At 69.6% G+C, this 55,882-nt stretch carries 51 protein-coding genes and 1 tRNA gene (1 of these 52 cut by a window edge); 28 read left to right on the top strand and 24 right to left on the bottom strand.

Features of this window, described 5'->3' with window-relative positions; genetic code table 11:
• Positions 1-60: 60 nt before the first annotated feature.
• A tRNA-Ser gene (locus PKE75_RS12825) sits at positions 61-150 on the bottom strand.
• A gap of 168 nt (positions 151-318) precedes the next feature.
• Between PKE75_RS12825 and mtaB the strand changes: the two genes are divergently transcribed.
• The gene (gene mtaB / locus PKE75_RS12820; protein WP_271169116.1) at positions 319-1,557 is read left to right on the top strand and encodes a tRNA (N(6)-L-threonylcarbamoyladenosine(37)-C(2))-methylthiotransferase MtaB; all 1,239 of its coding nucleotides are present in this window, start codon (positions 319-321) and stop codon (positions 1,555-1,557) included.
• A 17-nt stretch (positions 1,558-1,574) separates the two neighbouring features.
• A complete protein-coding gene (gene ftsY, locus PKE75_RS12815; protein ID WP_271169115.1) occupies positions 1,575-2,516 on the top strand; it encodes a signal recognition particle-docking protein FtsY in 942 nt (313 codons plus the stop codon).
• Here the strand turns inward: ftsY and PKE75_RS12810 are convergent.
• A complete protein-coding gene (locus PKE75_RS12810; protein WP_271169114.1) occupies positions 2,484-3,752 on the bottom strand; it encodes an MFS transporter in 1,269 nt (422 codons plus the stop codon). The genes ftsY and PKE75_RS12810 overlap by 33 nt on opposite strands.
• Positions 3,749-5,935, bottom strand: coding sequence for a TonB-dependent siderophore receptor (locus PKE75_RS12805; RefSeq protein ID WP_271169113.1), 2,187 nt, complete (start codon positions 5,933-5,935; stop codon positions 3,749-3,751). The genes PKE75_RS12810 and PKE75_RS12805 overlap by 4 nt, the downstream gene beginning before the upstream one ends.
• 456 nt (positions 5,936-6,391) lie before the next feature.
• Between PKE75_RS12805 and PKE75_RS12800 the strand changes: the two genes are divergently transcribed.
• The 6 genes from PKE75_RS12800 (at position 6,392) to PKE75_RS12775 (ending at position 12,098) form a co-directional block, all read left to right on the top strand.
• Positions 6,392-6,841, top strand: coding sequence for a DUF3016 domain-containing protein (locus PKE75_RS12800; RefSeq protein ID WP_271169112.1), 450 nt, complete (start codon positions 6,392-6,394; stop codon positions 6,839-6,841).
• Between the two features lie 79 nt (positions 6,842-6,920).
• Positions 6,921-7,919 (top strand): biotin synthase BioB, encoded by a 999-nt coding sequence (bioB, locus tag PKE75_RS12795; protein WP_271169111.1) that lies wholly within the window; start codon positions 6,921-6,923, stop codon positions 7,917-7,919.
• On the top strand, positions 7,916-9,058 hold the full coding sequence (locus PKE75_RS12790) for an 8-amino-7-oxononanoate synthase (protein WP_271169110.1): 1,143 nt from the start codon (positions 7,916-7,918) through the stop codon (positions 9,056-9,058). Before bioB ends, PKE75_RS12790 begins: the two co-directional genes overlap by 4 nt.
• On the top strand, positions 9,055-9,699 hold the full coding sequence (gene bioD, locus PKE75_RS12785; protein WP_271169109.1) for a dethiobiotin synthase: 645 nt from the start codon (positions 9,055-9,057) through the stop codon (positions 9,697-9,699). Before PKE75_RS12790 ends, bioD begins: the two co-directional genes overlap by 4 nt.
• A 98-nt stretch (positions 9,700-9,797) precedes the next feature.
• The gene (locus PKE75_RS12780) at positions 9,798-11,162 is read left to right on the top strand and encodes a leucyl aminopeptidase family protein (protein WP_271169108.1); all 1,365 of its coding nucleotides are present in this window, start codon (positions 9,798-9,800) and stop codon (positions 11,160-11,162) included.
• A gap of 90 nt (positions 11,163-11,252) precedes the next feature.
• Positions 11,253-12,098: a C40 family peptidase gene (locus PKE75_RS12775; RefSeq protein WP_271169107.1), complete on the top strand. Its 846-nt coding sequence runs from the start codon at positions 11,253-11,255 to the stop codon at positions 12,096-12,098.
• A gap of 13 nt (positions 12,099-12,111) precedes the next feature.
• On the opposite strand, the gene grpE is transcribed toward PKE75_RS12775, so the two are convergent.
• From grpE to PKE75_RS12730, 9 genes are all read right to left on the bottom strand, one after another.
• Positions 12,112-12,771 (bottom strand): nucleotide exchange factor GrpE, encoded by a 660-nt coding sequence (grpE, locus tag PKE75_RS12770; RefSeq protein WP_271169106.1) that lies wholly within the window; start codon positions 12,769-12,771, stop codon positions 12,112-12,114.
• 112 nt (positions 12,772-12,883) lie between these two features.
• Positions 12,884-13,285: a F0F1 ATP synthase subunit epsilon gene (locus PKE75_RS12765; RefSeq protein ID WP_271169105.1), complete on the bottom strand. Its 402-nt coding sequence runs from the start codon at positions 13,283-13,285 to the stop codon at positions 12,884-12,886.
• 13 nt (positions 13,286-13,298) lie between these two features.
• Complete coding sequence (locus PKE75_RS12760; protein WP_271169104.1) at positions 13,299-13,544, bottom strand: hypothetical protein; 246 nt, start codon at positions 13,542-13,544, stop codon at positions 13,299-13,301.
• A 68-nt stretch (positions 13,545-13,612) separates the two neighbouring features.
• Positions 13,613-15,028 (bottom strand): F0F1 ATP synthase subunit beta, encoded by a 1,416-nt coding sequence (atpD, locus tag PKE75_RS12755; RefSeq protein WP_271169103.1) that lies wholly within the window; start codon positions 15,026-15,028, stop codon positions 13,613-13,615.
• A gap of 64 nt (positions 15,029-15,092) precedes the next feature.
• A complete protein-coding gene (locus PKE75_RS12750; protein ID WP_271169102.1) occupies positions 15,093-15,317 on the bottom strand; it encodes a hypothetical protein in 225 nt (74 codons plus the stop codon).
• Positions 15,318-15,374: 57 nt separating this feature from the next.
• A complete protein-coding gene (locus PKE75_RS12745; protein WP_271169101.1) occupies positions 15,375-16,256 on the bottom strand; it encodes a F0F1 ATP synthase subunit gamma in 882 nt (293 codons plus the stop codon).
• A 31-nt stretch (positions 16,257-16,287) separates the two neighbouring features.
• Positions 16,288-17,820 (bottom strand): F0F1 ATP synthase subunit alpha, encoded by a 1,533-nt coding sequence (atpA, locus tag PKE75_RS12740; protein WP_271169100.1) that lies wholly within the window; start codon positions 17,818-17,820, stop codon positions 16,288-16,290.
• On the bottom strand, positions 17,820-18,380 hold the full coding sequence (locus PKE75_RS12735) for a F0F1 ATP synthase subunit delta (RefSeq protein ID WP_271169099.1): 561 nt from the start codon (positions 18,378-18,380) through the stop codon (positions 17,820-17,822). The genes atpA and PKE75_RS12735 overlap by 1 nt, the downstream gene beginning before the upstream one ends.
• A 259-nt stretch (positions 18,381-18,639) precedes the next feature.
• Positions 18,640-20,814, bottom strand: a complete 2,175-nt coding sequence (locus PKE75_RS12730; RefSeq protein WP_271169098.1) for a primosomal protein N' — start codon at positions 20,812-20,814, stop codon at positions 18,640-18,642.
• Positions 20,815-21,010: 196 nt separating this feature from the next.
• On the opposite strand from PKE75_RS12730, the gene fsa reads away from it, so the two are divergent.
• Positions 21,011-21,667, top strand: a complete 657-nt coding sequence (gene fsa / locus PKE75_RS12725) for a fructose-6-phosphate aldolase (protein ID WP_271169097.1) — start codon at positions 21,011-21,013, stop codon at positions 21,665-21,667.
• Positions 21,668-21,810: 143 nt separating this feature from the next.
• Here fsa and PKE75_RS12720 read toward each other — a convergent pair whose 3' ends face one another.
• A complete protein-coding gene (locus tag PKE75_RS12720; protein WP_271169096.1) occupies positions 21,811-22,053 on the bottom strand; it encodes a hypothetical protein in 243 nt (80 codons plus the stop codon).
• A 224-nt stretch (positions 22,054-22,277) separates the two neighbouring features.
• Between PKE75_RS12720 and PKE75_RS12715 the strand changes: the two genes are divergently transcribed.
• Entirely contained in the window at positions 22,278-22,661 is a 384-nt protein-coding gene (locus PKE75_RS12715; protein ID WP_271169095.1) for a DUF1236 domain-containing protein, read from the top strand.
• A 101-nt stretch (positions 22,662-22,762) separates the two neighbouring features.
• Entirely contained in the window at positions 22,763-23,728 is a 966-nt protein-coding gene (locus PKE75_RS12710; protein WP_271169094.1) for a tyrosine recombinase XerC, read from the top strand.
• A gap of 40 nt (positions 23,729-23,768) precedes the next feature.
• Here PKE75_RS12710 and PKE75_RS12705 read toward each other — a convergent pair whose 3' ends face one another.
• Positions 23,769-24,332 (bottom strand): hypothetical protein, encoded by a 564-nt coding sequence (locus tag PKE75_RS12705; protein ID WP_271169093.1) that lies wholly within the window; start codon positions 24,330-24,332, stop codon positions 23,769-23,771.
• Positions 24,333-24,590: 258 nt separating this feature from the next.
• Between PKE75_RS12705 and PKE75_RS12700 the strand changes: the two genes are divergently transcribed.
• On the top strand, positions 24,591-25,169 hold the full coding sequence (locus PKE75_RS12700; protein ID WP_271169092.1) for a sigma-70 family RNA polymerase sigma factor: 579 nt from the start codon (positions 24,591-24,593) through the stop codon (positions 25,167-25,169).
• Between the two features lie 10 nt (positions 25,170-25,179).
• Positions 25,180-26,154 (top strand): NADPH:quinone oxidoreductase family protein, encoded by a 975-nt coding sequence (locus PKE75_RS12695; protein ID WP_271169091.1) that lies wholly within the window; start codon positions 25,180-25,182, stop codon positions 26,152-26,154.
• A gap of 20 nt (positions 26,155-26,174) precedes the next feature.
• Here the strand turns inward: PKE75_RS12695 and tlpA are convergent, their stop codons facing one another.
• Entirely contained in the window at positions 26,175-26,819 is a 645-nt protein-coding gene (gene tlpA, locus PKE75_RS12690; RefSeq protein ID WP_271169090.1) for a thiol:disulfide interchange protein TlpA, read from the bottom strand.
• Between the two features lie 53 nt (positions 26,820-26,872).
• Between tlpA and argH the strand changes: the two genes are divergently transcribed.
• The 4 genes from argH to PKE75_RS12670 all read left to right on the top strand — a co-directional run bounded on the left by argH (position 26,873) and on the right by PKE75_RS12670 (position 32,666).
• Positions 26,873-28,291 carry an argininosuccinate lyase gene (gene argH, locus PKE75_RS12685; protein WP_271169089.1) on the top strand — a complete coding sequence of 473 codons (1,419 nt, stop codon included), beginning with the start codon at positions 26,873-26,875 and terminating at the stop codon, positions 28,289-28,291.
• Between the two features lie 33 nt (positions 28,292-28,324).
• Positions 28,325-28,516 (top strand): hypothetical protein, encoded by a 192-nt coding sequence (locus tag PKE75_RS12680; RefSeq protein ID WP_271169088.1) that lies wholly within the window; start codon positions 28,325-28,327, stop codon positions 28,514-28,516.
• A 23-nt stretch (positions 28,517-28,539) separates the two neighbouring features.
• On the top strand, positions 28,540-29,808 hold the full coding sequence (gene lysA, locus PKE75_RS12675; protein WP_271169087.1) for a diaminopimelate decarboxylase: 1,269 nt from the start codon (positions 28,540-28,542) through the stop codon (positions 29,806-29,808).
• A gap of 152 nt (positions 29,809-29,960) precedes the next feature.
• Positions 29,961-32,666, top strand: coding sequence for a TIGR02302 family protein (locus PKE75_RS12670; RefSeq protein ID WP_271169086.1), 2,706 nt, complete (start codon positions 29,961-29,963; stop codon positions 32,664-32,666).
• Positions 32,667-32,743: 77 nt separating this feature from the next.
• On the opposite strand, the gene ggt is transcribed toward PKE75_RS12670, so the two are convergent.
• Entirely contained in the window at positions 32,744-34,498 is a 1,755-nt protein-coding gene (gene ggt / locus PKE75_RS12665; protein ID WP_271169085.1) for a gamma-glutamyltransferase, read from the bottom strand.
• A 157-nt stretch (positions 34,499-34,655) separates the two neighbouring features.
• Between ggt and PKE75_RS12660 the strand changes: the two genes are divergently transcribed.
• From PKE75_RS12660 to PKE75_RS12645, 4 genes are all read left to right on the top strand, one after another.
• On the top strand, positions 34,656-35,354 hold the full coding sequence (locus PKE75_RS12660; RefSeq protein WP_271169084.1) for a tetratricopeptide repeat protein: 699 nt from the start codon (positions 34,656-34,658) through the stop codon (positions 35,352-35,354).
• Positions 35,355-35,481: 127 nt separating this feature from the next.
• Positions 35,482-36,300 (top strand): transglutaminase-like domain-containing protein, encoded by an 819-nt coding sequence (locus tag PKE75_RS12655; RefSeq protein ID WP_271169083.1) that lies wholly within the window; start codon positions 35,482-35,484, stop codon positions 36,298-36,300.
• A 187-nt stretch (positions 36,301-36,487) separates the two neighbouring features.
• Positions 36,488-37,087: a GNAT family N-acetyltransferase gene (locus PKE75_RS12650; protein ID WP_271169082.1), complete on the top strand. Its 600-nt coding sequence runs from the start codon at positions 36,488-36,490 to the stop codon at positions 37,085-37,087.
• 196 nt (positions 37,088-37,283) lie between these two features.
• Positions 37,284-39,065, top strand: coding sequence for a DEAD/DEAH box helicase (locus PKE75_RS12645; protein WP_271169081.1), 1,782 nt, complete (start codon positions 37,284-37,286; stop codon positions 39,063-39,065).
• Between the two features lie 6 nt (positions 39,066-39,071).
• Here PKE75_RS12645 and PKE75_RS12640 read toward each other — a convergent pair whose 3' ends face one another.
• From PKE75_RS12640 to PKE75_RS12630, 3 genes are all read right to left on the bottom strand, one after another.
• Positions 39,072-39,509: a hypothetical protein gene (locus tag PKE75_RS12640; protein WP_271169080.1), complete on the bottom strand. Its 438-nt coding sequence runs from the start codon at positions 39,507-39,509 to the stop codon at positions 39,072-39,074.
• A 47-nt stretch (positions 39,510-39,556) separates the two neighbouring features.
• On the bottom strand, positions 39,557-40,762 hold the full coding sequence (gene rlmN, locus PKE75_RS12635) for a dual-specificity RNA methyltransferase RlmN (protein ID WP_271169079.1): 1,206 nt from the start codon (positions 40,760-40,762) through the stop codon (positions 39,557-39,559).
• A gap of 89 nt (positions 40,763-40,851) precedes the next feature.
• A complete protein-coding gene (locus tag PKE75_RS12630) occupies positions 40,852-41,454 on the bottom strand; it encodes a TetR/AcrR family transcriptional regulator (RefSeq protein ID WP_309298811.1) in 603 nt (200 codons plus the stop codon).
• A gap of 419 nt (positions 41,455-41,873) precedes the next feature.
• Here PKE75_RS12630 and PKE75_RS12625 point away from each other — a divergent pair, with 419 nt between their 5' ends.
• Complete coding sequence (locus PKE75_RS12625) at positions 41,874-43,154, top strand: L,D-transpeptidase family protein (protein ID WP_271169077.1); 1,281 nt, start codon at positions 41,874-41,876, stop codon at positions 43,152-43,154.
• Between the two features lie 160 nt (positions 43,155-43,314).
• Here the strand turns inward: PKE75_RS12625 and PKE75_RS12620 are convergent, their stop codons facing one another.
• Positions 43,315-45,315, bottom strand: a complete 2,001-nt coding sequence (locus PKE75_RS12620; RefSeq protein ID WP_271169076.1) for a thioredoxin domain-containing protein — start codon at positions 45,313-45,315, stop codon at positions 43,315-43,317.
• A gap of 38 nt (positions 45,316-45,353) precedes the next feature.
• On the opposite strand from PKE75_RS12620, the gene mnmE reads away from it, so the two are divergent.
• From mnmE to PKE75_RS12595, 5 genes are all read left to right on the top strand, one after another.
• Positions 45,354-46,679, top strand: a complete 1,326-nt coding sequence (mnmE, locus tag PKE75_RS12615; RefSeq protein ID WP_271169075.1) for a tRNA uridine-5-carboxymethylaminomethyl(34) synthesis GTPase MnmE — start codon at positions 45,354-45,356, stop codon at positions 46,677-46,679.
• 74 nt (positions 46,680-46,753) lie between these two features.
• Complete coding sequence (gene mnmG, locus PKE75_RS12610; protein ID WP_271169074.1) at positions 46,754-48,625, top strand: tRNA uridine-5-carboxymethylaminomethyl(34) synthesis enzyme MnmG; 1,872 nt, start codon at positions 46,754-46,756, stop codon at positions 48,623-48,625.
• A gap of 38 nt (positions 48,626-48,663) precedes the next feature.
• Complete coding sequence (gene rsmG, locus PKE75_RS12605; protein ID WP_271169073.1) at positions 48,664-49,260, top strand: 16S rRNA (guanine(527)-N(7))-methyltransferase RsmG; 597 nt, start codon at positions 48,664-48,666, stop codon at positions 49,258-49,260.
• Between the two features lie 38 nt (positions 49,261-49,298).
• On the top strand, positions 49,299-50,120 hold the full coding sequence (locus PKE75_RS12600; protein ID WP_271169072.1) for a ParA family protein: 822 nt from the start codon (positions 49,299-49,301) through the stop codon (positions 50,118-50,120).
• Entirely contained in the window at positions 50,117-51,013 is an 897-nt protein-coding gene (locus PKE75_RS12595) for a ParB/RepB/Spo0J family partition protein (RefSeq protein ID WP_271169071.1), read from the top strand. The genes PKE75_RS12600 and PKE75_RS12595 overlap by 4 nt, the downstream gene beginning before the upstream one ends.
• A 347-nt stretch (positions 51,014-51,360) precedes the next feature.
• Here the strand turns inward: PKE75_RS12595 and holA are convergent, their stop codons facing one another.
• The 3 genes from holA to ccrA all read right to left on the bottom strand — a co-directional run bounded on the left by holA (position 51,361) and on the right by ccrA (position 55,346).
• Complete coding sequence (holA, locus tag PKE75_RS12590; RefSeq protein WP_271169070.1) at positions 51,361-52,392, bottom strand: DNA polymerase III subunit delta; 1,032 nt, start codon at positions 52,390-52,392, stop codon at positions 51,361-51,363.
• A gap of 69 nt (positions 52,393-52,461) precedes the next feature.
• On the bottom strand, positions 52,462-53,937 hold the full coding sequence (hisS, locus tag PKE75_RS12585; protein WP_271169069.1) for a histidine--tRNA ligase: 1,476 nt from the start codon (positions 53,935-53,937) through the stop codon (positions 52,462-52,464).
• Positions 53,938-54,062: 125 nt separating this feature from the next.
• Positions 54,063-55,346 carry a crotonyl-CoA carboxylase/reductase gene (ccrA, locus tag PKE75_RS12580; RefSeq protein WP_271169068.1) on the bottom strand — a complete coding sequence of 428 codons (1,284 nt, stop codon included), beginning with the start codon at positions 55,344-55,346 and terminating at the stop codon, positions 54,063-54,065.
• 179 nt (positions 55,347-55,525) lie between these two features.
• Here ccrA and PKE75_RS12575 point away from each other — a divergent pair, with 179 nt between their 5' ends.
• Complete coding sequence (locus tag PKE75_RS12575; protein WP_271169067.1) at positions 55,526-55,789, top strand: GlsB/YeaQ/YmgE family stress response membrane protein; 264 nt, start codon at positions 55,526-55,528, stop codon at positions 55,787-55,789.
• 51 nt (positions 55,790-55,840) lie between these two features.
• Here PKE75_RS12575 and yihA read toward each other — a convergent pair whose 3' ends face one another.
• Positions 55,841-55,882: the end of a ribosome biogenesis GTP-binding protein YihA/YsxC gene (yihA, locus tag PKE75_RS12570; RefSeq protein WP_271169066.1), read on the bottom strand. The gene runs 603 nt beyond the window's last position; only the last 42 of its 645 coding nucleotides appear in the window; its start codon lies beyond the right edge, outside the window — the gene reads right to left on this strand; the stop codon is at positions 55,841-55,843.

Here is a 55,882-nt window from a genome sequence, read left to right as displayed (position 1 = left end):
TGTAACATAACCGTCTACAAGTGACAGACTAAGTAATTGAGATACATGGATAAAATGGAATGGCGGAGAGGGTGGGATTCGAACCCACGGTACGGTTGCCCGCACAACGGTTTTCGAGACCGTCCCAATCGACCACTCTGGCACCTCTCCGCGGGAAGCGCGTGTCGATCCGGGGCTGAATACACGCGGCGCCGCGCGCGCACAAGCGCTGCGGCGGCGACGGAACAGCTCGAGGAGATCTGTCCGGGTCCGGCGACGTGGGACGGTGCGTCCGTCGCGCGGTGGCGTTTTGCGGCCGGGTGCTGCATATCGCGGCGGATGACCGTGGACGTGCTCAGCTTCGGATGCCGGCTCAACGCGCTCGACGGCGAGAGCGTGCGGGCGCTCGCGCTCGCGGGCGGGGCGCGCGACCTCGTCGTCGTCAACGCCTGCGCGGTCACCGCAGAGGCCAGCCGGCAGGCGCGCCAGGCGGTCAGGCGCGCGGCGCGCGAGCGGCCGGAGGCCCGGATCGCGGTCACCGGCTGCGGCGCGCAGATCGAGCCCGAGCGCTTCGCCGCCATGCCGGAGGTCGCGCGCGTCGTCGGGCTGTCGGCGCGCATGCGCGCCGAGACGTGGGACGCAGGGCGCTCGCACCCGCGCGTCGAGGTCGGCGCCGCGAGCGAGGCGCGCGACATCGCCCCGCCCCCGGCGTCGGCCGACATCCTGCGGCCGCGCGCCTTCGTGCAGGCCCAGACCGGCTGCGACCACAGCTGCACCTTCTGCGTCATCCCGCTCGGCCGCGGCCGTTCGCGCTCCACCCCCGTCGAGGCGGTCGTGGCCGAGATCCGCCGCGTCGTCTCGCTCGGCGCGCAGGAGGCGGTGCTGACCGGCGTCGATCTCACCGCCTGGGGCGCCGACCTGCCCGACCGGCCGACTCTCGGAACGCTCGTGCGGAAAATCCTGCGCGACATCCCAGAGCTGCCGCGCCTGCGGCTGTCCTCGCTCGACGCCGTCGAGATCGACGAGGAGCTGATGCGCGCGCTGGCAGAGGAGGACCGCCTCATGCCGCATCTCCATCTGTCGCTGCAGTCCGGCGACGACATGATCCTGAAGCGCATGAAGCGGCGGCACTCGCGCGCCGACGCCGTGCGGTTCTGCGAACGCGCCCGGGCGGCGCGGCCCGACGTCGCCTTCGGCGCGGACGTCATCGCCGGCTTTCCGACCGAGACCGAGGCGATGTTCGAAAATTCGCTGTCGCTGCTCGAGGCGTGCGGCGTGGCCTACGCCCACGTCTTCCCGTTCTCGCCCCGGCCGGACGCGCCGGCGTCCCGGATGCCGCAGGTCAGCCCCGAGGTCGTCAAGGCCCGGGCGGCGCGGCTTCGCGAGCGCGGCGCGGATTTGCTCGCGCGCCATCTCGCGCTCCGTGTCGGGCGGCGGCTCAGCGTGCTGTCGGAGGGGCGCGGCGTCGCGCGCGCGGCGGACTTCTCGACCGTGAGGATTGCGCAGGAGGCGCCCAGAGGCGCATTCCTCGACGTTCTGATCGCGGGCCACGACGGCCGCATGCTGATCGCGGCGTGAAGGGCGGACAAGGCTGAATGAGCGACATCGTCGAACAGGACGGCTGGTTCTCGCGGCTGAAGCGGGGTCTCTCGAAGACGTCGTCGTCGCTGACGCGCGGCATCGCCGAGCTCTTCACCAAGGAGAAGTTCGACGCCGCGACGCTGGACGAGCTCGAGGATCTGCTGATCCAGGCCGATCTCGGGATCGCGACCGCCGAGCGCATCGCGCAGGCGGTCGGCCGCGCGCGGCACGCCAAGGCGCTCGACGGCGAGAGCGTGCGCATGATCGTGGCGCAGGAGGTCGCGCGGGTGCTCGCTCCGGTGGCGAAGCCGCTCGACCCGCCGGAGAGCGCGCGGCCGGCGGTGGTGCTGGTCGTCGGCGTCAACGGATCGGGCAAGACCACGACCATCGGCAAGATCGCCGAGAGCTACCGCACGGCCGGGCTGAAAATCGTGATCGCCGCAGGCGACACGTTCCGGGCGGCCGCAGTCGAGCAGCTCGCGGTGTGGGCGAGGCGCGCCGAGGCGATCTTCGTATCGAAGGAGCAGGGCGCCGACGCCGCGAGCCTGGTCTACGAGGCCTGGCGGCGCGCGAAGGACGAGGACGCCGACCTGCTGATCATCGACACCGCAGGGCGGCTGCAGAACAAGGCCGGGCTGATGGCCGAACTCGAGAAGATCGTGCGCGTGCTTAAAAAGCTCGACCCGGAGGCGCCGCACGACTGCATCCTGGTGCTGGACGCGACCACCGGCCAGAACGCCGTCTCCCAGGTCGAGGCCTTCGGCAAGGTCGCGGGCGTCACGGGGCTCGTGATGACCAAGCTCGACGGCACCGCGCGCGGCGGCATCCTGGTCGCGGTCGCCGAGAGATACGGGCTGCCGGTGCACTTCATCGGGGTGGGCGAAGGCGTCGACGATCTCGAGCCGTTCGACCCCTCGGACTTCTCACGCGCCCTGGTCGGCCTGCCGCAGGCTTGAGCCCCGTCGGCCGATCGCCGGGAGCGCGACGAGCGCGGCTAGGCCGAGCGCAGCGGCCGTCATGAAGCAGACCCCGTAGCCGAGCCTGTCGCCGAACGAGCCCGTGATCTGCCAGCCGATGACGCTGACGATCGCGTCCATGCTCTGGAACAGGGTGAAGTCGACGCCGGCCTGCGCGAGCGAGACGCGACCCATGAGCTCGGAATAGAGCGCCGTGACGCCGAGCGAGAAGGTCGCTGCGCCGACGAGCTGCAGCCCGACCAGAACGGCGATCGCGGCCGGCGACCGCGCCTGAAGATAGGCGCAGACAGCGAAGCCGATCAGCCCGATGACATGGACCGCGAGCGTCGCCTGCATGATCGGATAGGCGCCGAACCGACGCAGCAGGTAGCCGCCGCTGAACGCTCCGATCAGTCCGCTCACGGTGACGCCGGCGCCGTTGACGACGCCGAGCGTCGAGAGGCTGACCCCGGCGTCGATCAGGAAGGGCCCGACCAGCAGCGCCGCCCATTTCTGTCCCACCACGTAGACTGCGACGAGGAGCAGGCCGTAGCGCACCTCCGGGCGTCTGAGGGCCGCCCCGAGGGATTGCGGCGGCGCGTCCTTGCTCGTCACAGGCGCCGTTTCGCGGGTGGCGAGGAACGGCACGGCCAGCGCGACCAGCGCGACCGCCATCACCAGCGTCGCCGGCGTCCAGCCGAGGTGGTCGACGAGGATGAGGAAGACGCCGCCGCCGATGGCGTTGCCGAGATAGGCGCCCCCGACCTGCGCGGAGTTGCCCCAGCCGCGGTTCTTCGCCGCGAGATTCTCCACCGCATAGCCGTCGGTGGCGATGTCGACCGTCGCGGAGGCGAACGAGGCGACCATCATCGCGACCGCCAGCGGCGCGAGCGCCGTCGGGCCGATGAACGCGCAAGCCGCGAGCGCCCCAACCCCGAAAGCGCCGATCGCCGCGACGACGGGGCGCGACCGCTTCGGCCGCCCGTGCGGCGCGCGCCAGCGCTCCACGAGCGGCGACCACACGAACTTGAACGACCAGGGCAGGACGGTGATCAGAATGAAGGCGATGTCGTTGAGCGAAGCGCCGCTCTTGCGCATCACGGCGGGGAGGCCGGTGAAGAACACCCCGCCGATGACGCTCTGCGCCACGTAGAGCCCGCCGACGCCGATGACGACCGCCGCCGGCGGAGGCAGCCCTCGGTCCCGCGCCTCCGCGGACGCCCGCCTGACGCTCACCAGCGGTAGCGCAGGCTCGCGATGACCTTGCGGCCTTCGTTGAAGTAGCAATAGCTTCCGCTGCAGACCTGTTCGACCTTGTCGAGCAGGTTGTTGGCGTTCACCTGCAGCCGGAGGCCCTTGAGCTTCGGGTCGATGTTTTCGAACTCATAGCTCACCTTCGCGTCGACGAAGGCGCGCGGGCTGTTCTTGATGATCGGCCGGTTCAGATCGTCGCCGAAGCTGGAGCCGGTGTAGCGCACGCCGGCGCCGACGCCGAGACCCCGCAAGGGCGCGGACTGGAAGTCGTAATTGCCCCAGATCGCGAAGGCGTGCTTCGGGATGCTGTTGACCTGATTGCCCTCGGTGACGTCCGAGAGCTTCAGGATCTTGGTGTCGGTGTAGCTGTACGAGGCCTGGAAGGAGACGCCGTTGTCGAGCGAGCCGACCGCCTCGATCTCGAAGCCGCGCGACCGGAAGTCGAGTTGCTTCTGCTGATTAACGCCGTGGGAGTCGACGGCGTAGATGATGCCGTCGGTTTGCTTCAGCCAGAACACCGAGGCGTCGATGGAGGCGTTGTATCCCGGCACGGCGTATTTGACGCCGGCTTCGGCCTGCTCGCCCTTGGTCGGCTTCGCGACGCTGCCGTCGTTTATGACGGTGCCGGAATTCGCGTTGAACGACGTGCCGTAGCTGACATATGGCGTGAGTCCGAACGGCGTGACGTAGCTCAGGCCCGCGCGGCCGGTCCACGCGCCCTTGTTCTGCTTGGAAGTGGAGGATGGCACGTAGTACGGATTCGGGGTTTCGTCCGGATTGAAGGGTTTGCCCGACGACGGCACGTAGTACTTGCTGTCGAGCCAGTCGTGGCGGCCTGAGAGAAGCAGCCGCCAGGCGTCGAGCCTGATCTCGTCCTGCGCATACACGCCCCAGAGCGTCTGATGTTGCTTGGTGGGATTGGGCAGATCCGGATTGCCCGTGGTTCCGCCATAGGCGATCCGGGAGTCGTATTTGAGGTGGCCGAAGTCGACGCCGGTCAGAACCGTATGACCGACCGGTCCGGTCTGAAGTTTCGTCTTCAAATAGGTGTCGGCGGCGACCGAGCTGAAGGTCTCCTTCACCTGGCCGCGATACGTCTTGTCGGCGTCGCCGAAGCGCTCGTTCGTCGAGATGCCCGACCAGCGGAAGTTCTGGTGGAGCGACACCGCGTCACTGAAATCGTGCTCGAACTCGTAGCCGGCCCGCCACTGCTTCTGCGTGAAGCCGTTGTAGTCCGGATCGTATTCGATGCCTTTTTCGGCGCCGCCGCTGCCCGTCACGGGGTCGCCGTTCGCGTCCTTGATGACGTTGCCGTACTTGTCGGTCAGATCGACGGAGCTGTTCTTCTGGAACATCGACCCGCCGGTCTTCGAGTCCATATATTCGCCGAGCACCGTGATCTTGGTGTCGTCGCTGGGCTTGAAGGTGACGGCCGGCGCGATGAACACGCGGTTGTCCGGAACGCCCGGCATGTCTGTGTCGGCGTCGCGGGCGAGGCCGGTCAGGCGATAGGTCACCGTGCCCTGCTCGTTCACCGGGCCGCCGAGGTCGAAGCTCAGCTGCTTACGGTCGAACGAGCCGCCCTGGACCTCGACCTCGCCGAACTTGTAGTCGGTCGGCCGCTTCGAAATCACGTCGATGATGCCGACCGAGGAACTGGCGCCGTAGATCGCCGAGGCGCCGCCCTTCAGGATGGAGATCGACTCCACCCCGTACGGCTCCAGGCGGAACATGCCGCTCGGGCTGCTGTACTGACGAAGCCCATCGCGGAACACGCCGGTGTAGGTCACGTCGACGCCGCGGATGAAGAAGCTGTCGAAGCGCGGGTTGAAGCCGTAGGCGCCGACGCGTGCGCCAGGCGTATAGGCGAGGGCGTCTTCAAGCGTCTGCGGGCGGCGGTCCTGGAGCTGCTGCTGCGTGACCGTGTTGATCGTCGCCGGCGTTTCGTTGACCGGCATGTCGGTCTTGGTCGCCGAGCGCGTGGTCTTGGCGACGTAGCCGTCGTTGGTCGCGACGCCCGGCGCGCCGTCCGTCTGTCCGGTCCCGGCGCCCTGGCCCTGGACGGTGATCTCCTCGAGCGGCGTCGCCGCCTGCTGGGCCGCCGCTCCGCCGGTGGCCGCCGCCAGGGCGGCGGCCGTCGAAAGTGCGAGAAGCGGTCTGGTCATGGTCGGGCCCCGGAAGATTTTTATGTCTCCCACCGCTTAAAAGGCCCACAATCCCACGATCAACTACATTGTCTGCGTCTTTAAATAGAATAATTATAACTTATAATTATTCTATGATGGAGCGGTCAGTTGGCGGAAATATAAAGCTCAGTCTCCGCCCCGGAGACTGAGACGACGCGGCGTCGAATTCCAATCTATATGACCGATCTCGGACATGGCCCGGCTGTAGCCGCCAGAAATCGGGCGTCTGCTCGCTTTGACGTCGACTTTACCGCGTCCCGCCGCCACATATGCGGGGCTTGTTTGTTGAAGGCGCGCAAGTCATCGCGGCGGCGAATAGGGGGTCGCGGTCGTTCCAGACGGCCGTCACCGTAACGCAACACCCCGCGTCCCGTGTGTTGCGGCATGGCCGTTGCGTAGCCAGATCAAGCTCTTGCCGCCTGCAAGGAGGTCGTCATGCGCGTCCGCGTTCTGCTCTTCGCCGCAGCCCTCGCCGGCGCTCCGTCGCTCGCTTCGGCGGAGGTCGCCGTTCGGGCGGAGCCCGGCCCCTACGTCTCCAGCTGGAGCTTCCGCAGCGCCGCGGAGCGCGACTCGATCTTCCGGGAGCTCGCCCGTTATCTCGAACGCACGGGCGCACGCATGCTGCCGAAGGGACGCTCCGCCTCGATCGAGCTTGTCGAGATCGACCCCGCAGGCCGCTTCGAACCGTGGCGGCCGGGCTTCGACGACGTCCGCGTGCTCCGCGACGTGACGCCGCCGCGGGTCAAACTGCGCTACGCCGTCACCGAGCGCGGCCGCACGCTCGCCCGCGGCGAGGAGACGGTGACGGACATCGACTACCTCTCGAACATCTCCGCGCGAAGCTCGGGCGACCGGCTGGTGAAGCTCAAGCCGGAACGCCGCTGACGCCTTTCGGCCAAGTTTGCAGCGCAGCGCATTCCGTGTATGCGATGACGCTTCCCGGCAACGTCACGAGCGAGCGGCGATGGCTTTGATCGATCTGGCTCACGTCGCGGGCCGCGCGCCCTTCCGGACGCTCTGGACCCGCGCCGAGGCCCGCAGGCTGTACGACCTGCCCTTCGCCGACCTGATGTTCGAGGCGCAGACCGTCCACCGACGGAACTTCGATCCGAACCGCGTCCAGATGTCGAAGCTGCTGTCGATCAAGACCGGCGGCTGCGCCGAGGACTGCGGCTATTGCAGCCAGTCCGCCCGCATGCCCGGCGAGAAGATGAAGGCCTCCAAGCTGATGGAGGTGGAGCGGGTGCTCGCCGAGGCGCAGAAGGCCAAGGACGGCGGCGCCACGCGCTACTGCATGGGCGCCGCCTGGCGATCCCCCAAGGATCGCGACATGGACATGGTGGTCGCCATGGTCGAGGGCGTGAAGGCGATGGGGATGGAGACCTGCATGACGCTCGGCATGCTGACCCCCCAGCAGGCGCTGACGCTCAAGGACGCCGGCCTCGACTACTACAACCACAACCTCGACACCTCCGAGCGCTACTACTCCGAGATCATCACGACCCGCACCTTCGCCGACCGGCTCGAGACGCTGGACAACGTGCGCTCGGCCGGCATGAAGGTCTGCGCCGGCGGCATTCTGGGCATGGGCGAGACGATCGACGACCGCGTCGACATGCTCGTCACCCTCGCCAACATGGACGAGGCGCCGGAGAGCGTGCCGGTCAACATGCTGATCCCGATCCCTGGCACCAAGCTCGAGAACGCGGAGCCGATCGACGCGCTCGACTTCGTCCGCACCATCGCGCTCGCCCGCATCATGATGCCGGAAAGCCATGTGCGCCTCGCCGCCGGCCGCACCGAGATGTCCGACGAGACCCAGGCGCTGTGCTTCCTCGCCGGCGTGAACTCTATCTTCGTCGGCGAGACGCTGCTCACCGCCGACAACCCCGGCGAGGACCACGACGGAAACCTGCTCCGCCGGCTCGGGATCCAGCCGGAGGAGCTGGACTCCGCATCATGACGGCGGAGAGGCTCGCGCGCTTCACCACGGCGCTCGAGGGCCTCGAACGCAAGAGCAGGCGGCGGCGGCTGATCCCCCGGGCGGGCCACGACTTCGCCTCCAACGACTATCTGGCCTTGAGCGCCTGCCCGCGCCTGGGACGCGCCGTCAGCGACGCCGTCGCGCGCGGCGTGCCCGTGGGCGCCGCGGGCTCGCGGCTGCTGCGCGGCAATCATCCCGAGCACGAGGCGCTGGAAGCTGAGGCGGCGGCCTTCTTCGGAGCCGGACGCGCGCTGTTCTTCGGCTCGGGCTACGCCGCAAACGTCGCGCTGGTCGCGACGCTCCCGCAGCGCGGCGACCTCGTCGTCCACGACGCCCTGATCCACGCCAGCGTCCATGACGGGTTGAGGGACTCCAAGGCCGAGATCGTCTCCATCCCTCACAACGACGCCGAAGCGGCCGCCGACGCCGTCGCCGCGTGGCGCGCGCGGGGCGGGCGTGGCGCGCCGTTCCTCGTGGCGGAGAGCCTCTATTCGATGGATGGCGACCGCGCGCCGATCGCGGACCTGCTTGCGCTCGCCGAAGACAATGGCGGGTTCCTGATGCTCGACGAGGCGCACGCCACCGGCGTCTATGGCGCGGGCGGCCGGGGCCTCGGCGCGGCCTACGAGGGCCGGGAGGCGCTGATCTCAACCCACACCTGCGGCAAGGCGCTCGGCTGCTCCGGCGCGATCGTCACGGCGCCTGCGCCGGTGATCGAGACGCTGGTCAACCGCGCCCGCGCCTTCATCTACGCGACCGCCCCGTCGCCTCTGGTCGCGAGCGCCGTCCGCGAAGCGCTTCGGATCGTCGAGGACGAGCCCGAACGCCGGGCGGCGCTGGCGGCGCTGGTCGCTTTTGCGGGCGGACGGCTGGAGCGGCTCGGCGTCGCGGTCTCCGGCTCGCAGATCCAGCCCGTGATCCTCGGCCTCAACGCCCGCGCGGCCGAAATGGCGGGCCGCCTGCAGGCGGCCGGCTTCGACTGCCGCCCCATCCGCCCGCCGACCGTGCCGGAAGGCACGGCGCGGCTCAGGATCTCGCTCACGCTGAACGTGGACGAGCCGACCGTCGCCGCCCTGATCGACGAGATCGGGGAGGGGTTGAGCGAGGCCGCCGCGTGAGCTTTCCGCGCATCGTGGTGACGGGGACCGACACCGGAATCGGCAAGACGGTGTTTTCGGCGGCCCTCGCGGGCGCGCTCGGCGCGTTCTACTGGAAGCCGGTGCAGGCCGGCCTCGACGAACAGACGGACACGGAGATCGTCGCCCGCCTCGCGCCCTTGTCGCCGGGACGCGCGCTGCCGGAACGCTGGCGGCTGAACACGCCGGCTTCGCCGCATCTCGCAGCCGAGCTCGACGGCGTGGCGATCGACCCCTTTGCGCTCACGCCTCCGCAGGTCGACGGCCCGCTGGTGATCGAGGGCGCCGGCGGCCTGCTGGTGCCGCTCGACAGGAAGACGCTCACGATCGACGTCTTCGCGCGCTGGGGCCTGCCGGTCGTGCTGGTCGCCCGAACCGGGCTCGGCACGATCAACCACACGCTGCTGTCGCTCGCGGCGCTGAAGGCGCGGAACATCCCGACGCTCGGCGTCGCCTTCGTCGGCGAGGAGCACCCCGAGAACGCCCGCGCCATCGCCGGCTTCTCCGGCGCCCGCATCCTCGGCCGCCTCCCGCCTCTCGATCCGCTGACGCCCGAGAGCCTCGCCGCGGCGTTCGCGACGGGATTTGCGATCGGGGATTTTGGGAAGACGGCGCGGGTGTGAGCCGGGGCGCGCTTGCAGACGCATGCTCTCTCAAAGCCAAGCCGCCCGCCGCAAAACGTGCGATGACGTCCACCGCCTGAAACGCCATGAGGCCTGCAATGTCGCCTGTGTTCGCCGAAAGCTCCGCGCCCTCGAAGCCGGTCTGGTTCGCGCCCGCGGGCGGCGCCCTCCCGCAAGAGGCTCAGGCATGGGCCAAGGCGAGCGGATTCGAACTCGGCGCGGGCAAGACCCTGCTTATTCCCGGCGCCGACGGCGCGCTGAAGGGCGTGGTCTTCGGCGTCGAGAATGACGACGCCAAGGCCAAGAACCCGTTCCTCGCGGGCAAGCTCGCCGGCGCGCTGCCGGACGGCGCCTACCGCTTCGAGGGCGCGGTCGGCGACCACAGGCTGGCGGCCATGGCCTTCGCGCTCGGCTCCTATTCCTACCGGCGCTACCGCAAGCCGGACGCGGCCGACGTCGCCATCGCCCTGCCCGATGACGTCGACGCCGCAGGCCTCGCCCGCACGATCAGCGCCGTCACCCTCGGCCGCGACCTCGTCAACACGCCGGCGAACGACCTCGGGCCGCAGGAGATCGAGGATGCGGTGCGGGCGCTCGCCCAGGCGCATGGCGCGGCGGTGACCTCCGTCGTCGGCGACGACCTGCTGTCTCAGAACTTCCCGCTGGTCCACGCCGTCGGCCGCGCCTCCACGCGCGCCCCGCGGATCGTCGATCTCGTCTGGGGCGACCCCGGCCACCCCAAGGTGACGCTGGTCGGCAAGGGCGTCGCCTTCGACACCGGCGGCCTCAACATCAAGCCGGACGCCGGCATGCTCTTGATGAAGAAGGACATGGGCGGCGCGGCCTCGATGATCGCGCTCGCCGCCATGGTGATGGGCGCGAAGCTTCCGGTGCGGCTGCGCCTCATCATCGGCGCGGTCGAGAACTCGATCTCCGGAAACGCCTTCCGCCCGGGCGACGTCATCCCGAGCCGCAAGGGCCTCAACGTCGAGATCGGCAACACCGACGCGGAGGGTCGACTGGTGCTCGCCGACGCGCTGGCGCTCGGCGACGAGGAGGCGCCGGAGATCATGGTCGACGCCGCGACCTTGACCGGCGCCGCCCGCGTCGCTCTCGGACCCGATCTGCCGCCGCTCTACACCGACGACGACGCCTTCGCCGCAGATCTGCTGCGCCACGCCAAGGCCGAGCACGATCCGCTCTGGCGCCTGCCGCTCTGGACCCCTTACGACGACCTGCTGGCGTCCAAGATCGCGGACGTGAACCACATCTCGGGCGGCCCGTTCGCCGGGTCGATCACGGCGGCGCTGTTCCTCCGCCGCTTCGTCGACAAGGCGAGGAGTTGGGCTCATCTCGACATCTTCGCGTGGAACCCGTCAGCCCAGCCCGGCCGGCCGTTCGGCGGCGAGGTGCAGGGCGCGCGAGCGCTCGCGGCGCTGCTGGAGGAGCGCTACCGGCGGTGAGCCGTCGGCTCGCTCACCCTTTGAGGGAAGGGGGCGGGCGGCCCGGTTTTCGCAACCTCTCATTCGCTTTTCATGGCTAGATTTGCGCCGATGCCAGATCCCCTCGACCGCCGTATCACCCCGGCCCGGCCCGACGTCGCGGCCGCGCATCTTCGCGGCGAGGTCGAGGCGCTGCGCTTCGTTGAGGGCGAACGGCGGCGGGTCGCGGTCGGCCATGTCGGCATCCGGCGGGCGCCCCGCTCCGACTCGCCGCTGGAGACCGAGGCGCTGTTCGGCGAGGAGGTCGTGGTCTACGACGAGCTCGAGGGCTGGGCCTGGGGCCAGCTCACAACCGACGACTATGTCGGCTACCTGCCCTCCGCGGCGCTGAGCGCCAAGCTGGGACCGGGCCGCACGCACCGCGTCTCGGCGCTCCGGACGCTGCTGTTCCCCTCGCCCTCGATCAAGGTTCCGCCGGTCGACGCGCTGTCGATGAACGCGCAGGTCGCCGTGCTCGACGTCGACGGCCGCTTCGCGGAGCTCGACACCGGCGCCTACGCCGTGCTGTCGCACCTCGAGCCGCTCGGAACATACGAGGCCGACGCGGTCTCAGTCGCCGAACGGTTCATCGGCGCGCCCTATCTGTGGGGCGGCCGCACCAGTCTCGGCCTCGATTGCTCGGCGCTGGTGCAGATGTCGCTCGCCGCCTGCGGCCTGGCCGCTCCGCGCGATTCCGACATGCAGGAGGCCGCGCTCGGAAACCCGATCGCGCCGGGCGACGCCCGGCGCGGCGACATGGTGTTCTGGAAGGGCCACGTCGCCCTGGTCCGCGACGAGGCCACCATCATCCACGCCAACGCCCATGCGATGGCGGTGGCGATCGAAGGCTTCGAGGCCGCGGTCGCCCGCATCCGCGAGGCGGGCGACGAGATCACGAGCGTCCGACGGCTGGATTGATCCTGCGCGCGCTTCAGACCGTGCGGTCGAGCCCCGGAGCCTCGGGCGCGGCGTCGGCCTTCGGACCGCCGCGAGCGACGGCGACCATCGCCGGTCGTAGGATGCGGTCGCCGATGACGTAGCCGTCCTGCATCACCTGCACCACCGTGCCGGCCGGAACGCTCGGGTCCGGCGCTTCGAACACCGCCTCGTGGTGATGCGGGTCGAACGGCTTGCCCTTGGGGTCGAGCTTCCGGACGCCGTGCTTCTCGAGCCCTTTCCCGAGCTCGCGCTCGGTCAGCTCCACGCCCTCGACGAGAGCCGCGAAGACCGGATCGGCGACGGCCTCCGACGCCTCGGCGCCGGGTGTGGCGGCGGCCGCGGCGTCGAGCGCGCGGCGGAGGTTGTCGGCGACGCCGAGCAGATCGCGCGCGAAGGACGAGACGGCGTAGCGCTTGGCGTCGACGACTTCGCGCTCGGTGCGGCGGCGAAGGTTCTCCATCTCGGCGTGGGACCGCAGCAGGCGATCGCGAAGGTCGGCGACGGCCGCCTCGAGCTCTGCGACGCGCTGGCCGCCGGTCGACGGCTCGTCGGCGACCTCGCGCTCGACCGTTCCGTCGGCGCGCTGCTCATCGGTCTCGGACGTCTTCAGCTCGTCCGGGGTCGCCGCGTCTTGCGGATTGGGGTCCGACATGGCGGGCCTCTCCTGGTCGTTCGAGTTTCGGTGAGGCGTCGGATATCAGGCGCGCCGCGCCGAAAATCAAGCGTCGCGGGCGGCCGGAACCCGCGGTTCGGCGTGCGCGACGTCAGAACGCCGCGGCGCGCAGTTCCCTGAGCTGGTTGAGGTCGAGCTCGGCCTTGCGCTTCAGCGCCTCGCCCTTCGCCTCGGACAGATGCTCTTCGGCGGCCTTGATGGCGGCGTCGAGCCTGGCGGCGTCGAACTCCTCCATCGGGATCGCCTCGTCGGCGAGGATGGTGAGGCCCTTCGGATTGACGTCCGCGAAGCCGCCGCGGACGAACAGCCGCTTGGGCTCGGAGCCGTCGGTCTTGTAGACCTTCACCACGCCCGGCTTCAGCGTGGACATCAGCGGCGCGTGATGCGCCAGCACCCCGAATTCGCCCTCGCTGCCTGGCACGACGACGTGTTCGACGTCCTCGGAGATCAGCAGCTTCTCGGGCGAGACGAGTTCGAAGGGAAAGCTGTCCATCGAATAATTCTCCTCAACGCCGCCGGTCGGCGATGAACCCGATGCCAAAGCCGAGCAGCGCGCCGACGGCCGCGAAGATCGCGACGTGCTGGGTCTGGCCCGTCGTCATCGTGTCGTCGCCCGGAGCCGCCGCCTTGTCGCCCTGAACCTCGACCTTCATGCCGAGAATGCTGATCTCGGCGGCCTGCGGCCGGGTGAGCCAGCCGGCGAGGCCGCCGACGACCAGTCCGATGACGAGAAGCAGGATCTTGGCGTTCATGCCGGTCGTCACTCTGTCACGCGCATGACGACCGCGCGGCTGCGCGGCCGTGAAGTTCGGCTCGAAGCTCAGCCCTCGGCGAGCTTCTTGGCCTTCTCGATCGCCTGCTCGATGGTGCCGACCATGTAGAAGGCGGCCTCGGGAAGCGCGTCGTGCTTGCCTTCGACGAGCTCCTTGAAGCCCTTGATGGTGTCGGCGAGATCGACGAACACGCCCGGCGAGCCGGTGAAGATCTCGGCGACATGGAACGGCTGGCTGAGGAAGCGCTCGACCTTGCGGGCCCGCGACACCGTCAGCTTATCCTCTTCGGAGAGCTCGTCCATGCCCAGGATCGCGATGATGTCCTGCAGCGACTTGTAGCGCTGCAGCGTCTCCTGGACGCGTCGTGCGGTGTTGTAGTGCTCGTCGCCGATGATCGCCGCGGACAGGATGCGGGAGGTCGAGTCGAGCGGGTCCACCGCCGGATAGATGCCCTTTTCGGCGATCGAGCGGTTGAGCACCGTCGTCGCGTCGAGATGGGCGAAGGAGGCGGCGGGCGCCGGGTCGGTCAGGTCGTCGGCCGGCACGTAGATCGCCTGCACGGACGTGATCGAGCCCTTGTTGGTGGTGGTGATGCGCTCCTGCAGCGCGCCCATGTCGGTCGCGAGCGTCGGCTGATAGCCCACCGCCGACGGAATGCGGCCGAGCAGCGCCGACACTTCGGAGCCCGCCTGCGTGAAGCGGAAGATGTTGTCGACGAAGAACAGCACGTCCTGGCCCTGGTCGCGGAAATGCTCGGCGACGGTGAGGCCGGAGAGCGCGACGCGGGCGCGGGCGCCGGGCGGCTCGTTCATCTGGCCGTAGACCAGGGCGCACTTGGAGCCCTCGCCGCCGCCCTGCTTGTTCACGCCGGACTCGATGAACTCATGGTAGAGGTCGTTGCCCTCGCGGGTGCGCTCGCCGACGCCGGCGAACACCGAATAGCCGCCGTGCGCCTTCGCGACGTTGTTGATCAGCTCCTGGATCAGCACGGTCTTGCCGACGCCCGCGCCGCCGAACAGGCCGACCTTGCCGCCCTTGGCGTAAGGCGCGAGCAGGTCGACCACCTTGATGCCGGTGACGAGGATCTCGGTCTCCGTCGCCTGGTCGGCGTAGGAGGGGGCCGGGGCATGGATCGGGCGGAGGCCCTCGTTCTGGATCGGACCGCCTTCGTCGATCGGCTCGCCGACCACGTTCATGATGCGGCCGAGCGTGCCGGCGCCGACCGGGACCTGGATCGGAACGCCGGTGTCGCTGACCTCCTGACCGCGGCGCAGGCCCTCCGTCGAGTCCATCGCGATCGCGCGGACCGTCGACTCGCCGAGATGCTGCGCGACCTCGAGCACGAGGCGGGCCTCGTTGTTCTTGGTCTCAAGCGCGTTCAGGATCTCCGGGAGCTCCCCGTCGAACTGGACGTCGACGACGGGGCCGATGACCTGGGTGATACGGCCGACATTTGCGGTCATGTGTTCTCAGTCCTCGTCGGTCAGCGCGGACAATCGCCCGCCCTCATTGGCGTGGTCGAAGCCGTCAGGCGTCGACAAGATCTAGCCGGCGTTCGATGCGGGTGATCCGCTCGTCGAACCGGTCCATTCGTCCGTTGAGGCCTGCGATCTGTATCTGGACCTGACCGAGGTGCTGCTCGATGGCCGACACCCTGATCTTCACGTCCTGTAGATCGAGCTCCATACGGTCTTGAGAGGCCCTGATCCGCCGAAGCTGCTCAAGGACCAGACTTTCCATTTCTCCGGTCATCGTCGGCCCCTGGTTCAGCCCGTCGCGTCCGGCAGCATAGCTTCGCCGCAACCTTCCTTAAAGCGCCTCGGCGCCGGAGATGATCTCGATCAGCTCCTTGGTGATCTGCGCCTGTCGGGTGCGGTTGTAGACCAGCGACAGCTTCTTGATCATGTCGCCGGCGTTGCGGGTGGCGTTGTCCATCGCGGACATGCGCGCGCCCTGCTCGGAGGCCGCGTTCTCCAGCAGCCCCTTGAACACCTGGATGGCGACGTTCTTCGGCAGCAGATCCTCGAGGATCTCCTCCTCGCTCGGCTCGTATTCGTAGACCGCGCCTTCGAGCAGGTCGCCGGTCTGGTCGGCCGGGATCTCGGCCGGCACGATCTGCTGCGCCGTCGGGGTCTGGCTCACGACCGACTTGAACTTCGAGTAGAACATCGTCGCGACGTCGAACTTGCCCTCGCGGAATTCCTCGAGGACGCGCTCGCTGATGCCGGACGCGGTGCCGAAATTGATGCTCTTCACCTCGCGCAGCGAGATGATGTCGTCGAGCTTGCCGGGGAACTGGCGACGCAGGATGTCGGCGCCCTTGCGTCCCACGCACAGGATGCGGATTTCCTTGCCCTCGGCGATGAGCTTGCGGGCGTGCTCCCGCGCGAGACGCGCGATCGACGAGTTGAAGCCGCCGGCGAGGCCGCGGTCCGCCGTCATCACGACCAGCAGATGGCGCTTGTCCTCGCCCGTGCCCGCCAGCAGCCGGGGCGCGCCGGGCGCGTCCTTCATGCTGGAGGCGAGGTTTGCGAGAACCCGCTCCATCCGTTCGGCGTAGGGACGCGCGGCCGCCGCCGCCATCTCCGCGCGACGCAGCTTCGCCGCCGCGACCATCTGCATGGCCTTGGTGATCTTCTGCGTCGCCTTGACCGAGGCGATGCGGTTTCTGAGGTCCTTGAGGCTCGCCATGGGCGCGCTCGAAACTCCGTTTAAGCCGAGATCACGCCGAGAAGGACTTGGTGTAGCTCTCGAGGAGAGCCTTGATCTTCTCGATCGTCGGATCCTTGAGCTGCTTGTCGGTCCGGATCGTCTCGAGCAGCTCGGTCTCGCTGGAGTTGAGGCGCTCGAGCAGCCCGGCCTCGTAGGCGCGGACCTTGTCGACCGGCAGCTTGTCCAGATAGCCGTTGGTGCCCGCATAGATCACGATCACCTGCTCCTCGACGCGCAGCGGCGAGAACTGCGGCTGCTTGAGGAGTTCGGTGAGGCGCGCGCCACGGTTCAGCAGGCGCTGGGTCGAGGCGTCGAGGTCGGAGCCGAACTGCGCGAAGGCGGCCATCTCGCGGTACTGCGCGAGCTCGCCCTTGATCTTGCCGGCGACCTGCTTCATCGCCTTGATCTGGGCGGCGGAGCCGACGCGCGACACCGAGATGCCGACGTTCACCGCCGGGCGTACGCCCTGGTAGAACAGGTCGGATTCCAGGAAGATCTGGCCGTCGGTGATCGAGATCACGTTGGTCGGGATGTAGGCCGAGACGTCGTTCGCCTGCGTCTCGATCACGGGAAGCGCGGTCAGCGAGCCGGCGCCGTTCTCGTCGTTGAGCTTCGCGGCGCGCTCGAGCAGGCGCGAGTGAAGATAGAACACGTCGCCCGGATAGGCCTCGCGGCCCGGCGGGCGGCGCAGCAGCAGAGACATCTGGCGGTAGGCCACGGCCTGCTTCGACAGATCGTCATAGACGATCAGCGCGTGCATGCCGTTGTCGCGGAAATACTCGCCCATCGCGCAGCCGGCGAACGGCGCGAGATACTGCATCGGGGCCGGGTCGGATGCGGTGGCCGCGATGATGATGGAATATTCGAGCGCGCCGTGCTCCTCGAGCACCTTCACGAACTGCGCGACGGTGGAGCGCTTCTGGCCGATCGCGACATAGACGCAATAGAGCTTGGCGCTCTCGTCCGTGCCGGCGTTGATCGCCTTCTGGTTCAGGATGGTGTCGAGGGCGACCGCGGTCTTGCCGGTCTGGCGGTCGCCGATGATCAGCTCGCGCTGGCCGCGGCCGACCGGGATCAGCGCGTCGATCGACTTGATGCCGGTCTGCATCGGCTCGTGGACAGACTTGCGCGGGATGATGCCCGGCGCCTTCACGTCGACGCGGCGACGCTCGGTCGACTCGATCGGACCCTTGCCGTCGATCGGGTTGCCGAGCGCGTCGACAACGCGGCCGAGCAGGCCGCGGCCGACGGGGACGTCCACGATCGCGCCGGTCCGCTTGACCGTGTCGCCCTCGGAGATGCCGCGGTCGGCGCCGAACACGACGACGCCGACATTGTCGTTCTCGAGGTTGAGCGCCATCCCGCGGACGCCATCCTTGAACTCGACCATCTCGCCGTACTGGACGTTGTCGAGGCCGTAGACGCGGGCGATGCCGTCTCCGATCGACAGCACCTGTCCAACTTCGGAGACCTCAGCCTCCTGCCCGAAATTCTGGATCTGATCCTTGAGGATCGAGGTGATCTCGGCGGCGCGAATGTCCATCAGCCGACCTCTTTCATCGCAAGTTTGATGGAATTGAGCTTGGTCTTCAGCGAGGCGTCGACCATGCGGCTACCGAGCCGCACGATGATCCCGCCGAGAATTTTGGGGTCGACCTTCACGTCGACGTCGACCGTCTTGCCCGTGACGTCCTGGAGCGCCTTGGCGAGCGCGGCGCGGCGGCCGTCTGTCAGCGCCTCCGCCACGGTCACTTCGGCGGTCGCGGCGCCACGCTCGGCGGCGGCCAGCGCGCGAAAACCCTTGATCATGGGCTCGATCGCGAAAAGCCGGCGGTTCTGCGCGACGAGCTTCACGAACTTGGCGGTGAGGCCGCCGATCCCGGCGCGATCGAGCACCGCGATGATCGCCCTGGACTGGTCCTCGGCGGAGAACACCGGGCTCAGCGTCAGGCGACGCAGGTCGTCGCTCTCTGCGAGAAGGGAAGACAGCGTATCGAGGTCGGCTGCGACCGCATCGATCGCGCCAGCCTCTTTCGCGAGGTCGAACAGGGCGGTCGCGTAGCGACCCGCCATTCCTGACACGATTGTGTCTTTACCTGCCACCGAGCGTCTCTCGCTGGTTGGAGCCAAGGGCTGAAACCGGAGCGGGCGCTCCGAACCTCCCGAACAAAGGGGTCTGAGGACCTTGCGGCCCGCGTCCCGAAAGGCGTCTTTCTGGATGCGGTGGGTGACTAACACGCCGCGCGGCGGGCCGCAACAAAATGGCGCGTTTGTGGCCAGATGAATAATAACCGAGACGCCGCAGTGACTTGCCGGTCGTCAGGCCGTCATCCGATCACGCAAAGGCGCCCGGATGAGGCGGTCACATGAAGCTCTGAGGGTCGACGTCGACCGCGACCCTCACGCCGCCGCGGGCGGGAGGCGCGGCGGCGAGCCACGACCTCAGGTAGGCCGGGACGTCGACCGCGCGCGGCGCCTGGACCAGCAGGCGCATGCGGTGGCGGCCGCGGACCATCGCGAGCGGCGCTTCCGCCGGGCCCAGAACCCGCACGGTCTCCTGCTTCGGAGCCGAGCGGGCGAGCGCCCGGCCGTGCGCCTCGGCGAGCTCCCGCGTCGGCGCCGACACGACGATCGCCGCCAGCCGTCCGAACGGCGGCATCATCGCGGCTTCCCGCGCGATCGCCTCCGCCCGGTAGAAACCCTCGCGGTCGTTCGCGGCGAGCGCGCGAATCACCGGGTGGTCGGGCTCGTGGGTCTGGATCAGCGCCCGGCCCGGACGCTCGCCGCGCCCCGCGCGGCCCGTCACCTGCTGCAGCATCTGGAAGGTGCGCTCGGCGGCCCTCGGGTCGGCCGCCCCGAGCGCGAAATCGGCGTCGATCGCCCCGACCAGGGTCAGCCCGGGGAAGTGGTGGCCTTTCGTGACCATCTGCGTGCCGACGACGATGTCGACCGCGCCGCGCTCTATGGCGTCGAGCTCGGCCCTCAGCCGTTCGCCGGCGCCGATCAGGTCGCTCGACAGGATCGCGACCCGCGCGTCCGGGAACCGCGCGACCGCCTCGTCGCGGATGCGCTCGACGCCGGGTCCGCAGGCCACCAGCGAATCCTCGGCCGCGCAGGCCGGGCAGGTCTTCGGGCTGTGCGCGGTGTAGCCGCAATGGTGGCAGACGAGGCTCGCCCGGAATCGGTGCTCCACCAGCCACGCCGCGCAATGCGGGCATTTCATGCGGTGGCCGCAGCGGCGGCAGAGCGTCAGCGGGGCGTAGCCGCGGCGGTTGAGGAACAGCAGCGCCTGCTCGCCGGCGGCGAGCGTCTGCGTGACCGCCGAGACCAGCGCCGGCGCCAGCCACTCGCCCTTCACGGGGCCGGCGCGGCGCATGTCGATCGCCTTGATCTCCGGCATCGTCCGGCCGCCGAAGCGCGCGGGGAGCGCCAGCCGGCCGTAGCGGCCGCGCTCGGCGTTGATGCGGGTTTCCAGCGAGGGCGTCGCGGAGGCCAGCACGATCGCGGCGCCCTCGATCCGGCCGCGCACCACCGCCATGTCGCGGGCGTTGTAGGAGACGCCGTCCTCCTGCTTGTAGGCGGCGTCGTGCTCCTCATCGACCACGACCAGCGCAAGATCCCTGAACGGCAGGAACAGGCCGGAGCGGGCGGCGACGACAGCCTGGATCGATCCGTCGGCGACGCCGCGCCGCACCGCCTCGCGGCCCTTCTCGCCGACGCTCGCATGCCAGACGGCGGGCCGCGCGCCGAAGCGTTTCGCGAAGCGGTCGAGGAAGGGAACGGTGAGCGCGATCTCCGGCGCCATAACGAGCGCCTGCCGGCCCTGCGCCAGCGCCTCGGCGACCGCCTCGCAATAGACCTCCGTCTTGCCCGAGCCCGTCACGCCGTCGAGCAGAGTGACGCTGAAGCTGCGCGCCGCGACCGCCGCCCGCAGGGCGGCCGCCGCGCTCGCCTGCTCGGGCGAGAGCTCCGGGCCCGGCAGATGCGGGTCCGGCCGCGGCGGCGGGGGAGGAGGCGGGAGGGGACTGAGCGCCAGCGCGCCGTCCGCGACGAGGCCGTCGAGCACCGAGGCCGACACGCCCGCGGACTCCGCCAGCTGCTTCTTCGACCAAGTCTCGCCGTTCGCCGCAGCCGCCAGCGCCTTGTCGCGCGCCGGCGTCCGGCGGCCAGGGGCCTTGCCCGTCGCCTTCAGCCCCATCCGCGGCTCGCGCGGGCCTTCGTCGGCCGCCAGCCCCCGCATCGCCATGCGCAGCACCTGGCCGCGGGGCGCGAGCGTGTAGGCGGCGACCCAGTCGACGAAGCCGCGCATGCTTGCGCTGAGCCCGCTTGCGGCGACCTTGCCGAGAAGAGCCTTGAGCCGCGCGCCCTCGACCTCGGCGCCGCCGCCGTCCCACACCACGCCGACCGTCGGGCGCGTCCCGAGCGGCGCCACGACGACGTCGCCGGGCGCGACCTCGAGCCCGTCCGGGACCGCATAGGTCAGCGCACGGTCGAACGCGACCGGCAGCAGCACCTCGACGGTTCTTGGCGCGGTCATGGGATGAACGGGACGTCCTGTTCGAGGAGGCGAGGCCCGCCTCTTCCTCGCAAGGCGCCGCCTGCGTCAAGCGCTGCGCGCCGGACGCAGCCCCGCGTCCCGGCCGAATCGCCTTGCGCGAGGCTGGCCCCCGCGCCAAGTGATGTTCGAGACGCCGCCGCGCCGCCGATCTTTTTGAACCGAGGACCTTTCCGCGATGAAATTCTTTGTCGACACCGCCGACATCGGCGAGATCCGCGAACTCGCCGCCATGGGCGTGCTCGACGGCGTGACCACCAATCCCTCGCTCGTGCTGAAGGCCAACCGGCCCTTCAAGGAGATCATCAAGGACATCTGCGACGTCGTCGACGGTCCGGTGTCGGCCGAGGTCAGCGCCACCGACTACGAGACGATCATGAAGCAGGCCGAGATCCTGCGGAAGATCGCCGACAACGTCACGGTCAAGGTGCCGCTCACCTGGGACGGGCTCAAGGCCTGCAAGGCGCTGACGTCGGACGGCACGATGGTCAACGTCACGCTCTGCTTCAGCGCGCCGCAGGCGCTGCTCGCCGCCAAGGCCGGCGCGACCTTCGTCTCGCCCTTCGTCGGCAGGCTCGACGACATGGGCATCGACGGCATGGAGCTGATTCAGGACATCCGCACGATCTACGATAACTATCCTGACTTCTCGACGGAGATCCTCGCCGCCTCGATCCGCGGCGTGAACCACGTCAAGGACGCCGCCAAGGCCGGCGCCGACGTCGCGACGATCCCGCCCTCGACGCTCAAGAGCCTCGTCAAGCATCCTCTGACCGACAAGGGCCTCGAGCAGTTCGTCGCCGACTGGGCGAAGACCGGCCAGACCATCGAGTGAGGCGGGTCCGCCTCGCCGCGCGCCGTCGTGGTCCGGCCTGACCGGACCACCCATGTTCGAGCGTAGCGCTCGAGCTCCAAGATGGATCCTCCGGTCAAGCCGGAGGACGACGCCGTTCTGGTCCCGCCATCAGGACTGATGGCTCAATACCAGAACGGGCCTCCGCCATAGGGTCCGTAGCCGCGGCCGAAATAGGGATCGTCGAACGCGCGCCTCAGCTCGCGTCGGCGCTCGACGTCGAGCGTCATGCGGCAGTTCGCGAAGGCCTCCGTCCCCGGCCTCATGCCGTAGCCGCGGCATTTCTGCTTGTCGGCCTCCGCCAGTTGCTCCGGAGTCGCGCAACCCGCGAGCGCCAGCAGCGCAAGAAGCATCAGGGCCACTTTCATCTCGTCCTCCGGCAAACGTCGCTACAAGCGCGCTCGGTTCAAATTATTACGCGAGGAATTGAGTTGCATCGAAGTCCTGTCGCCGACCGGACAGCGCGACGACACGGCGACGGCCGGCCGAGCCTCACGAACCGAAACATAATGTGAGGATCGACTGTCCGGAACGTTTTTTCACATACCGCGTTTCGATGGTGGGCGGAATAACAACCGAGGAAGACACCAAGATGCGCACTCGCACCATTGCTTTTGCACTCGCCGTTGCCGCCGCCGCTCCTGTCGCAGCTTACGCCCAGGAGGGCACCGTTAGCGGCGCCGCCGGCGGCGCCGTCACCGGAGCCATCGTCGGCGGTCCCGTAGGAGCGGCCGTCGGCGGCGTCGCCGGCGCGGTGGTCGGCACCGCCATGGCCCCGCCCCGCGAGGTCCACGAATACGTCGTGAAGGAGCAGCGTCCCTCCATCCGTTATGAGGGCGACGTCCAGGTCGGCTCCACCCTGCCGGAAGACGTCGAAATCTACAGCGTTCCGGACACCGACTACAGCTACACCGTGGTGAACGACCGTCGCTACATCGTGTCGTCGAAGCGTAAGGTCGTCGAAGTCGTCGAGTAAGATGTCCGATCCGATCTCAAGGAAAGGCCCTGCGCGTTCATTCGCGCGGGGCTTTTTCGTTTGGTGAGACCCGCTTAAGGGCCTCGCGCTAGGCTGGCGCCATGTCCGAGCCTTCAGCCTCCGCAATTCTTCCCGCCGCCGAGGACGTCCGAGCGGCTTACGCCGACTGGCTGTCGGGCCTCGCGAACGAGCGCAGGCTCTCGCCGCACACCGTCGAGGCCTACGGTCGGGACGTGCGCATCTTCCTCGGCTTCCTGCAGACCCATCTCGGGGCGCCTGCGACGCTCGCCGATCTGGTCTCCCTCACCCCGCGAGACATCCGCGCCTTCCTCTCCGCGCGCCGGAACGACGGCCTCCAGAGCCGCTCGCTGATGCGCGGCCTCGCCGCCTCGCGCTCCTTCGCCCGCAGGCTGGCGCTGACCGGGCGCGGCGAGGCCTCGGCCTTCGCGGCCGTCCGCTCGCCGAAGATCGCGCGCAGCCTGCCGAAGCCGATCTCGCCCCCTGCGGCCCGCAAGATGCTCGACGCAGAGACCCGCGCCGGCGAAGAGAGGGCCGACTGGGTGCTCGCCCGCGACGCCGCGGTGCTGGCGCTGCTCTACGGCTGCGGCCTGCGCATTTCCGAGGCGCTGTCGCTGACGCGCGCCGAGGCGCCGGTTCCCGGCGTCGACCGCATCGAGGTGCTGGGCAAGGGCTCCAAGCGGCGTCAGCTGCCGGTGATCGCCGCCGTGCAGGAGGCGGTGGCCGCCTATCTCGCGCAGTGCCCATGGAGCCTGAAGCCCGAGGGGCCGCTGTTCGTGGGCGCCAAGGGCGGTCCGCTCAACCCGCGCATCGTTCAGCAGGCGGTGGCGCGCATGCGCGGCGGCCTCGGCCTGCCCGACACAGCGACGCCGCATGCGCTGCGCCACTCCTTCGCGACCCACCTGCTCGCGCGCGGGGGCGACCTTCGGACCATCCAGGAGCTGCTCGGCCACGCCAGCCTGTCGACCACGCAGATCTACACCGAGGTCGACGGCGCACGCCTGATGGCGATCCACGCCGCGTTTCACCCGAGGGCGCGCGCAGGCTAAAGCGGAACCCGTTCCGGAACGGCCGCTTTTCTCGCAGTCCTCACCGCGCCTTGGCGGCGGCCGGGCGGCATTCGGCGTTGATCTTGTCGATCGCGCCGGCCACGCCCGAGAGCGAATAGACCTGCGTCGTGGCGCGGCCGCGGGTCGGCGTCAGCTTGATCTTCATGTCGCGGCGGCCCTCCCGCATGGCTTTGACCATCGCGGCCTGCTCCTCGTTGGTGTTCATGAAGGCGCCGTCGCCGCGCGGCGCCATCTTGAAGTCGACGCCGTCGATGTCGACCTCGACCGCGCTGTCGGCCTTGAGCGTGAAGCCCGGCGTGACGCTGACCTCGTTCACGATTCCCTCCTGCGGCCGGTTCGACACGAAGAAGAACGCGTTCGACGGCTTGGCGGCGCGCCGTCGTCCCTCTTCGGGATTGGCGAGCGCGTAGCAGACCTTGCCGCCCTTCACCGGCGCCGCATAGGCGGTCCAGTCCTTGAACTCGCCGATCGAGGTCGGCTGGACGGTCGCAGCGGGCGCGGTCTGCGCGTGCGCCGCGCCGCCTGCCGTGAAAGCGATCAGCGTAGCGGCGAGAAAGACGGCGGAGCGGAGGCGGTCGGTCATGGCGTCGCTTTCGATTTCCGGCGGCGACCGCAAGGGCGTCGCAGCGTTCCCAAGAGACCCCCACGGCCGGCGGCTCCGCGTCGCGGGCCGCCGAAGGGCGTCCAAAATGAATCTACGGCAAAGGTTTAGAAAATTTGACCAGTCTTCGCACCGGTAGGCTCGCGCAAAAGGACGTGCTTTAGTCCTGACGTCGGCGCGGGCCGCCCTATGATATCGTCACGGGGCGTGAAACGGTGAAGAGCGAAGGCGTCGCGAACGATGATCTCGTCATCGGACATCGCTTCGGAAATGGCCCGGCTGGTCGCGCGCGTCGCCGCGGACCGGGACAAGGCCGCCTTCGCCATGCTTTTCGACCATTACGCGCCCAGGCTTTCCGCCTATCTGCAGCGACTGGGCGCCGATCCCTCGCTCGCCGAGGAGATCAGCCAGGACGCGATGGCCGCGCTGTGGCGCAAGGCGGATTCGTTCGATCCCACGCGCTCCTCGGTCGGGACCTGGCTCTATCGCATCGCCCGCAACCGGCGCATCGACCTGCTGCGCCGCGCCCGCGGGACAACGGTCGACATCGACGACGTCGCGGCGCCGCTCGACGACGCCCCCCAGCCCGACGAGGCGGCCTCCGCCCGCGAGCGCGAGGGCTTCATCCGCCGCGCCATGAAGTCGCTGCCGCCGGAGCAGGTGTCGCTGGTCCGCCTCGCCTTCTTCGAGGAGCGCTCGCACAGCGAGATCGCGGCCGAGACCGGCCTGCCGCTCGGCACCGTCAAGTCCCGCATTCGACTGGCCTTCGGCCGGCTGCGCCGCAGCCTCGAGGCCGAGGGCGTCGCGGACGTATCTTGAGGCTTCATTCGTGAAAGCGGTTCTCTGCATCGAACTCGGGGGTCCCGAGGCTCTTCAATTCGTCGAACTGCCCGATCCGCAGCCCGGCCCCGGCGAAGTCGTGGTCGACGTCGCCTACGCCGCGCTCAACTTCTTCGACACGCTGATCATCGCCGGCCGCTACCAGTCGAAGCCCGATCTGCCGTTCTCGCCCGGCGGCGAGATGGCGGGGGTCGTTTCGTCCGTCGGCGAGGGCGTCGAGGGGCTGGCGGTGGGCGACAGGGTCGCCGGCTATCTCGGCCATGGCTGCTGCCGGGACAAGGTCCTCGCCAAGGCCGAGGCGCTGACGCTGGTTCCGCTCGACCTCGACCTGGACCGCGCGGCGGGGCTCATCATCGCCTACGGCACCACGCTGCACGCGCTGGCCGACCGCGGGGCGCTGAAGCGCGGCGAGACGCTCGCGGTGCTCGGCGCGAGCGGCGGCGCGGGGCTCGCCGCGGTCGAGATCGGCAAGCTGCTCGGCGCGCGGGTGATCGCCTGCGCCTCCTCGGCCGACAGGCTCGCCTTCGCCCGCGAGCGCGGCGCCGACGAGGTCGTCGACTACACGAAAGAGGACCTGAAGCTGCGGCTGAAGGAGCTGACCGGGGGAAACGGCGTCGACGTGGTCTACGATCCCGTCGGCGGAGAGGCGACCGAGGCCGCGGTCCGCGCGCTCGCCTGGCGCGGCCGGCACCTCGTCATCGGCTTCGCCGCCGGCGACATCCCGAAGCTGCCGCTCAACCTGCCGATGCTGAAGGGCGCCGACATCCGCGGCGTGTTCTGGAGCGCGCACGCCGCGCGGGAGCCGGCCCTTCACCGCGCCGAACTCGCGCGCCTGTTCGACTGGGCCGCCGCCGGCGAGGTCTCCGCCCATGTCGACCTCGTGCTCCCGCTCAGCGAGACGGCCGACGCCATCTCACGGATCGCCCGCCGCGAGGCGCGGGGGAAGATCCTGGTTCGGCCGTAGAGAGCTCCTCCGTCGAAGCCTTATTTCCCCAGCGCGGCCTCGATCAGCTTCCGCCCTTCTTCGCTCGCCCATTCCGCGGGGCCGGGCAGATAGCCGATCTCGCAGCCGGCGCGGTCGAGGATGAGCGTCGTCGGCAGCCCCGTGCCGCGGCCGACCGCCTTGAGCGCCTGCAGCGTCTTGCCCGTCGAATCCACATAGAGCGGCAGGTTCCGGGCCCCGATCTCCTTCAGGAAGGCGCGCGGCTTGTCGACGGAGCCGAGATCGAGCGAGACTGGAACGACCGCGAAGTCCGCGCCGCCCTTGGCGCGCTCGAGCGCGTCGAGCGCCGGCATCTCCTTGCGGCAAGGCGCGCACCAGGTCGCCCACAGGTTCAGCAGCACGACCTTGCCGTGGAAGCGGGTCATATCCACATCGGCCCCGTCGCCGTCCTTGAACGCCAGCGCCGGCAGCGGCCGCGGCGAGGAGGGGGTCACGACCCCCGCCAGTTCCCCGGTCGCCGATTTGCTGATCGCGGCGAGCGTTTCGGGGCTGGCGGCGCATGGCCCGGCCTTGTCGCCGGCGCCGATCCCGTATAGGGCGAGCGCGCCCAGCCCAAGCGCGGCGCCGGCTGCGATCAGGCCTATGCGGAAGAGCGGGCGGCGCGGACGGGCGGCCGTTTCGGGCATGGACTTCAACCTCGTGACCCGGCGGCGCCGCCGGGCGTCAGGACGCGGGAACGATGAGCAACGCGATGTGGGGCGGCCGGTTCGCCGAAGGGCCGGACGCGGTGCTGGAGGCCATCAACGCGTCGATTGATTTCGACCGCCGCTTCTACGCCCAGGACATCGCCGGCTCCAAGGCGCATGTCGCGATGCTGGCCGCGACCGGCATCGTGTCGAAGGCCGACGCCGCCGCGATCACCAAGGGTCTGGACGAGGTCCTGGCCGAGATCGAGAGCGGCGAGTTCACCTTCTCGCGAGCGCTCGAAGACATCCACATGAACGTCGAGAGCCGGCTAGCGGAGATCGTGGGCCCAGCCGCCGGGCGTCTGCACACCGCCCGCTCGCGCAACGATCAGGTCGCGACCGACTTCAGGCTGTTCGTCCGCGACGCGCTGGACGCCCTCGGGGCTTCGCTGCTGCGGCTCCAGCAGGCGCTGGTGGATAAGGCCGCCGAGAACGCGGCCTCGGTGATGCCCGGCTTCACCCATCTGCAGAGCGCGCAGCCCGTGACCTTCGGCCACCATCTACTGGCCTATGTCGAGATGATCGGCCGGGACCGCGGACGTCTGTCCGACGCCCGCAGGCGGCTGAACGAATGCCCGCTGGGCTCGGCCGCGCTCGCCGGCACGTCCTTCCCGATCGACCGCGAGATGACCGCGCGGGCGCTCGGCTTCGACCGGCCGACGGCGAACTCGCTCGACGCCGTCGCCGACCGCGACTTCGCGCTCGAGACGCTCTCCGCCGCCGCGATCTGCGCCGGGCACCTGTCGCGCTTCGCCGAGGAGATCGTGCTGTGGTCGACGCCGCAGTTCGGCTTCATCCGGCTGTCCGACCGGTTCTCGACCGGCTCGTCCATCATGCCGCAGAAGCGCAACCCGGACGCCGCCGAGCTCGTGCGCGGCAAGTCCGGCCGGGTGATCGGCGCTCTGGTCGGGCTGATGACGGTCATGAAGGGCCTGCCGCTCGCCTATTCCAAGGACATGCAGGAGGACAAGGAGGGCCTGTTCGACGCGCTCGACACGCTCGACCTCTGCATCGCCGCGACGACCGGCATGGTCGCTGACATGGTCCCGAACCTCGCCGCGATGAAGCGCTCGGCGGGCGCGGGCTACGCGACCGCGACCGACCTCGCCGACTGGCTGGTGCGGGTCGTCGGCATGCCGTTCCGCGAGGCCCATCACGTCACCGGCCGCATCGTGGCGAAGGCGTCTGAGGCGAAGCTGCCGCTCGAGAAGCTGCCGCTCGAGGCGATGCAGGAGATCGAGCCGCGCATCACGGCCGACGTCGCAGGCGTGCTCGGCGTGGTGAATTCCGTGAAGAGCCGGACCAGCTATGGCGGCGCCGCGCCGGCGAACGTCCGCCGCCAGGCCGCCCGCTGGCGCAAGGCGCTTGCGAAACAGGCCGCCGCGCTCGAAAAGAGTGCGGCGGCCGTCTAAGGTCCGCCGCGCCCATCTGAGGATCACCAGCCCGTGCCGAGCCGAGCCGTCGCCCTAGCCAGCCTGTTCGTCCTCGCGCTCTGCCTCGGCGCCTGCGGCAAGAAGGGCGATCCGGAATATCCGCAGGGCACGCAGGTCGAGACCGTCACCAAGCCCGACGGCACGACCGCGAAGCGCCCGAAGAAATCGACCCGGCCCTTCGTGCTGGACGGCCTCCTTAACTAACCCCGCCGGCGGCGCGCCAAGCCATGCACCACTTCGCCTATGTCGACGGCGCGCTCCACGCCGAGGGAACGCCGCTCGCCCGCATCGCGGCCGAGATCGGCACGCCGGCCTACGTCTATTCGACGGCGACGCTGAGCCGCCACGTCCGCGTGTTCGACGAGGCGTTTTCCGGCCTCGACCACCTCGTCTGCTATGCGGTCAAGGCGAACTCCAACCAGGCGGTGCTCGCCACCATCGCGCGCCTCGGCGTCGGCATGGACGTGGTCTCCGGCGGCGAACTGCTCCGCGCGCTGAAGGCGGGAACGCCGGGCGAGAAGATCACCTTCTCGGGCGTCGGCAAGACGGCCGGCGAGCTCGCCGCCGCGCTCGATGCGAAGATCCTGTGCTTCAACGTCGAGAGCGAGCCGGAGCTGCGGCTGCTCTCCGAGATCGCGGCCCAGCGCGGCGAGACCGCCCACATCGCGCTGCGGGTGAACCCGGACGTCGACGCCCAGACCCACGCCAAGATCTCGACCGGCTCGTCGGAGACCAAGTTCGGCGTGCCGATCGACCGCGCACGGGCCGTCTACGCCGAGGCCGCGGCGCTGCCGGGGATCCGGGTCGCGGGCGTCGACATGCATATCGGCAGCCAGATCACCGACCTCGCGCCGTTCGAGAGCGCGATCGCGCGGCTGGTCGGCTTCGTCGGCGAGCTGCGCGCCGACGGCCACGCCATCGACCATGTCGACGTCGGGGGCGGGCTCGGCATCCCCTACCGGCTCTCGAACGAGCCGCCGCCGCTCCCCGACGCCTACGCCGCGATGGTGAAGCGCCTGACCTCGGGCGTCGACGCCAGGCTGATCTTCGAGCCGGGCCGGCTGATCGTCGGCAACGCCGGGATCCTGCTCACCCGCGTGCTGTTCGTGAAGCAGGGCGCCGACAAGACCTTCGTGATCGTCGACGCGGGCATGAACGACCTGATCCGGCCCACGCTCTACGAGGCCTATCACGAGGTCTGGCCGGTCGCGGAGCCGGCGCCGGACGCCACGCGCGCCCGCGTCGACGTCGTCGGCCCGGTCTGCGAGACCGGCGATTATCTCGCGCTCGACCGCGAGATGGCCGTCCCGAAAGCCGGCGACCTGCTCGCCGTCATGACGGCCGGCGCCTATGGCGCGGTGCAGGCCTGCACCTACAACTCCCGCCCGCTGGTCCCGGAAGTCCTGGTCGACGGCGACCGCGTAGCGGTGGTGCGCCGCCGCCCGACGCTCGAGGAGCTCCTCGCCCTCGACCAGCTGCCCGACTGGCTGACGTAGAGCTCTCTCTCTCGCCTCCTCTCGAGGGAGGGGTCGTCTAGGCGGCGGCTCATCACCCTACGGTGACGCCCGGCGCGCGGGGTGGCCCCCCGGACGGTCCATGATACCATCGCGCCCGTATCTCCCATCGGCCGATGGCCGGAGACCGGCGTTTGAAGAGCACTGCACCCGACGATCCGAACGGCGCCCGCGGGCCCCTGATCGACGCGATCGTCGCCAAGGCGCGGTTGGCGCTCGTCTGGGAAGGCGCATGGCCCTGGCTCGCGGCGGCGCTCGGCGTGGTCGTGCTGTTCCTCGCGGCGTCATGGTTCGGGCTGTGGGACGCGCTTCATCCATTGGGCCGCATGGCCGGCGTCGCGCTGTTCGCGCTCGCCTTTCTGGCCGCGCTGGCGCCGCTCCTGCGCCTCGCCGCGCCGGATCGCCGGACCGCGCTCGCCCGCGTCGACCGCGAGAGCGGGCTTGCGCACAGGCCGGCGACCAGCCTCGACGACAGGCTTTCGGCGACGACCGAAGACCCGCTCACCCGCGCGCTCTGGCGGGCGCACCGCGCCCGCATCGGCGACGACGCCAAGCGCCTGCGCGCTGGCGCGCCGGCCCCGCGGCTGGCGGTGCGCGATCCCTATGCGCTGCGTTTCCTGCTCGGCCTCGTCGCGGTCGCGGCCTTCGTCTTCGCCGGCGCCGACCGCGGCGACCGCGTTCGCGCCGCCTTCGACTGGACGACGCCGGCCGCCGAAGTCGTGCCCGCCCGCGTCGACGCCTGGGTGGCGCCGCCCGCCTATACCGGCCGTCCGCCGATCTTCCTGACCGCCCGCCCCGGCGCCCGCCCTGCGGACCAGCCCGCGGCCGCCGTTCCGGACAACACGCCCGAAATCCTGCGCGCGCCGATCGGCTCGGTCGTCGTCGTGCGCGGTTCCGGAGGTTCGGTCGAGATCACGGCGACCGGAGCGGCGGCGCCGGAGGAGACGCCGGGCAAGGCGCCCGAAGGCCTCATCGAGCGCCGTTTCAAGCTGACCGGCGACGCCGAGCTCAGAATCGCGGCGGCCGGGGCCCCGGAGCGCATGTGGCGCTTCTCGGCCATCCCGGACGAGCCGCCCTCGATCAGGCTGTCCGGCGAGCCGCAGCCGAACGCGCGCGGCACGACGACCATCGCCTACGAGGTCAAGGACGATTACGGGATCGCTTCGGCGGAGGCCCGCTTCGTGCTGAAGCCGCCGCCCGGGGACGCGCCGCCCAAACCCGCGACGGCCGAAGCAGCGGCTCCCGCCGCGAAGCGCCCGCTCTACGAGGCGCCGAAGCTTGCGCTCGCGCTCCCCAAAGCCAAGGCGCGCGAAGGCAAGGCGGACACCGCCCTCGACACGATGGAGCACCCCTTCGCCGGCGCCTGGGCGACGATGACGCTGACCGTCCGCGACGAGGCGGGGCAGGAGGGGGCGAGCGCGCCGCGCGACATCCGGCTTCCCGCCCGCAGCTTCACCAAGCCGCTCGCCAGGGCGCTCGTCGAGCAGCGCCGCATCCTCGCAATGGACGCCAACGCCAAGCCCCGGGTGCTTCAGGCTTTGCGCGCGCTCACCGCCTATCCGGAAGAGTTCACGCCGCAGGCCGGAATCTATCTCGGCCTGACCACCGCCTATCGCCGGCTGGAGAACGCGGTCAGCGACGACGAACTGCGCGGCGCGGCCGACTATCTCTGGGAGATCGCGCTCCGCATCGAAGACGGCGATCTGCCCGAGGCCGAGCGCAACCTGCGCGCCGCCGAGCAGGCGTTGCGCAAGGCGCTCGAGAACGGGGCGTCGGAACAGGAGATCCAGAAGCTGACGCAGGACCTGCGGGCGGCGCTGGAGAAGTTCATGCAGGAAATGGCGCAGCAGGCCCAGAAGCAGAACCAGGGTCAGCCGCCCCAGCAGGGCCAGAACGGCGCGCGGGAGGTCCACCCGCAGGACCTGCGCGACATGGTCGACCGCATGGAGAAGCTCGCCAAGCAGGGCTCCCGCGACGCCGCCCAGCAGGCGCTCGCCGACCTCCGCAAGATGCTCGACAACCTGCAGAACGCCCAGCGCCAGCAGGCCGATCCGGACGCGCAGGCGAAGGCCGAGCAGATGAACAAGCTGCAGGACATGATCCGCGAGCAGAGCAAGCTGCGCGACAAGACGTTTCAGCAGTATCGCCAGAACGACCGCGTCGAGCGCAACCAGCGAGGGAAGAGCGAGCAAGGGCGGCAGACCGAGGGCGAGCAGGCGATGAAGGATCTCGCCCAGCAGCAGCAGGCGCTGCGCGACAAGCTCGATCAGCTGATGAAGCAGATGCAGGAAGGGCAGGGCCAGCAGGGCAAGGAGCCGGGCCAGCGTCAGGGTCAGAAGAAGGGCGGACAGCCCGGCCCGAAGGGTGAGCAGCAAGGCGAGCAGGGCGAAGGCGAACAGCCGGGGCAAGCGGGTCAGGCGGCGAAAGACGGGCGGTCAGGCGAGGAGGCGCTCGGCGACGCCGGCGAGAGCATGGGCGAGGCCAAGGGCGCGCTGGGGCAGGGGGAAACCGGCGACGCGCTCGACCAGCAGCAGAAGGCGCTTGAGAACCTGCGCAAGGGCGCGCAGGCGATGGCCGAGCAGATGCAGGGCAAGGGCAAGCCCGGCCAGAAGGGTCAGCAGGGAGAACAGGGCGCGCAGAACGGCGAGGACGGCCGCGACGACGACCCGCTCGGCCGCCCGTCGCGCCGCCGCGAGAGCGACGGCAACGCGACCAAGGTGCCCGGCGAGATCGACGCCCAGCGCGCCCGCCAGGTGCTCGACGAGCTCCGCCGCCGCCTCGGAGACTCGGACCGTTCGCGCGAAGAGATCGACTATCTGGAACGCCTGCTGACGCCGTGATCCCCAGGCGCCATGCCGGCCGAGGCGACGCGCGACGCCGGGACCGTTCGCCGATCCGCCCGGGATGACGGCCTCCGTCACTCCCCGATCGCAACCCCCTCCCGGCGCGGATCCACCCCGCCCGTCAGCCCCTCCGGGCCGATCGCGACCGCCTGCAGCCCCGAGGTGAGGTCGGCCGAGACGGTCGGGTAGCCAAGCGCGCGGAGCGGGCCGGAAAACGCTTCCGCGGGCGTGCCGCGTTCGAGTTCGAACGGACCGTAACGGTTGAGCATGTTCGGAAGCGCGACCGCCTGGGCGACGTCCATGCCCCAGTCGAGGTGGGCGACCAGCGCCTTGACGACGAAGCCGATGATCTGACTGCCGCCCGGCGAGCCCACCACCAGCGCGGGCCGTCCGTCCTTCAGGACGATGGTCGGCGACATCGCGGAGCGCGGGCGCTTGCCGGGTTCGACGCGGTTCGCGACCAGGGCGCCGTCCCTCTCCGGCCGGAAGGCGAAGTCGGTGAGCTCGTTGTTCAGCATGAAGCCGCGGACCATCAGCCGGGAGCCGAACGCCGCCTCGACGGTGGTCGTCATCGAGACCGCGTCTCCCTCGGCGTCGACGATCGACAGGTGGCTGGTGCCCGGCAGCTCGATCGCGCGGTCGGGCGCGAGCCGTTCGCCATGCGAGAATTTTGGGCGGCCGGGCTCCGCCGTTTCGAGCGCCCGGTCGCCCGTCAGCAGTTTCGCGCGGTCGGCGAGATAGTCGCGGGCGACGAGGCCTGTGGTCGGCTGGTGCAGGAACGCAGGATCGGCGACATAAAGCTCGCGGTCGGCGAAGGCGAGCCGCGAGGCGTCGCCGATGAGCCGCCACGCCTGCAGGTTCTGCGGCCCGAGGGCCTTGAGGTCGCTCGGCTCCAGCATCCCGAGGATCTGCGCCACCGCGATCCCCCCCGAGGAGGGCGGCCCCATCCCGCAGACGTCGTAGACGCGGTAGCCGCCACACACCGCCGGCCGCTCGATCGCGGTGTAGGAGGCGAGGTCTGCGGCCGAGAGCAGGCCTGGATTCCGCGCGCCGCGGACGGCGGCGACGATGTCGTCGGCGATCGGCCCCGCATAGAACGCCGCGGCCCCGCCGTCGCGCAGGGCCTTCAGCGTCTCGGCGTAGGCCGGATTCTTCAGGCGATCGCCCGCCTTCAGCGGCGCGCCGCCGGGCAGGAAGTAGGCGCTCGCCGCCGGGTCGCGCGAAAGGCGCCCCGCGTCGGCCGCGATCTGGGCTGCGAGCCGCGGGGAAACCTCGAAGCCGTTCTCGCTCAGATCCAGAGCCGGGCCGAAGAGCGTGGCCCAGGGCAGTCTGCCGAACCGGCGGTGGGCGGCCTCCAGCAGCCGCGGCGTGCCCGGCGTCCCGACCGAACGGCCGCCCAGCACCGCGTTCATGAAGCCGAGCGGCTCGCCATGCTCGTCCTGGAACAGCGCAGGCGTCGCCGCCCCCGGCGCGGTCTCGCGGCCGTCGAATGTCGTCAGCCCCTTTGTTGCGGCGCTCCAGTGCACGAGGAAGGCGCCGCCGCCGAGGCCGGAGGACTGCGGCTCGACAAGCCCGAGCACCAGCTGCGCCGCGATTGCGGCGTCGACCGCGCTGCCGCCCGCCCGCAGCATTTCGGCCGCCGCCCGAGCGGCGTGCGGATTCGCGGCCGCGACCATCCAGTTCCTGGCGCGGGCGAGAGGCTTCGGCTTGAGGCCGGTCGCGATCTCCGGCGCGAACGCGTCGGAGGACTGGCGCGCCTCCTGCGCGACAGTCCCGAACGCGAACCACGCCACGAACAGCGGCGCGACCAGGCGGATCGATCGTCGCATCGGCCGCTCCGTAAACGTCATGCGCCGGATATGACGACGATCCGGTCGCCCGATTAACCCGAAGTTACCCCGGCGTTAACTCGCTTTTAAGGTTAACCGATCATTACGATTGGCCAGCGCCGCCCGACAGTTTTTGACGGGCGCAGGGGCCTCCCTCATGTCGGTCAGCGTCTCTTCGGTCGTCTTCAGGCTCGCCGCCGCGGCGGCGCTCACGGGCCTGCTCGCAGGCTGCAACGCCGATCGCGAGGTCACCGGCTCGATCATGAAGACGAGCGCGACCCGCGAGGTCGTGACGCCGGAACAGCGAGAGGCGCGCTGGCGCGAACTCGCGGCGTCCTACGGCGAGGCCTATCAGAAGAACCCGTCCGACGCCGCGGCCGGCTACGGCTACGGCCTCGCGCTTCGGGCGCTCGGGCAGCGGGCGCAGGCGCTTGCGGTGCTCGAAGCCGCCAGCATCAAGAATCCGAAGCAGAAGCAGATCCTTGGCGCCTATGGCCGGGCGCTCGCCGACGTCGGCCGCTACGATGACGCGCTCGCCGTGCTCGAGCGCGCCCACACTCCCGACGCGCCGGACTGGCGCGTCTTGAACGCCCAGGGAGCGATCCTCGACCAGCTCGGCCGCAGCGAAGAAGCCCGCGGCTATTACGAAGCGGCTCTCAAGATCGCGCCGGGCGACCCGGCGATCCTGTCCAACCTCGGCCTGTCCTATGCGCTGAACCGCGACCTTGCGAAGGCCGAAGCCACGCTTCGCCTTGCGGCCGCGAGCCCAAGGGCCGACGACAAGGTTCAGGCGAACCTTGCTCTGGTCGAAAGATTGAAGACCGCGCCGCGGAGCAAGGCGAAGATCGCGGGCTGAGGTCCTATTTGCGCGGTTTCCAGGAACCCGCGGCCGCAAAAGCGTATAGGATCAACGGACTTCCGGCCAACATGCGCCGTCGGGGGTGATTTTCAGCCCCAGATGCGCATCGCCTGGAAGCGCCAATATGCTGATCCGCTACGGCTATGAGATCGCGCTGCACTGCCAGGCCCCGACGCCGATCGTGTGCCTGCTCTCGGTGCATGACGACCGGATGGCCGACATCCGCGATCCCGAGAAGGTCTTCACCACCCCGATCACACCCACGACGACCTACCGCGACCTGTTCGGCAACCGCTGCCGCCGCCTGGTGGTCCCGGCCGGCGACTTCAAGCTGTGGGGCGACGCCACGATCGAGGACGACGGCCTGCCGGACGTCGCGCTCCCCGACGCCGAGGAATGGCCGGTCGCCGACCTTCCGGACGACACGCTCGTCTACCTCATGGGCAGCCGCTACTGCGAGACCGACCGGCTGAGCCAGGCCGCATGGGACCTGTTCGGCCATCTGGCGCCCGGCTGGGGCCGCGTCCAGGCGATATGCGACTTCGTCCACGCTCACATCACCTTCGACTACCAGCAGGCGCGCTCGACCCGCACCGCATTCGACGCCTTCAACGAACGCATCGGAGTCTGCCGCGACTTCGCGCATCTGGCGGTGGCGCTCTGCCGCTGCCTCAACATCCCCGCCCGCTACGTCAACGGCCACCTTGGCGACATCGGGGTTCCCGTCGTCGATCCGATGGACTTCAGCGCCTGGATTGAAGTTTTCGTCGGAGGCGCATGGCGCACCTTCGATCCCCGCAACAACATTCCTCGGATCGGCAGGATCGTCGTCGCCCGCGGGCGTGACGCCGCCGACGTTCCGCTCATCAACTCCTTCGGCCCCCACACGCTGACGTCGTTCAGGGTGTGGACATACGAGGTCGATCGCGTCCCGGCGGGATGACTCCTCGAGCCTCACAATTGGAATGAGACGTCCATCCCGCTGCTGGCGTGCGGCCAGGTCTTTGGGTAGGCGTTCAAGACCGTGACCGCGAGATGGAACAATACGTGTTTCCGCAGATCAGCATTCGACGCCGCCTCCGCCCCGTGCTCCGGCGCTCCGACACGATCCCCGGCGGCAGGCTCGCCCGATGACCGGAACGCCGATCGCCCCGGTCACGTTGACTGGCCGCCTTGTCGAACTCGCTCCGCTGTCCCAGGAGCATCATGCCGGGCTGTGCGAGGCGGTGCGTGACGGCGAGCTCTGGCGGCTCTGGTACGCGAGCGCTCCAAAGCCCGAGGATATGGAGCGCGAGATCGCGCGTCGTCTTGCTCTGCAGGCCGACCGCTCGATGCTGCCCTTTACGGTGATCGAACGACCGAGCGGCCGGATCGTCGGCATGACGACCTACATGCACATCGACGTCGCGGGCCCCCGCGTCGAGATCGGCTCGACGTGGTACGCGCGCAGCGTCCAGCGGACCGGTCTCAACACCGAGGCCAAGCTGCTGCTGCTCGCGCGCGCCTTCGACGACCTCGGCTGCCTGGCCGTCGAGTTCCGCACGCATTTTCTCAACCAGCAGAGCCGGCGCGCGATCGAGCGGCTGGGAGCGAGACTGGACGGAGTGCTCCGAAACCACCAGCGCGCGAAGGACGGCACGATCCGCGACACCTGCGTTTACAGCATCATCCCCTCGGAATGGCCGGCGGTGCGCTCTCATCTGACGTGGCTTCTCGAGACGCCGCGCTGACTCGATGGCGGCGCAGCCATTATTCAAGGGTCAGCCCGGCGCAAGCCTCCATGGCTTCTGCGGGCAAAAGAGCGTATGAGGCACCGCACTTCCTTTTTGGATCGCGGCTGAGCCGGCGCATCGCGCGCCTGCCTATCGCCTTGCGCTCATCGAAAGCAGACCCCCCGTGCTCTTGCCGTCCTCCCCGTCCCCGCTTATGCGCGCTCTGTCCGAGCGCGGCTATGACGACCTGACTCCCGTCCAGAAGCAGGTGCTGGCCCGTGAGGTCTCGGGGCGCGACCTTCTCGTCTCGGCGCAGACCGGGTCCGGCAAGACCGTGGCGTACGGACTGGCGCTGGGCGAAACGCTGCTCGACGCCGCGGGAAGTCTCGGGCAGGCCGCGAAGCCGCTCGCGCTGGTCGTCGCTCCGACTCGGGAGCTCGCGCTTCAGGTCGAGCGCGAACTGGTCTGGCTCTACGCCAAGGCGCAGGGACGCGTGGTCGCCTGCGTCGGCGGCATGGACCCCCGCGCCGAGCGGCGCCGTCTCGAGCTCGGCGCGCATATCGTCGTCGGCACGCCCGGCCGCCTGCGCGACCATATCGAACGCGGCGCGCTCGACGTCTCCGAGCTGAAGGCCGTCGTTCTCGACGAGGCCGACGAGATGCTCGACCTTGGCTTCCGTGAGGAGCTCGAATTCATCCTCGAAACGACGCCTGCCGGCCGCCGCACCCTCCTGTTCTCCGCGACGCTGCCCGAGGCCATCGTCCAGATCGCGCGGCGCTTCCAGCGCGACGCCGCCCGCGTGGAAGCGGCGGGCCATGCCGGCGGCCACGCCGACATCGAGCATCGCGCCGTTCGCGTTCATCCGCGCGAGATCGGCAACGTCGTCGTAAACCTGCTGCGCCAGGCGGACGCGCCGGCCGCCATCGTGTTCTGCGCCACCCGCGAAGCCGTGCGCCGTCTGCATGCGACGCTTTCCGAGCGCGGCTTCGACGCCGTGCTGATCTCCGGGGAGCTCGGCCAGGCGGAGCGCAACCGCGCGCTTCAGGCGCTGCGCGACGGCCGGGCGCGGGTCTGCGTCGCGACCGACGTCGCCGCGCGCGGCATCGACCTGCCGAACCTCGGCCTCGTGATCCACGCCGATCTGCCGCACGATGCGGAGATTCTCCAGCACCGCAGCGGTCGCACCGGGCGCGCCGGACGCAAGGGCGTGAGCGTGTTGCTCGTGCCCGCCTCGCGTCGCCGCAAGGCAGAGACGATGATGGTGGAGGCCGGCGTCGTGCCGGTCTGGAGCGGCCCGCCGACCGCCGACGAGATCCGCGCGCTCGATCAGCAGCGTCTGCTCGGCGATCCGGCGCTCACCGAACCTGCGACGGACGAGGATCTGTCGCTCGCGCGCATCCTGATGGCCATGAGCTCGCAGGAGCAGATCGCCGTGGCGCTCGCCCGCCTGCACCGCGCGCGCCTTCCTGCGGCCGAAGAGGTCGCGGACCCCGGCGACCGCTCGACGTCGTTCCGCGATCGCCCGGAGCCCGGCCACCGCGCCGGGCCTTCGACGGCCGAGCCCGCCGAGCGTCGCGGACCGTTCGGCGCAAGCGTCTGGTTTCGCCTTGCGGTCGGACGCAAGCAGAACGCCGACCCCAAATGGCTGCTTCCGATGATCTGCCGCCGTGGCGGGATCACCCGCAAGGAGATCGGCGCCATCCGCATCTTCGATGTCGAGAGCAAGGTCGAGATCGCGGCTGACGCCGCCGAGGGTTTCGCAGCCTCCGCGCTCCGGGCCGAGAAGGGCGACGTCGTGATCTCTCGCCTCGACGTCGCCGGCGGCGACGAGCGCCGGGCCCCGGCCCCGCGCGCCCGGCCGCCTTACGCCAAGCCCGCCTATGCAGCGCCCGCGCAGCCGCGCGAGAAGCGCGAACGGCCTCGCCACGATCGCGCCGAGCGTCCGGCCGGCCAGCCGAAGCCGTTCAAGCACGGCGCCAAGGCGCGACGCACCTGAGGATATTCAGGGTTCGATAGGCGGCGCGAGACCCGACGAGCGCCCGGCGATCAGCCAGTGCGTCAGGCCGCCGACGAAACCGCAGGCCAGGATCTGGCCGGCGTTGAACATCGGCGCGTCGAACCCGCTTGGCGTCAGAGACCAGGGCAGCACGGCCGTCATGGCGCCGGCGACGGCGTGATAGACCCACGACCGGATCGAGAACATCTCAGCGATCAGGATCGCGACGATGGCCGGCGCGCCCATCAGCGGAGCGAGCAGGAAGCACAGCGTCGCCGTCGTCACCGACATGTCGTAGCCGAGCAGCATCACCTCATCGGGAAAGCGCGCCACCGCCGCGAGCTCGTCGCTCGACATGAACGCCAGCATCGCAACGCCCGCAAACAGCCCGCACACGAAACCGAGCGGGGCGAGCAGGATGCGGGCTACGAGGCGAGGAAGCATGTTGTCAGAACGCCGCCGGCGCCAGTCCGTTCGGCGTCGGAGGGCGCCTATTCCGCGGCGGCAAGCGCCTCGCGCTCCTTCGCGCGCATCCGCTGCGTCTCGGACTTCAGCTGGCCGCAGGCCGCCGAAATGTCACGCCCCCGCGGCGTCCGGACCGGGCTTGCGTAGCCCGCACGGAACACGATCTCGGAGAACCGCTCGATCGTCGCCCAATCGGAGCATTCATGCGGGCTGCCGGGCCAGGGATTGAAGGGGATCAGGTTGATCTTGGCGGGCATTCCGCTCAGAAGCCGGACCAGTTCGCGGGCGTCGGCAGGACTGTCGTTGACGCCCTTCAGCATGACGTATTCGAAGGTGATGCGCCGCGCGTTCGAGGCGCCGGGATAGGCCCGGCACGCATCGAGAAGCTCGGCGATCGGGTACTTCCTGTTGATCGGCACCAGTTCGTTGCGCAGGTCGTCACGGACCGCGTGGAGCGAGATCGCGAGTTGCGCGCCGGTCTCCTCGCCGAGGCGGCGCATCTCGGGCACGACGCCCGATGTCGAAACCGTGATCTTGCGCCGGCCGATTCCGAGGCCTTCGCCATCGGCGATCACCGCGATCGCATCGCGCACGGCGTCGAGATTGTAGAGCGGTTCGCCCATACCCATGAAGACGATGTTGGTGACGAAACGCCCTCCGTCCCTGGGGACGGCGGCGCTTTCGGAAGCGTCGCCTAGCCAATCGCCGAGCCTGTCGCGCGCTACGATCAGCTGCGCGACGATCTCGGCGGCCGTCAGGTTCCGCACCAGAACCTGCGTGCCGGTGTGGCAGAACGAACATGTGAGGGTGCAGCCGACCTGACTGGAGACGCAGAGGGTGCCGCGGCCTTCCTCGGGGATATAAACGGTCTCGATCTCGGCAGGCCTCGTGCGCGGGCCCTGCGCCGGCATGCGGAGCAGCCATTTGCGGGTGCCGTCGGACGAGATCTGCTCGGAGACGATCTCCGGCCGGCCGAGCGTGAAGGCGTCGGCGAGCAGAATTCGTAAATCCTTGGAGACGCTAGTCATTTCATCGAATGACGTCGCGCCGCGATTGTGGATCCAGTGGTTGAGCTGGCCCGAGCGCATCTTGATCTGACGTTCCGCCACGCCGACGGAGGCAAGCGCCTCGCCCAGCCGCGCGCGCGTCAGGCCGACGAGCGACGGCTTCGCAGCGGCGGGCGCGGGCTGCGGCGCGATGTCGAGGTTTCGGGAGATGTCGAGCAGCGTCATGACGTTCGGATGCGTCGGTCGATCAAGTCCGGGCGGTCGGAAACAGCGCCGTTCCTATCACGGACGGAGAGCGAAGGCGACCACGCGGCTCAGGCGTTTCGGGGGCCATAGGCCGCCATGAAGACATCGACCGCCTTGTTGACGAGGTATTCGATGCGCTCGGCCGGCGGCGCGGGCTCAGCGCCGATCAGCACCGGCATCATCACTGCGCCGTGGGACATGGTGAGGAACTGCTTGGCCGCGACCTCCGGGTCGTCGATGACGAGATCGCCATGCTCGACCTTGAGCTTGAGCCATTCCGTCAGCCGAGCCCAGCCCTGACGCGGGCCGGCCTGGAGGAACAGCTGGCCGATCTCCGGCTGGCGGTCGGCGGCGCCGATCACCATCCGGACCGTCGAGACATGGGACGGCTCAAGCATCGCGTCGACGAAGCTGAGGCCGAGCCGCCGCAGCGCGTCGCGGACATCGTGTTTCTCGGCGTCGAGCTCGAACAGCCGCTCCGCGGTCTGGGCGCACTGGCTCTTCACCAGCGCTGCGAAAAGCTCTTCCTTGCTGTCGAAATAGACGTACAGGGTCCCTTTCGAAACGCCGGCGGCCTTGGCGATCTCGCCCATGCTGGCGGCGTCGAAGCCCTGCGCGAGGAAAACCTGGCGGGCGCCGTCGAGGATCTGACGGCGCTTCGCGCTGTCCAAGGCGTCCGCCGCCGGAGTTGTCGCGGTCTCGGTTTCCATCCCGGTCCGACGTCGTCCTGTCCGAGCGCCTGTTGACGCCAGCTCGTCCGAGCCTCGCTCAAGAGCATGTTCCGCGCAATCCGAGGGACGGCTTGTCATGGCGCGCTGCGCTCTTTCCTGCGTGAACAATTGACCGAACGGTTCGGTCATATCTATGCCTTCGCTGCGCAAATGTCGAGAATTGACCGAACCGTTCGGTCAATTTGTTATGCGACCTTTAGCGACACGCCGCAGCGCCGTCCAGCGATCGAGGCTCGCTCGTCCCGCTCGGCACGTCAGGTCGAAGGCATTCGTTTACCTTGTTCGGCCAAGCTGCCGAAGGGCCGCCATTGTGCGGTCGACGTCGCGTTGAGTTCCGGAGTTCCGCCGTGGCGCAGTCCTTGTCTTCAGCAGCCCTCGCGCTGGCGGTCGCGCTCGCGGCCCTCCCAGCCTCCGCCCAGACCAGCGATCCGATCGGCGCGCTGCTCGGCTCCGAGAATGTGAGGCCGGCGGACGTCACCGGCTCGATCGAAAGCGCGCCGCTCGGACCGCCGAGCCAGCCGGCGCCTCTGGCGCCCCGTCCAGCGGAGCCCCGCAAGCAGCCGTCCGCAGCCAGCGACAGCTATCCTGTCGACCTGCTCATCACGCTCGCGAACGACGCCGTTTTCACCCCCGACCCCTATCCGAAGGGCCAGCGCTCCGATCCCAGGATGATCAAGCTGCAGGTTCTGCTCGACCGCAACAACGCCTCGCCGGGCGTGATCGATGGTCTGTTCGGCGACAACGTCGTCAAGGGCGTGATGGCGGTCGAGGAGATGTTCGGCCACAAGGTCGACGGCCAGATCGACGCCGAGCTCTGGGCGGCGCTCGAGAGCAGCTCGGCCGAGCCGGTGCTGACGCCCTATACGATAACCCCTGAGGACGTGGCCGGGCCGTTCATCCCGACAATGCCGCAGGACTACGCCGAGCAGGCCCAGCTCGCCGGACTCTACTATCGCGACGCCGCCGAGATGCTGGCCGAGCGCTTCCATATGGACGAGGCCTTCCTCCGCCGGATCAATCCCGACGTGACGTTCGCCGAGGCGGGAGCCGAGATCATGGTGGCGAACCCCGGCAAGCCGCTGAAGGCGCAGGTGACGAGCATCATCGCAGACAAGGGCCGCAAGCAGATCCGCGGCTACGACGCGACCGGCCATCTGGTCGTCGCCTACCCCGCGACGATCGGCAGCGCGGATCTGCCGTCGCCCACCGGAATCCATGCGGTCAAGGCGATCGCGATCAATCCGGACTATTGGTACCGGCCGAAGGTCAACTTCGTGCAGGGCGCCAACACCAGCGCGCTCCGCCTGCCCCCCGGCCCGAACGGCCCGGTGGGCGCGACCTGGGTCGGGCTCGACAAGCCGACCTACGGCATGCACGGCACGCCGGAGCCCTCCAAGATCGACAAGACCAACAGCCACGGCTGCGTGCGCCTGACCAACTGGGACGCCCGCGAGCTCGCGGGCCTCGTGAAGCCCGGCGTGCCGGTCGAGTTCCGAGAGCCGGAAGGGAACGCGCCAGCCGACCCGGCGGACGCCGCCCCCGAGGCGCCGGTGGCGGAGGCGCCCGCCCAGCAGGACATCCTGCAGGAGCCGACCCGGCGCATCCCCCTGGTCAGCGAGCGCCGCGCCGAAGCGCGGTGACCCTGCCTCGAGCCCGCCGGCCGGATGGGTGGTCGGGTCGTCAAGCCGGAGGTGACGCAGACGGGCCTCACCCTCTCCCCCAGCGGAGAGCAGATCGCAGGCGTCGGGGACCGTCTCGCAAATCGAGCGCCCGTGCCTCGCGCCTTATTGGCGGTAGGAGCTACGCCCGTCCCATCGCGCGGGCCGTCTCGGCAAGCTTGCCCGGCTCCGTCACTGGCGGCGAGCATCGAGACCCGGCGCAGACATAGGCGCTGACCTGTTCGCGCCCGGCCCGCGCAGGGTGCCTTTCGGGGAGCGCGTCGAGCGACGGCGTCCGACGGATCACGCGCTCCGAGGCGGGCAGCGCCAGCGCCTCGGCGTGGAGGGCCTCCGCGACGTCGCCCTCGCCCACCACCACGATCGACGCCAGCCGCAGCCGCTCGTCGAGGACGTTGAGAAGCCCCGCATGGCCGACGGGGTTCGCCGCCATCCGTCCCATCAGGGCTGCGATCTCGCCGTCGAGGCGCGTCAGGAAATCCTCGTCCGCGTCGAAGGTCGCGAGCCGGATTGAGGCTGAGAGCAGGAGCGCCGTGCCGCTCGGCAGAGCCTCGTCGACCAGCGCCTCCGGCCGTGTGACGAGGGGCGGCGCGTCGTCGGCGTCGACGGCGAAGCCGGGCCCGTTCGGATTGCGGTGGTGCGCGAGCGCCGCGTCGATCCACCCCGCCGCAGCGTCTCGGAATGCGGTTTCGCCGGTGACGCCGGCGAGCGCGAGCCCCGCCAGCGCCATCGCGCCGTAGTCGGTGGCGAAGCCGGGATAGACCAGCCGACCGTCGCGCCAGGCATGGCCGAGGCGCTCGCCTTTCGCCATCGTCGAGGCGACGAAATCGAAGGCGGTCCGGGCCATCTCAAGCGCGTCGGGGCGGTTGAGCGCTCCGGCGCTTTCGGCGAGCGCGGCGATCATCAGGCCGTTCCAGTCGGCGAGGATCTTGTCGTCGCGGCCGGGGCGCACCCGCGTCTCGCGGGCGGCGAGCAGCCGGGCGGAGACCGACCGCAGGCGGTCGTCATCGACGATAAGGTCGTCCGGCTCGGTGAGCCGGTTGGGGATCGAGACCTCCTCCCAGTTGCCGTGCGGGGTGATGTCGAGCGCAGCCGACGCGAAGGCCGCGTCGTCCCGGCCCAGAACTTTGTCCAGTTCGTCACGCCGCCAGACGTAGAACTTGCCCTCGACCCCCTCGCTGTCGGCGTCGAGGCTCGCGGCGAACGCGCCATTGGTCGTCATCTCGCGCGCGAGCCAGTCCACGATCCCGTGCGCCGCGGCGAGCAGGCGCCGGTCGCCGGTCTCGCGGCCCACGCCCGCGAACAGCGTCAGCAGCTGGGCGTTGTCGTAGAGCATCTTTTCGAAGTGCGGAACGAGCCAGCGATTATCCACCGAGTAGCGCGCGAAGCCGCCGCCGAGATGATCGTGGATGCCGCCGCGCGCCATCCGGCGCAGGGTAAGGACGGCGGGAGCGGCGAGCTCCGCCTCGCCGGTGCGCCTGCCGGCGCGAAGCAGCATGTCGAGCACGCCGGCCTGGGGAAATTTCGGCCCGCCCGGAAAGCCCCCGGACACCGGGTCGAACGCCCGCGCGATGCGGCGGGCGACCTCATCGAGCTCCACCGGACCGAAGGCCTCCGCCGCCGGCCCCTGCGGCCGCAGGCGCTCCGCGATCGCGGCTGCGTTCGCGACGATGCGGCCCGGCTCGTCGCGGAAGACGCCGGCGATGGTGCGGACGACGTCGGGAAAACCCGGTCGACCATAGGCCGGAGTTCTGGGGAAATATGTTCCGCCCCAGAACGGCTCGGCGTCGGGGGTGAGGAACATCGTCAACGGCCAGCCGCCCTGCTGGCCGAGCGCATGAAGCGCGGCCATATAGATCTGGTCGACGTCTGGCCGCTCCTCGCGGTCGACCTTGATCGCAACGACGTGCTCGTTCATGACGGCCGCGACGTCCTCGTCCTCGAAGCTTTCATGCGCCATGACGTGGCACCAGTGACAGGCGGCGTACCCGATCGACAGCAATACTGGGCGGTTGAGCCGCTTCGCCTCGTCGAAGGCCTCCGGCGACCACTCCCACCAGTCGACGGGATTTTGCGCGTGCTGCAAGAGATAGGGGCTGGCCGAGAGGGCGAGGCGATTGGACATGGGCTCGCGAACTGTCCTTTGCGGGTCGGGGACTCTTTATGAACCAATCTAGCGCGTCCGGCGGCCGCGACACGATCGCCGCGCTCTCGACCGCGCCGGGCCGAGCAGCGATCGCGGTGATCCGCATCTCTGGCCCCCAAGCGGGCGCGACGCTCGATGCTCTGGCGGGCGCGCGGCCGGCCCCGCGGCGCGCCTCGTTCCGGGCGTTGCGCCACCCGCGGACTTCGGAGGTCGTCGACCAAGGCGTCGCCCTCTGGCTGCCGGGTCCTGCGAGCGCGACGGGGGAGGATCTGTGCGAGCTGCAGATACACGGCGGGCGCGCGACCGTTGCGGCGACGCTCGACGCCGTGCTCTCGGTCGAGGGCGTGCGGATGGCGGAGCCCGGCGAGTTCACCCGCCGCGCCTTCCTGTCCGGCCGCATGGACCTCGCCGAGGTGGAGGGCCTCGCCGACCTGCTGTCGGCGGAAACCGAGAACCAGCGGCGGCAGGCGCTGCTCCAGTCGTCCGGCGCGCTGTCCGCGCGGATCGAAGGCTGGCGGGAGCAACTGATCTCGGCGATGGCGCTGGTCGAGGCCGGCATCGACTTCTCCGACGAGGGCGAGGTCACGGAGCATGCGCGTAGCCTCGCGCGCGACGAGCTTTCGACGCTCGCAGGCGATATGAACGCGGCCCTCGCCGACACAAGGGCCGAGCGCCTGCGCGACGGGTTCCGCGTCGCGATCGTCGGGCGGTCGAACGCCGGCAAGTCGTCGCTGCTGAATGCGCTGGCGCGGCGGGAGGCGGCGATCGTCGCCGCCGAACCCGGAACGACGCGCGACGTCATCGAGGTTCATCTCGATCTCGAAGGCCTGCCGGTCATCCTCGTCGACACGGCGGGGATCCGCGACGCCGGCGACGCGGCCGAGCGTGAGGGAGTGCGGCGCGCAGGCCAGCAGGCGGCGGCCGCCGATCTTGTTCTGTGGCTGGAGGATCCAGCGGATAGGGCCGAGCCGGAGGTCGGCGGGACGGTGTGGCGGGTGACTAACAAGATCGACCTCGCGGACCAGCCTTTCGCCGACACAGATCACAGGATCTCCGCGAGGACCGGGGCGGGCTTGGACGTCCTGATCTCAGCGATCGCCGCGGCGGCGCGGGACGCGCTGTCGTCGGAGGATGTGGGGGTGACGCGCGCGCGGCACCGAGACGCGCTGCGAACCGCCGTCGCGTCGCTCGACCGGTGCCTGTCCGGTTGGGACGACCTCGCCGACGAAATCGTCGCCGAACTCCTGCGCCGAGCCGCGGAAGAGCTCGGCCGCATCACGGGCCGCGTCGGCGTCGAGGACGTTCTCGACAAGCTGTTCGCCTCATTCTGCATCGGAAAGTGAGCGGATAGCCACGCCGCAGACGCTGTTTCACGTGAAACATTGCGCGCCCGGCGAAGTCGCCCTAAGCACCCGCTATGAGCAACCTTTCCGCCTTCGATGGAAACTTCGACGTCATCGTCGTCGGCGGGGGCCATGCGGGCTGCGAGGCGGCGGCGGCGGCGGCGCGGATTGGCGCGCGGACGGCGCTGGTCACCCACAGCGCAGCGACCGTCGGGGCGATGTCGTGCAATCCGGCGATCGGCGGGCTCGGCAAGGGCCATCTCGTCCGTGAGATCGACGCGCTCGACGGGCTGATGGGCTGCTGCGCCGACGCGGGCGGCATCCAGTTCCGCGTGCTGAACCGCAGCAAGGGTCCGGCCGTTCGCGGCCCGCGCGCGCAACAGGACCGCGGTCTGTACGCTGCCGCAATCAAGGCCGCGCTGGCCGCTCAGGCGGGGCTGACGATCGTGGAGGGCGAGGTCGACGACCTCTCGGTCGATGGAGGCGCGGTCGCCGGCGTCATTCTGGGCGACGGACGCCGCCTTGGCGCCCGCGCGGTCGTGCTGACGACCGGGACCTTCCTGCGCGGACTGATCCATATTGGCGAGCGGACAGTCCCCGCCGGCCGCGCGGGCGAGGCGCCGGCGCTCGGCCTGTCAAAACGGCTCGAGGCGCTCGGTCTGACGCTCGGACGGCTGAAGACGGGCACCCCGCCCAGGCTCGACGGCCGCACCATCGATTTCGCGGCGCTGGAGGAGCAGCCGGGCGACGCCCCGCCCGAGCCTTTCTCGACGCTGACGGACGCCATCACGACCCGACAGGTCTGCTGTCACGTCACCCGCACCACGGCCGAGACGCACGACGTCATCCGACGGAACATCGATCGCTCGCCGATGTATTCCGGCCAGATCGCGAGCCGCGGCCCGCGCTACTGTCCGTCGATCGAGGACAAGGTCGTCCGCTTCGGCGACCGCGACAGCCACCAGATCTTTCTGGAGCCGGAGGGCCTCGACGACCCGACGATCTATCCGAATGGAATCTCGACCTCGCTTCCGGAGGAGGTGCAACGAGCGCTCGTCCGGACGATGCCTGGGCTGGAGCGCGCCGAAATCCTGCGGCCGGGCTACGCCATCGAATACGATCACGTCGACCCGCGGGAACTCGATCCGACGCTGGAGCTCAAGAAGCTCCGCGGCTTGTTCCTCGCCGGCCAGATCAACGGCACCACCGGCTATGAGGAGGCGGGCGCACAGGGGCTGCTCGCCGGCCTCAACGCCGCGCGGCGGGCGGGCGGCGGCGACGTCGTCGTCATCGACCGGGCGGAGGCCTACCTCGGCGTGATGGTCGACGACCTCGTCACGCGCGGCGTCACGGAGCCCTACCGCATGTTCACCTCGCGCGCCGAATACCGGTTGTCGCTGAGGGCCGACAACGCCGATCTCCGGCTGACCGAGCGCGGCGAGGCGCTGGGCTGCGTCGGCCCGGAGCGCGCCGCCGCCTTCCGGCGCAAAGCCGGCAGGCTGCGGGCCGCCGAGGCGCTCGCCCGTTCGCTTTCAGTCACGCCGACCGAGGCGGGGCGCGCCGGGATCGCGGTAAACCGCGACGGCCGGCGGCGCAGCGCCTTCGACCTTCTCGCCCTTCCCTCGGTCGGGCGCGACGAGGTCATCCGCCTGTGGCCAGAACTGGCTACGATCGACCACATGACCTTCGCGCAGATGGAGATCGAGGCGTCCTATGCGGTCTATCTCGACCGCCAGGAGGCCGACATCCGCCGTCACCGCGCGGAGGAAGAAGCGACGCTGCCCCGCGACATCGACTATCGCGCGATCGCAGGTCTTTCGGCCGAACTGTCGGAGAAGCTGTCGCGGGTTTCTCCGCGCACGCTTGGACAGGCAGGCCGGATCGAGGGCATGACGCCCGCCGCGCTCGCCCTGCTGTCCTCGCGCGTACGTCGGGCTTCGGCGTGACGCCGGATCGCACAGCCGACCGCGCCGCCGCGCGGAAAGTGATCAATGTTTCACGTGAAACATTGGCGCGGCTCGACCAGCTCGTCTTCATGCTCGACCGCTGGCAGGCGACGATGAATCTGGTCGCGCCCGCCAGCCTGCCCTTCGTCTGGACCCGCCACGTCGCAGATAGCTTTCAGCTTCTGGCTCTCGCCCCGACAAAACCAGATGTCTGGGTCGATCTCGGTTCCGGGGCGGGCTTCCCGGGCCTGGTGGTCGCGGCGGCGCTGCCCGGGACGTCCGTGCATCTCGTCGAGAGCAACGTCAAGAAAGCGGCGTTCCTGCGCGAGGCGTCTCGAGCGATGGGCGTTGGCGCCGTCATCCACGCCGCCCGCGCCGACGCGGTGGTCGGAAAGGCGATCGAAACCGCCGACATCGTCAGCGCCCGCGCGCTGTCCTCGCTGTCGGAACTGCTTGGCCACGCCAGTCCGCTGTTGAAAACCGGCGCAGTTGGTCTGTTCCCCAAGGGTCGCGAGGTCGAAGCCGAATTGACCGCGGCGCGGGAATGCTGGAGATTCAACGCCTCGCTTCACCCGAGTCTGACGGACGCCGAGGCGCGCATCGTGCGGATCGACGGTTTCGACGGCCCACGGTAGGCATGATTTCGCGCGAGGACGCGACGGAGTCGACCGCTATGCTCTCCTCAGCCTTCCCCCCCGGCGCGCCCCGCGTGCTGACGCTCGCCAACCAGAAGGGCGGCGTGGGCAAGACGACGACCGCGATCAACCTCGGCACGGCGCTGGCCGCCATCGGCGAAACCGTGCTGATCGTCGATCTCGATCCGCAGGGAAACGCCTCCACCGGGCTCGGCATCGACCGCAAGGCGCGCAAGCTCTCGACCTATGACGTCCTGGTCGGCGACGCCACACTTCGCGAGGCGGTGCACGAAACCGCCGTGCCGCGCCTCTATGTGGCGCCGTCGACGATGGACCTGCTCGGCGTCGAGTTGGAGATCGCATCCGAGAAGGATCGCGTGTTCAGGCTGCGCGAGGCGGTGGCTGCGCTCCATCACGCCGGGGGTGAGCCGCGCTTCACCTATGTGCTGGTCGACTGCCCGCCTTCGCTCAACCTGCTCACGATCAACGCGATGGCCGCGGCCCACGCCATCGTGGTGCCGCTGCAGTGCGAGTTCTTCGCGCTGGAAGGCCTCAGCCAGCTGCTCCGCACCGTCGAGCAGGTGCGCACGACGCTCAATCCGAAGCTCGCCATCCACGGCGTCGTGCTGACGATGTTCGACCCGCGCAACAACCTCTCCGGCCAGGTGGTCGCCGACGTCCGCCAGTTCATGGGCGACAAGGTCTATGAGACCATGATCCCCCGAAACGTGCGGGTCTCGGAGGCGCCCTCCTACGGCAAGCCGGTGCTGCTCTATGACTTCAAATGCCAGGGCTCCCAAGCCTATCTTAAGCTCGCCTCGGAGGTCATCCAGCGCGAACGCCTGTTGAGAGCGGCATGAGCGCGACCCGGAAGGAGCAGACCATGGATGAGCCGCAGCGCTCGCGACTGGGCCGCGGGCTGGCCGCGCTGATCGGGGACGTCGGCGAGGAATCGTCGGTGATGGAGCGCGCGAGGCCGCAGCGCCGCGCGGCGATCGCCCATCTCCGGCCGAGCAAGGCGAACCCGCGCCGCTCGTTCCGCGAGGAGGACCTGGAGGAGCTCACCTCCTCGGTGCGCGAGAAGGGCGTGATCCAGCCGATCCTCGTTCGCCGCGTTCCAGGCGAGGGGGAGGCTTACGAGATCATCGCCGGCGAGCGCCGCTGGCGGGCGGCGCAGCGGGCAGGCGTGCACGACGCTCCGATCGTGGTGCTCGACGTCACCGAGCGCGAGGCGCTGGAGATCGCGATCGTCGAGAACGTGCAGCGCGCCGATCTCAACGCCATCGACGAAGCGGCGGGCTACGAGCAACTCGTCGCGCAGTTCTCCTACACGCAGGAGGATCTCTCGCGCGTCATCGGCAAGAGCCGCAGTCATATCGCCAACACGCTGCGCCTGCTGAAGCTTCCGGACGCGGTGAAGAACCACGTCGCGGCGGGGGCGCTCACCGCCGGCCATGCCCGCGCTTTGCTCTCGTTGCCGGACCCCGCCTCCGTCGCCGACAAGGTGGTGGCGCGCGGCCTCTCCGTGCGCGACGTCGAGGCGATGGCGCGCGCGCCCGAAGTGAAGAGCCTCGGCCGACCGCGAAAGGCGCCGGTCGAGAAGGACGCCGACATCCGCGCGCTGGAGACAGAGCTTGGAGAGGCGCTCGGCCTCGAGGTGACGCTGACCCCGCGCGGGACCGGCGGCGATCTCTCGATCCGCTTCGCCTCGCTCGACCAGCTCGAACTGGTGCTTCGCCGCCTACGGGGCTGAGATCAAGCGCGTTATCTAGGCCGCCGTCATTCTGGCTGAAGCGAAGCGAAATGCCGGAATCCATAGTCGCGACCTGAATTTAGATTGGCGCGGTCGGAATGACGGGTTGGGGGCGAGATCGCTGCCGCTCGAGCCGTCAAACGCCTTCCTGCTGGTCCCCGGCCCTCGCGAACACACCTCACCCGGCCAGAAGGCTTCAGGGCCCCGCAGAGACGATTTCCCCGCTGGACGTCCGATCGTCCAGGCGCTTCGCGAAAACGCCGCCAGCGACTCTCTGAAAGAGTCGCGAAAACGCTCAAAAATACAACTTTTACGGGAACCGCGCCGTCGTCTTAGCCGGCGACGTGCTATCGACCCGCCCGCGCGGCCTCGCTTGCGATCGCGAGCAGGGCGCGCTCCGACGCCGCTTCGCCGATCGCGGCGGACTTGCGCGACAGAGTGACGGCGTCGGCGAGGCGGGTCACCGCCTCGATCAGGCGCTGCGACGTCCAGCGCGAGAGCGCGCGCTCAAAAGACTCCTTGCGGCGGAAGTGGATCGCGCCGCCGGCGCTTTCGACCACGGAACGGGCCGACCGTCCGCCGTCGAAGTCGCCGCGCATCTTGTGAAGCGCAAGCGCGTGGCGCAGCGCCGCCATCAGCACCACGGAGGTCGGCGTGCCCCCCGTGCGGAGCGAGCGGAGCGCGGCCGCCGTGTCGGCGGCGCGACCGGAAAAGGCGGCGTCGACCGCCTCGTCCATGCCGACCTCGCCCGCATCGGCGATCACCGCGACGATGTCGTCCGGCTCGATCCGGCCCGCGCCCATCGCATAGAGGCAAAGCTTCTTCACCTCCTCGCGCGCAGCCAGGCGATCGGCGGAGAGATGGGCCGAGAGCAGCGACCGCGCGTCGGGTGAGATCGTGAGGTTCGCCGCGCGCATTTCCTCGTCGATCAGGCGTTCGCGGCCGGCCGCCTCATCGGCGTAGCAGGGAAGCGCCGCGGCGTGGGCGTGCTTTTCGCACAGCGCGCGCAACGGGGCGTTCTTCTTGAGGTCGCCGGCCTCGATCACGGTCAGCGATTCCGGCGGCGGTCCCGAGAGCAGCGCCTCGACGGCCGAGACGATCGCCCGGCCGCCGACGCGCACCCGGATCGCCCGCTTGCCGCCGAACAGCGCGATGGTTCGGGCCTCGTCCGCCAAGCGGCCGGGGTCGCCGGCGAGCTCGTCGCCGTCGAGCCGAATGAGCGCGAAGGGATCGTCGGAATTCTCGACCGCCCGCGCCGCGAGCTTCGCCGCGCGCTCGGCGACGAGGCCGGCGTCCGGCCCGTAGAGCAGCACGGCGTAGGCGTCGGCTTGCGGCCGCGAGAGGAAGGCGTCGACGGCTGAAGCTTTGATCGCGACCATGGGGCGGACGGTGCGGGGGCTGGGGATGCGGCGTCAAGCGACTGCGGGCGCCGTGCTTCGTGTTTCGACCTACTCGTGCCGCGACAAGATCGCCCGGACTTGCTCGACCAGACGTTCTTCCGCAACCGTCACCTGCGCCGGCCGGCTTTCGGTCCATTCCGCGCGATCGGTGATGGCCGCGGCCGCTGCTGAGCCGGCTATTAGATCCTTGAGCGTGACCTCGCTTTTGTCGCGCTCGTCCGAGCCCTGGATGACGACGCAGGGGCTTTTCCGCCGGTCGGCGTATTTCATCTGCGCCTTCATGCCCGAGGCGCCAAGATAGACCTCGGCCGAAATTCCGGCTGCGCGCAGCGTCGCGGCCTGCGCCATCGAGCGGCCGATCTGGTCGCGGTCGAGCACCAGAACGACCACGGGACCGAGCGGACGCGGCGCCTCCGGACCCTGAAGCGCGCGGAGCGCCGCGAGCAGACGGGAGACGCCGATCGAGAAGCCGGTCGCAGGCGTGTTCTCCGCCATGAAGCGGCCGACAAGCCCGTCATAGCGCCCGCCGCCGCCCACTGAACCGAACTGGATCGGCTGGCCCTTTTCGTCGCTGACCGTGAAGGTGAGCTCGGCCTCATAGACCGGGCCGGTGTAGTATTCGAGGCCGCGGACGACCGAGGGATCGATCACGACGCGGCCGTCATAGCCGGCCTGCTCCACCAGCGTCGCGATAGCCGAGAGTTCGCGCGCGCCCTCCTGCCCGGCTTCTGTCGAGGCGAATTCCTCGAAAAGCTTCCGCGCCGTGTGGAGGTTGCTTTCCGCCTTCGCTCTCAGGATCGAAAGCACGCGCGAGGACGCCTCGTCATCGAGTCCTGCGCCTTTCGTGAAGTCGCCGCTGTCGTCCTTGCGCCCGGCGCCGAGCAGCGCGCGCACGCCCTCCGGCCCCAGGCGGTCAAGCTTGTCTATCGCGCGCAGCACGGTGAGGCGCCGGCCGGCGTTGTCGTCGCCGCCGAGGCCGATCGCCTCCATCACGCCGTCGAGGATCTTGCGGTTATTGACCTTGATGACGTAGTCGCCGCGCTTGACGCCGACGGCCTCCAGCGTGTCGGCCATCATCATGCACATCTCGGCGTCGGCGGAGACGCTTCCCGCCCCGACGATGTCGGCGTCGAACTGCAGGAACTGACGGAAGCGGCCGGGGCCGGGCTTCTCGTTGCGGAAGACCGGGCCGAAGCGGTAGCTGCGGTAGGGCTTGGCGAGCCGCTGAAAGTTCTCGGCGACGTGGCGGGCCAGCGGGGCGGTCAGGTCGTAGCGCAGCGACAGCCACTGCTCGTCGTCGTCCTTGAGCGAGAACACGCCGGCGTTCGGGCGGTCCTGGTCGGGCAGGAACTTGCCGAGCGCGTCGGTGTATTCGAAGAACGGCGTCTCGATCCCCTCGAAGCCCCAGAGCTCGTAAGTCCTGCGGATCGCCTCGGCCATCTCGCGGGTGGCGGCGAGTTCGTCCGCTCCGCGGTCGGCGAAGCCGCGCGGGAGGCGGGCGGGAGTGAGGTCTGCGCGGGTCATCGAGGTCAGGTCCAGGCGGCTTCGTCGCGCCTGCTCCTAGAGGGTTTCGGCGCGGGAAGGAACACCCCGCAGCCGAAACCCCGTCTCCCGAACCCGGCGGGTTCGCGTGAACCCTGCGCCTCAGCTCAGGCGGCAGCCGAGGTCTTCGACGCCGCATAGGCCTCGATGACGTCCTCGACCGTGCGGAGGCCGGCGCGCGGCGCGTTGACGAGCACCGCCATGTTGCCGGGGGCGTGCTGGTTCTTCCACATCTTGGTGTGGGCCTTCGGGACATCGTTGAAGGCGAACACCTCCGACATGCAGGGGTCGACGCGGCGGTCGATCACGAACCGGTTCGCGGCCGAGGCCTGCTTCAGATGGGCGAAGTGCGAGCCCTGGATGCGCTTCTGCCGCATCCAGACGTAGCGGGCGTCGAAGGTGATGTTGAAGCCCGACGTTCCGGCGCAGAACACCACCATGCCGCCGCGCTTCACCACCAGGCAGGACACCGGGAAGGTCGCCTCGCCCGGATGCTCGAACACCATGTCGACGTCGACGCCCTTGCCGGTGATCTCCCAGATCGCCTTGCCGAAGGCGCGCGCCGACTTCACCCAGGTGTTGTATTCCGGCGAATTGACCTTGGGCATCTGGCCCCAGCAGTCGAAATCCTTGCGGTTGATGACGCCCTTGGCGCCCAGGCCCAGCACATAGTCGCGCTTGGTCTCGTCCGAGATCACGCCGATCGCGTTCGCGCCGGACGCCGCGATCAGCTGGACAGCGAACACGCCCAGGCCGCCCGAGGCGCCCCAGACCAGCACGTTGTCGGAGGGCTTCAGCTGGTGCGGCTGGTGGCCGAACAGCATGCGGTAGGCGGTGGCGAGGGTGAGCGTGTAGCAGGCCGCCTCCTCCCAGGTGAGGTGCTTCGGCCGCGGCATCAGCTGGCGCGACTGGACGCGGCAGAACTGCGCGAACGAGCCGTCCGGCGTCTCGTAGCCCCAGATCCGCTGGGAGGACGAGAACATCGGGTCGCCGCCGTTGCACTCCTCGTCGTCGCCGTCGTCCTGATTGCAGTGGATGACGACCTCGTCGCCGACCTTCCAGCGCTTCACCTTCTTGCCCGTCGCCCAGACGATCCCGGAGGCGTCGGAGCCGCCGATATGGATTGGCAGCTTGTGAACGTCGATCGGCGATATCGGCTCGCCGAGCGACGCCCAGACGTGGTTGTAGTTCACGCCCGCCGCCATGACGTAGACCAGCACCTCGTCGTCGCCGATCTCCCAGGTCGGCACCACCTCGAGCTCGTTTGCGCTTTCCGGGGGCCCGTGACGCTCCTTGCGGACGACCCAGGCGTGCATCTTCGCCGGCACATGGCCGAGCGGAGGCATCTCGCCGAGGTCGTAGAGGTCTTTGCGGTCGGCGCTCGAGGACATGACGGGGCGCTCTCTTCGAAGGGTGGACGCTGTTCCGTTCTGGAGTAAGGGCCCGTTTCAGACCGCGCAATGCGACGAAGGCCGGATGGTGCGGCGCGGCATGGCCGTCAGCCGCAAGCGCGTTATCTACGCTCCCACGAGGCGGAATCGGCCGCCTCAACCGATCTAAGGCGTAACGAATGGAACCCTTCGCAGGCTTCGGCATCCTTGCCGTGCTCATCATCGGCGGCGTCGCCGGCTGGCTCGCCGGCCTGATCGTGCGCGGCTACGGCTTCGGCATCATCGGCAACATCATCGTCGGCATCATCGGCGCCTTCATCGGCACCTGGCTGCTCGCCAAGCTCGGCATCTTCGTCGGCGGCGGGCTGCTCGGAGCGATCGTGGGCGCGACCATCGGCGCGGTCGTGCTGCTGCTGATCATCGGGCTGTTCCGACGAGCATAGCGGCACAGTCGCGCCCGCGTCTTCCGCAGGCGCGGGCGCGACGAATACGCGTCAGCGCCGCTCGTCGATCAGGCGGGCGACGGCGGCGCGGAA

It is taken from the genome of Hansschlegelia plantiphila (assembly GCF_027922265.1).
In the GTDB taxonomy this organism is placed as follows: domain Bacteria; phylum Pseudomonadota; class Alphaproteobacteria; order Rhizobiales; family Methylopilaceae; genus Methylopila; species Methylopila plantiphila.
This window is presented reverse-complemented; position numbering and strand designations above follow the sequence as displayed.

What these genes read in the sequence shown, in the direction of transcription:
- bioB (WP_271169111.1), top strand. Translation starts at nt 6,921, where the DNA reads ATGGCTTTGATCGATCTGGCTCACGTCGCGGGCCGCGCGCCCTTCCGG.
- PKE75_RS12720 (WP_271169096.1), bottom strand. Translation starts at nt 22,053, where the DNA reads ATGAAAGTGGCCCTGATGCTTCTTGCGCTGCTGGCGCTCGCGGGTTGC.
- PKE75_RS12800 (WP_271169112.1), top strand. Translation starts at nt 6,392, where the DNA reads ATGCGCGTCCGCGTTCTGCTCTTCGCCGCAGCCCTCGCCGGCGCTCCG.
- PKE75_RS12575 (WP_271169067.1), top strand. Translation starts at nt 55,526, where the DNA reads ATGGAACCCTTCGCAGGCTTCGGCATCCTTGCCGTGCTCATCATCGGC.
- atpD (WP_271169103.1), bottom strand. Translation starts at nt 15,028, where the DNA reads ATGACCGCAAATGTCGGCCGTATCACCCAGGTCATCGGCCCCGTCGTC.
- argH (WP_271169089.1), top strand. Translation starts at nt 26,873, where the DNA reads ATGAGCAACGCGATGTGGGGCGGCCGGTTCGCCGAAGGGCCGGACGCG.
- mnmG (WP_271169074.1), top strand. Translation starts at nt 46,754, where the DNA reads ATGAGCAACCTTTCCGCCTTCGATGGAAACTTCGACGTCATCGTCGTC.
- grpE (WP_271169106.1), bottom strand. Translation starts at nt 12,771, where the DNA reads ATGTCGGACCCCAATCCGCAAGACGCGGCGACCCCGGACGAGCTGAAG.
- atpA (WP_271169100.1), bottom strand. Translation starts at nt 17,820, where the DNA reads ATGGACATTCGCGCCGCCGAGATCACCTCGATCCTCAAGGATCAGATC.
- rlmN (WP_271169079.1), bottom strand. Translation starts at nt 40,762, where the DNA reads ATGACGCTGCTCGACATCTCCCGAAACCTCGACATCGCGCCGCAGCCC.
- PKE75_RS12805 (WP_271169113.1), bottom strand. Translation starts at nt 5,935, where the DNA reads ATGACCAGACCGCTTCTCGCACTTTCGACGGCCGCCGCCCTGGCGGCG.
- PKE75_RS12715 (WP_271169095.1), top strand. Translation starts at nt 22,278, where the DNA reads ATGCGCACTCGCACCATTGCTTTTGCACTCGCCGTTGCCGCCGCCGCT.
- ggt (WP_271169085.1), bottom strand. Translation starts at nt 34,498, where the DNA reads ATGCGACGATCGATCCGCCTGGTCGCGCCGCTGTTCGTGGCGTGGTTC.
- PKE75_RS12645 (WP_271169081.1), top strand. Translation starts at nt 37,284, where the DNA reads ATGCGCGCTCTGTCCGAGCGCGGCTATGACGACCTGACTCCCGTCCAG.
- PKE75_RS12660 (WP_271169084.1), top strand. Translation starts at nt 34,656, where the DNA reads ATGTCGGTCAGCGTCTCTTCGGTCGTCTTCAGGCTCGCCGCCGCGGCG.
- ftsY (WP_271169115.1), top strand. Translation starts at nt 1,575, where the DNA reads ATGAGCGACATCGTCGAACAGGACGGCTGGTTCTCGCGGCTGAAGCGG.
- tlpA (WP_271169090.1), bottom strand. Translation starts at nt 26,819, where the DNA reads ATGCCCGAAACGGCCGCCCGTCCGCGCCGCCCGCTCTTCCGCATAGGC.
- PKE75_RS12640 (WP_271169080.1), bottom strand. Translation starts at nt 39,509, where the DNA reads ATGCTTCCTCGCCTCGTAGCCCGCATCCTGCTCGCCCCGCTCGGTTTC.
- fsa (WP_271169097.1), top strand. Translation starts at nt 21,011, where the DNA reads ATGAAATTCTTTGTCGACACCGCCGACATCGGCGAGATCCGCGAACTC.
- PKE75_RS12620 (WP_271169076.1), bottom strand. Translation starts at nt 45,315, where the DNA reads ATGTCCAATCGCCTCGCCCTCTCGGCCAGCCCCTATCTCTTGCAGCAC.
- PKE75_RS12790 (WP_271169110.1), top strand. Translation starts at nt 7,916, where the DNA reads ATGACGGCGGAGAGGCTCGCGCGCTTCACCACGGCGCTCGAGGGCCTC.
- mnmE (WP_271169075.1), top strand. Translation starts at nt 45,354, where the DNA reads ATGAACCAATCTAGCGCGTCCGGCGGCCGCGACACGATCGCCGCGCTC.
- PKE75_RS12600 (WP_271169072.1), top strand. Translation starts at nt 49,299, where the DNA reads ATGCTCTCCTCAGCCTTCCCCCCCGGCGCGCCCCGCGTGCTGACGCTC.
- PKE75_RS12710 (WP_271169094.1), top strand. Translation starts at nt 22,763, where the DNA reads ATGTCCGAGCCTTCAGCCTCCGCAATTCTTCCCGCCGCCGAGGACGTC.
- PKE75_RS12780 (WP_271169108.1), top strand. Translation starts at nt 9,798, where the DNA reads ATGTCGCCTGTGTTCGCCGAAAGCTCCGCGCCCTCGAAGCCGGTCTGG.
- PKE75_RS12745 (WP_271169101.1), bottom strand. Translation starts at nt 16,256, where the DNA reads ATGGCGAGCCTCAAGGACCTCAGAAACCGCATCGCCTCGGTCAAGGCG.
- PKE75_RS12765 (WP_271169105.1), bottom strand. Translation starts at nt 13,285, where the DNA reads ATGGACAGCTTTCCCTTCGAACTCGTCTCGCCCGAGAAGCTGCTGATC.
- ccrA (WP_271169068.1), bottom strand. Translation starts at nt 55,346, where the DNA reads ATGTCCTCGAGCGCCGACCGCAAAGACCTCTACGACCTCGGCGAGATG.
- hisS (WP_271169069.1), bottom strand. Translation starts at nt 53,937, where the DNA reads ATGACCCGCGCAGACCTCACTCCCGCCCGCCTCCCGCGCGGCTTCGCC.
- PKE75_RS12760 (WP_271169104.1), bottom strand. Translation starts at nt 13,544, where the DNA reads ATGAACGCCAAGATCCTGCTTCTCGTCATCGGACTGGTCGTCGGCGGC.
- PKE75_RS12750 (WP_271169102.1), bottom strand. Translation starts at nt 15,317, where the DNA reads ATGACCGGAGAAATGGAAAGTCTGGTCCTTGAGCAGCTTCGGCGGATC.
- PKE75_RS12595 (WP_271169071.1), top strand. Translation starts at nt 50,117, where the DNA reads ATGAGCGCGACCCGGAAGGAGCAGACCATGGATGAGCCGCAGCGCTCG.
- holA (WP_271169070.1), bottom strand. Translation starts at nt 52,392, where the DNA reads ATGGTCGCGATCAAAGCTTCAGCCGTCGACGCCTTCCTCTCGCGGCCG.
- PKE75_RS12700 (WP_271169092.1), top strand. Translation starts at nt 24,591, where the DNA reads ATGATCTCGTCATCGGACATCGCTTCGGAAATGGCCCGGCTGGTCGCG.
- PKE75_RS12650 (WP_271169082.1), top strand. Translation starts at nt 36,488, where the DNA reads ATGACCGGAACGCCGATCGCCCCGGTCACGTTGACTGGCCGCCTTGTC.
- PKE75_RS12775 (WP_271169107.1), top strand. Translation starts at nt 11,253, where the DNA reads ATGCCAGATCCCCTCGACCGCCGTATCACCCCGGCCCGGCCCGACGTC.
- PKE75_RS12655 (WP_271169083.1), top strand. Translation starts at nt 35,482, where the DNA reads ATGCTGATCCGCTACGGCTATGAGATCGCGCTGCACTGCCAGGCCCCG.
- lysA (WP_271169087.1), top strand. Translation starts at nt 28,540, where the DNA reads ATGCACCACTTCGCCTATGTCGACGGCGCGCTCCACGCCGAGGGAACG.
- PKE75_RS12730 (WP_271169098.1), bottom strand. Translation starts at nt 20,814, where the DNA reads ATGACCGCGCCAAGAACCGTCGAGGTGCTGCTGCCGGTCGCGTTCGAC.
- PKE75_RS12705 (WP_271169093.1), bottom strand. Translation starts at nt 24,332, where the DNA reads ATGACCGACCGCCTCCGCTCCGCCGTCTTTCTCGCCGCTACGCTGATC.
- mtaB (WP_271169116.1), top strand. Translation starts at nt 319, where the DNA reads ATGACCGTGGACGTGCTCAGCTTCGGATGCCGGCTCAACGCGCTCGAC.